The 57,671-nt window shown below is 48.2% G+C and carries 48 protein-coding genes (2 of these 48 running past the window's edge); 24 read left to right on the top strand and 24 right to left on the bottom strand.

Features of this window, described 5'->3' with window-relative positions; all coding sequences use genetic code 11:
• Both glnE and CEW91_RS03225 read right to left on the bottom strand, forming a co-directional pair.
• Nucleotides 1-985, bottom strand: partial view of a bifunctional [glutamate--ammonia ligase]-adenylyl-L-tyrosine phosphorylase/[glutamate--ammonia-ligase] adenylyltransferase gene (gene glnE, locus CEW91_RS03230; RefSeq protein WP_088767653.1) — the 5' portion only. 1,880 nt of this gene lie to the left of the window's left edge; the window shows 985 of its 2,865 coding nt (coding positions 1-985); its start codon is at nucleotides 983-985; its stop codon lies beyond the left edge, outside the window.
• Entirely contained in the window at nucleotides 985-2,484 is a 1,500-nt protein-coding gene (locus tag CEW91_RS03225; protein WP_088769343.1) for a CYTH domain-containing protein, read from the bottom strand. Before CEW91_RS03225 ends, glnE begins: the two co-directional genes overlap by 1 nt.
• A gap of 226 nt (nucleotides 2,485-2,710) precedes the next feature.
• Here CEW91_RS03225 and putA point away from each other — a divergent pair, with 226 nt between their 5' ends.
• Nucleotides 2,711-5,878, top strand: a complete 3,168-nt coding sequence (gene putA / locus CEW91_RS03220; RefSeq protein ID WP_088767652.1) for a bifunctional proline dehydrogenase/L-glutamate gamma-semialdehyde dehydrogenase PutA — start codon at nucleotides 2,711-2,713, stop codon at nucleotides 5,876-5,878.
• Between the two features lie 67 nt (nucleotides 5,879-5,945).
• On the opposite strand, the gene CEW91_RS03215 is transcribed toward putA, so the two are convergent.
• The 4 genes from CEW91_RS03215 to CEW91_RS03200 form a co-directional block, all read right to left on the bottom strand.
• Nucleotides 5,946-6,293: a hypothetical protein gene (locus CEW91_RS03215; protein ID WP_232507018.1), complete on the bottom strand. Its 348-nt coding sequence runs from the start codon at nucleotides 6,291-6,293 to the stop codon at nucleotides 5,946-5,948.
• A gap of 54 nt (nucleotides 6,294-6,347) precedes the next feature.
• Entirely contained in the window at nucleotides 6,348-8,132 is a 1,785-nt protein-coding gene (locus tag CEW91_RS03210; RefSeq protein WP_088767651.1) for an acyl-CoA dehydrogenase C-terminal domain-containing protein, read from the bottom strand.
• A 110-nt stretch (nucleotides 8,133-8,242) separates the two neighbouring features.
• Nucleotides 8,243-8,947: a general secretion pathway protein GspB gene (locus tag CEW91_RS03205; RefSeq protein WP_088767650.1), complete on the bottom strand. Its 705-nt coding sequence runs from the start codon at nucleotides 8,945-8,947 to the stop codon at nucleotides 8,243-8,245.
• Nucleotides 8,948-8,949: 2 nt separating this feature from the next.
• Nucleotides 8,950-10,356, bottom strand: coding sequence for an ExeA family protein (locus tag CEW91_RS03200; protein ID WP_088769342.1), 1,407 nt, complete (start codon nucleotides 10,354-10,356; stop codon nucleotides 8,950-8,952).
• A 117-nt stretch (nucleotides 10,357-10,473) separates the two neighbouring features.
• On the opposite strand from CEW91_RS03200, the gene CEW91_RS03195 reads away from it, so the two are divergent.
• Nucleotides 10,474-11,610, top strand: a complete 1,137-nt coding sequence (locus CEW91_RS03195) for a multifunctional CCA tRNA nucleotidyl transferase/2'3'-cyclic phosphodiesterase/2'nucleotidase/phosphatase (protein WP_088767649.1) — start codon at nucleotides 10,474-10,476, stop codon at nucleotides 11,608-11,610.
• On the opposite strand, the gene folK is transcribed toward CEW91_RS03195, so the two are convergent.
• Entirely contained in the window at nucleotides 11,594-12,103 is a 510-nt protein-coding gene (folK, locus tag CEW91_RS03190; protein WP_088767648.1) for a 2-amino-4-hydroxy-6-hydroxymethyldihydropteridine diphosphokinase, read from the bottom strand. The two genes, CEW91_RS03195 and folK, sit on opposite strands and share 17 nt — an antisense overlap.
• A gap of 9 nt (nucleotides 12,104-12,112) precedes the next feature.
• Nucleotides 12,113-12,496 (bottom strand): dihydroneopterin aldolase, encoded by a 384-nt coding sequence (folB, locus tag CEW91_RS03185; protein WP_058576106.1) that lies wholly within the window; start codon nucleotides 12,494-12,496, stop codon nucleotides 12,113-12,115.
• Nucleotides 12,497-12,594: 98 nt separating this feature from the next.
• Between folB and plsY the strand changes: the two genes are divergently transcribed.
• On the top strand, nucleotides 12,595-13,185 hold the full coding sequence (gene plsY / locus CEW91_RS03180) for a glycerol-3-phosphate 1-O-acyltransferase PlsY (protein ID WP_088767647.1): 591 nt from the start codon (nucleotides 12,595-12,597) through the stop codon (nucleotides 13,183-13,185).
• Here plsY and tsaD read toward each other — a convergent pair.
• The 3 genes from tsaD to CEW91_RS03165 form a co-directional block, all read right to left on the bottom strand.
• Nucleotides 13,169-14,218: a tRNA (adenosine(37)-N6)-threonylcarbamoyltransferase complex transferase subunit TsaD gene (gene tsaD / locus CEW91_RS03175; protein ID WP_088767646.1), complete on the bottom strand. Its 1,050-nt coding sequence runs from the start codon at nucleotides 14,216-14,218 to the stop codon at nucleotides 13,169-13,171. The two genes, plsY and tsaD, sit on opposite strands and share 17 nt — an antisense overlap.
• Nucleotides 14,219-14,318: 100 nt before the next feature.
• Nucleotides 14,319-15,359, bottom strand: coding sequence for a phosphodiesterase (locus CEW91_RS03170; RefSeq protein ID WP_088769341.1), 1,041 nt, complete (start codon nucleotides 15,357-15,359; stop codon nucleotides 14,319-14,321).
• Between the two features lie 32 nt (nucleotides 15,360-15,391).
• Entirely contained in the window at nucleotides 15,392-16,426 is a 1,035-nt protein-coding gene (locus CEW91_RS03165) for a type IV pilus twitching motility protein PilT (RefSeq protein WP_088767645.1), read from the bottom strand.
• Between the two features lie 34 nt (nucleotides 16,427-16,460).
• On the opposite strand from CEW91_RS03165, the gene CEW91_RS03160 reads away from it, so the two are divergent.
• Genes CEW91_RS03160 through CEW91_RS03145 form a run of 4 tightly spaced genes read left to right on the top strand, consistent with a single transcriptional unit; the run spans nucleotide 16,461 to nucleotide 18,994 of the window.
• Nucleotides 16,461-17,171 (top strand): YggS family pyridoxal phosphate-dependent enzyme, encoded by a 711-nt coding sequence (locus CEW91_RS03160; RefSeq protein WP_088767644.1) that lies wholly within the window; start codon nucleotides 16,461-16,463, stop codon nucleotides 17,169-17,171.
• A complete protein-coding gene (gene proC / locus CEW91_RS03155) occupies nucleotides 17,171-17,995 on the top strand; it encodes a pyrroline-5-carboxylate reductase (protein WP_088767643.1) in 825 nt (274 codons plus the stop codon). The genes CEW91_RS03160 and proC overlap by 1 nt, the downstream gene beginning before the upstream one ends.
• Before the next feature lie 9 nt (nucleotides 17,996-18,004).
• Complete coding sequence (locus CEW91_RS03150) at nucleotides 18,005-18,532, top strand: YggT family protein (RefSeq protein WP_088767642.1); 528 nt, start codon at nucleotides 18,005-18,007, stop codon at nucleotides 18,530-18,532.
• A gap of 36 nt (nucleotides 18,533-18,568) precedes the next feature.
• Nucleotides 18,569-18,994, top strand: coding sequence for a DUF4426 domain-containing protein (locus CEW91_RS03145; protein WP_088767641.1), 426 nt, complete (start codon nucleotides 18,569-18,571; stop codon nucleotides 18,992-18,994).
• 9 nt (nucleotides 18,995-19,003) lie between these two features.
• Here CEW91_RS03145 and CEW91_RS03140 read toward each other — a convergent pair whose 3' ends face one another.
• Nucleotides 19,004-20,734, bottom strand: a complete 1,731-nt coding sequence (locus CEW91_RS03140; RefSeq protein ID WP_088767640.1) for a potassium/proton antiporter — start codon at nucleotides 20,732-20,734, stop codon at nucleotides 19,004-19,006.
• Between the two features lie 126 nt (nucleotides 20,735-20,860).
• On the opposite strand from CEW91_RS03140, the gene rdgB reads away from it, so the two are divergent.
• Both rdgB and hemW read left to right on the top strand, forming a co-directional pair.
• The gene (gene rdgB, locus CEW91_RS03135; RefSeq protein WP_088767639.1) at nucleotides 20,861-21,469 is read left to right on the top strand and encodes an RdgB/HAM1 family non-canonical purine NTP pyrophosphatase; all 609 of its coding nucleotides are present in this window, start codon (nucleotides 20,861-20,863) and stop codon (nucleotides 21,467-21,469) included.
• Nucleotides 21,469-22,623, top strand: coding sequence for a radical SAM family heme chaperone HemW (gene hemW / locus CEW91_RS03130; protein WP_088767638.1), 1,155 nt, complete (start codon nucleotides 21,469-21,471; stop codon nucleotides 22,621-22,623). Before rdgB ends, hemW begins: the two co-directional genes overlap by 1 nt.
• Nucleotides 22,624-22,644: 21 nt before the next feature.
• On the opposite strand, the gene trmB is transcribed toward hemW, so the two are convergent.
• Both trmB and CEW91_RS03120 read right to left on the bottom strand, forming a co-directional pair.
• Complete coding sequence (gene trmB / locus CEW91_RS03125; protein ID WP_088767637.1) at nucleotides 22,645-23,364, bottom strand: tRNA (guanosine(46)-N7)-methyltransferase TrmB; 720 nt, start codon at nucleotides 23,362-23,364, stop codon at nucleotides 22,645-22,647.
• Nucleotides 23,365-23,475: 111 nt separating this feature from the next.
• Nucleotides 23,476-24,564, bottom strand: coding sequence for an OmpA family protein (locus CEW91_RS03120; protein WP_088767636.1), 1,089 nt, complete (start codon nucleotides 24,562-24,564; stop codon nucleotides 23,476-23,478).
• A gap of 115 nt (nucleotides 24,565-24,679) precedes the next feature.
• On the opposite strand from CEW91_RS03120, the gene mutY reads away from it, so the two are divergent.
• The 4 genes from mutY (at nucleotide 24,680) to CEW91_RS03100 (ending at nucleotide 28,546) form a co-directional block, all read left to right on the top strand.
• The gene (gene mutY, locus CEW91_RS03115) at nucleotides 24,680-25,720 is read left to right on the top strand and encodes an A/G-specific adenine glycosylase (protein ID WP_088767635.1); all 1,041 of its coding nucleotides are present in this window, start codon (nucleotides 24,680-24,682) and stop codon (nucleotides 25,718-25,720) included.
• Between the two features lie 11 nt (nucleotides 25,721-25,731).
• A complete protein-coding gene (locus CEW91_RS03110) occupies nucleotides 25,732-26,004 on the top strand; it encodes an oxidative damage protection protein (protein WP_088767634.1) in 273 nt (90 codons plus the stop codon).
• Between the two features lie 176 nt (nucleotides 26,005-26,180).
• A complete protein-coding gene (gene proB, locus CEW91_RS03105) occupies nucleotides 26,181-27,296 on the top strand; it encodes a glutamate 5-kinase (RefSeq protein WP_088767633.1) in 1,116 nt (371 codons plus the stop codon).
• Entirely contained in the window at nucleotides 27,293-28,546 is a 1,254-nt protein-coding gene (locus CEW91_RS03100) for a glutamate-5-semialdehyde dehydrogenase (RefSeq protein ID WP_088767632.1), read from the top strand. The genes proB and CEW91_RS03100 overlap by 4 nt, the downstream gene beginning before the upstream one ends.
• Nucleotides 28,547-28,620: 74 nt before the next feature.
• Here the strand turns inward: CEW91_RS03100 and CEW91_RS03095 are convergent, their stop codons facing one another.
• Both CEW91_RS03095 and CEW91_RS03090 read right to left on the bottom strand, forming a co-directional pair.
• Nucleotides 28,621-30,606, bottom strand: coding sequence for a 3-deoxy-D-manno-octulosonic acid kinase (locus tag CEW91_RS03095; protein WP_088767631.1), 1,986 nt, complete (start codon nucleotides 30,604-30,606; stop codon nucleotides 28,621-28,623).
• Nucleotides 30,607-30,611: 5 nt separating this feature from the next.
• Nucleotides 30,612-31,388 (bottom strand): hypothetical protein, encoded by a 777-nt coding sequence (locus CEW91_RS03090; protein WP_058576092.1) that lies wholly within the window; start codon nucleotides 31,386-31,388, stop codon nucleotides 30,612-30,614.
• Nucleotides 31,389-31,509: 121 nt separating this feature from the next.
• Between CEW91_RS03090 and CEW91_RS03085 the strand changes: the two genes are divergently transcribed.
• Together CEW91_RS03085 and CEW91_RS03080 are read left to right on the top strand one after the other, a co-directional pair.
• On the top strand, nucleotides 31,510-33,066 hold the full coding sequence (locus CEW91_RS03085; protein ID WP_088767630.1) for a cryptochrome/photolyase family protein: 1,557 nt from the start codon (nucleotides 31,510-31,512) through the stop codon (nucleotides 33,064-33,066).
• A 12-nt stretch (nucleotides 33,067-33,078) separates the two neighbouring features.
• On the top strand, nucleotides 33,079-33,615 hold the full coding sequence (locus CEW91_RS03080; protein WP_088767629.1) for a lipocalin family protein: 537 nt from the start codon (nucleotides 33,079-33,081) through the stop codon (nucleotides 33,613-33,615).
• On the opposite strand, the gene CEW91_RS03075 is transcribed toward CEW91_RS03080, so the two are convergent.
• Entirely contained in the window at nucleotides 33,612-35,378 is a 1,767-nt protein-coding gene (locus CEW91_RS03075; protein ID WP_088767628.1) for a DEAD/DEAH box helicase, read from the bottom strand. The genes CEW91_RS03080 and CEW91_RS03075 overlap by 4 nt on opposite strands.
• Nucleotides 35,379-35,727: 349 nt before the next feature.
• Between CEW91_RS03075 and CEW91_RS03070 the strand changes: the two genes are divergently transcribed.
• The 9 genes from CEW91_RS03070 to nspC all read left to right on the top strand — a co-directional run bounded on the left by CEW91_RS03070 (nucleotide 35,728) and on the right by nspC (nucleotide 48,843).
• Nucleotides 35,728-37,170, top strand: a complete 1,443-nt coding sequence (locus CEW91_RS03070) for an NAD-dependent succinate-semialdehyde dehydrogenase (RefSeq protein WP_088767627.1) — start codon at nucleotides 35,728-35,730, stop codon at nucleotides 37,168-37,170.
• Nucleotides 37,167-38,540 carry an aldehyde dehydrogenase family protein gene (locus CEW91_RS03065; protein WP_088767626.1) on the top strand — a complete coding sequence of 458 codons (1,374 nt, stop codon included), beginning with the start codon at nucleotides 37,167-37,169 and terminating at the stop codon, nucleotides 38,538-38,540. Before CEW91_RS03070 ends, CEW91_RS03065 begins: the two co-directional genes overlap by 4 nt.
• Nucleotides 38,541-38,615: 75 nt before the next feature.
• Nucleotides 38,616-39,470: a thioredoxin gene (gene trxA / locus CEW91_RS03060; protein WP_088767625.1), complete on the top strand. Its 855-nt coding sequence runs from the start codon at nucleotides 38,616-38,618 to the stop codon at nucleotides 39,468-39,470.
• Nucleotides 39,471-39,541: 71 nt separating this feature from the next.
• Nucleotides 39,542-40,627 carry a cell division protein ZapE gene (zapE, locus tag CEW91_RS03055; protein ID WP_232507016.1) on the top strand — a complete coding sequence of 362 codons (1,086 nt, stop codon included), beginning with the start codon at nucleotides 39,542-39,544 and terminating at the stop codon, nucleotides 40,625-40,627.
• Nucleotides 40,628-40,923: 296 nt separating this feature from the next.
• A complete protein-coding gene (locus tag CEW91_RS03050) occupies nucleotides 40,924-42,342 on the top strand; it encodes a sodium-dependent transporter (protein WP_088767624.1) in 1,419 nt (472 codons plus the stop codon).
• A 16-nt stretch (nucleotides 42,343-42,358) separates the two neighbouring features.
• Complete coding sequence (locus tag CEW91_RS03045; protein ID WP_088767623.1) at nucleotides 42,359-44,182, top strand: GNAT family N-acetyltransferase; 1,824 nt, start codon at nucleotides 42,359-42,361, stop codon at nucleotides 44,180-44,182.
• A gap of 63 nt (nucleotides 44,183-44,245) precedes the next feature.
• On the top strand, nucleotides 44,246-46,414 hold the full coding sequence (locus tag CEW91_RS03040; RefSeq protein ID WP_088767622.1) for a prolyl oligopeptidase family serine peptidase: 2,169 nt from the start codon (nucleotides 44,246-44,248) through the stop codon (nucleotides 46,412-46,414).
• An 84-nt stretch (nucleotides 46,415-46,498) separates the two neighbouring features.
• Nucleotides 46,499-47,698, top strand: a complete 1,200-nt coding sequence (locus tag CEW91_RS03035) for a saccharopine dehydrogenase family protein (protein WP_088767621.1) — start codon at nucleotides 46,499-46,501, stop codon at nucleotides 47,696-47,698.
• A gap of 11 nt (nucleotides 47,699-47,709) precedes the next feature.
• Nucleotides 47,710-48,843, top strand: a complete 1,134-nt coding sequence (nspC, locus tag CEW91_RS03030) for a carboxynorspermidine decarboxylase (RefSeq protein WP_088767620.1) — start codon at nucleotides 47,710-47,712, stop codon at nucleotides 48,841-48,843.
• A 30-nt stretch (nucleotides 48,844-48,873) separates the two neighbouring features.
• Here the strand turns inward: nspC and CEW91_RS03025 are convergent, their stop codons facing one another.
• The 7 genes in view from CEW91_RS03025 to acs are tightly spaced (at most 28 nt apart) and all read right to left on the bottom strand, a layout consistent with a single transcriptional unit that may run on beyond the window.
• Nucleotides 48,874-49,506 (bottom strand): tetratricopeptide repeat protein, encoded by a 633-nt coding sequence (locus tag CEW91_RS03025; RefSeq protein ID WP_088767619.1) that lies wholly within the window; start codon nucleotides 49,504-49,506, stop codon nucleotides 48,874-48,876.
• Nucleotides 49,507-49,534: 28 nt separating this feature from the next.
• A complete protein-coding gene (locus tag CEW91_RS03020) occupies nucleotides 49,535-50,320 on the bottom strand; it encodes a type III pantothenate kinase (protein ID WP_088767618.1) in 786 nt (261 codons plus the stop codon).
• A gap of 9 nt (nucleotides 50,321-50,329) precedes the next feature.
• Nucleotides 50,330-51,313, bottom strand: coding sequence for a bifunctional biotin--[acetyl-CoA-carboxylase] ligase/biotin operon repressor BirA (gene birA / locus CEW91_RS03015; RefSeq protein WP_088767617.1), 984 nt, complete (start codon nucleotides 51,311-51,313; stop codon nucleotides 50,330-50,332).
• Nucleotides 51,314-51,341: 28 nt separating this feature from the next.
• On the bottom strand, nucleotides 51,342-52,331 hold the full coding sequence (gene murB, locus CEW91_RS03010) for a UDP-N-acetylmuramate dehydrogenase (protein ID WP_088767616.1): 990 nt from the start codon (nucleotides 52,329-52,331) through the stop codon (nucleotides 51,342-51,344).
• Nucleotides 52,332-52,354: 23 nt separating this feature from the next.
• On the bottom strand, nucleotides 52,355-55,810 hold the full coding sequence (locus CEW91_RS03005) for a hybrid sensor histidine kinase/response regulator (protein ID WP_088767615.1): 3,456 nt from the start codon (nucleotides 55,808-55,810) through the stop codon (nucleotides 52,355-52,357).
• Entirely contained in the window at nucleotides 55,807-56,439 is a 633-nt protein-coding gene (locus CEW91_RS03000; protein WP_058576076.1) for a response regulator transcription factor, read from the bottom strand. The genes CEW91_RS03005 and CEW91_RS03000 overlap by 4 nt, the downstream gene beginning before the upstream one ends.
• 21 nt (nucleotides 56,440-56,460) lie before the next feature.
• Nucleotides 56,461-57,671, bottom strand: partial view of an acetate--CoA ligase gene (gene acs, locus CEW91_RS02995; protein WP_088767614.1) — the 3' portion only. 730 nt of this gene lie beyond the right edge of the window; only the last 1,211 of its 1,941 coding nucleotides appear in the window; the start codon falls outside the window, past its right edge; the stop codon is at nucleotides 56,461-56,463.

Raw genomic sequence — 57,671 nt, 5'->3', positions numbered from 1 at the left:
GAATACCTCCGGCACCAAGCTTGATATTATTTTTTACTCCCCGTCGCCGTGTCTCCTGAGTAATCAGGAGCTTCATTTTGCGCAGCGCTTCTATGGCGCTAAAATCAATGTAGCGACGATAAACAAACGGGCGTATCAAATCATAGAACGCTTTCTCGTCCGAATCGCTGGCTCCAATCAGGCGGGCTTTTACCATTGCATAGCGCTCCCAGTCGCGTCCCTGCTCCTGATAATAATGCTCCAGCGCATTCATACTGGTAACCAGCGGCCCCGACTGGCCGAATGGACGCAAGCGCATATCCACCCGAAACACCTGCCCATCGGCAGTGGTTTCGTCAAGCAGCGCAATCAGCAACTGTGCCAGTCGTTTATAAAACACGCTATGCTCTAAGTTCCGTCCAGGTCCTTGAGTCTCGCCTTGCTCGGGGTACGCAAAAATAAGATCAATGTCCGACGAGAAGTTAAGCTCTTTACCACCTAACTTACCCATACCAATAACCAGCATTGGCATGGTCTCGCCGTTACTGCCTATTGGTGTGCCGTGTTTCTCTTGTAATCGTTTAAAAGCCCATTGCAAGCTTTCTTGAATAGCCGCATCAGCAAACACGCTGAAGTGTTCAAGTGCCTCAGAAAGCGAGAGCTGACCCAAAATATCAGCGGCCGCCAATTTCGCCATAATGCAATGCCGGTATTCACGCAGTTTGTATTTGGCTCGGCGGTCGTCTTTACACTCCTCAAGCAATCTTCTGAGGCTGCTTTCATAGGTATCTGAGCTATCCAGGCTTATATCATTGTCTGAAGCAAAAAAGTCCGTCAGTAATTGGGTAGGGTAACGTTCTGCGACCCTTGCAATAAAAGGGCTTACTGCGAAGAGCGAGCGCAAAAGCTGCTGCTGAGGTTCCGTTATCGAAACATTGTTGACCTCAATAAATCGCTCCCACGCCGATTCACTGTGTTTTTCTAAGTAGTCATTCAGTATAAGCATTAGGCAAACCAGTACGGATCACGCTTTAACGCTGCCTTTCTTGAATACTCCAGCGCCTTTAATAAGGACTCTCGCTGCACTTTTTGCCATTCCAGCAAACGCTCAAGATCATCGTCGTCACGCTCTTTGATGCGCTCGTGCAAAATATGCAGCGCGGTAATTTCCCGAATGCCTCGCGCTAAATCCTGCCAGGGTAAACGGAATTTTTCACGTAGGTCATCGTCAAACAACTCACCAAAACACGTCCCCATGAGCAAGCTGTTCTGTAGTGGCTTCAAAAGCTTTAAATAACCTTCTTCGTTCAACCGCTCATGTTCAGAAAATGCGGTCTGAACCAGTTGCCAGTCACTTTTGAGCAACTGACTGCACCATGGCGTTACCGGCTGCGACAGCTCTTCGGTCATTTCGTTTTCGATTAAAAACTGAGACAATTTTAATACAGTTTGCTGATAGCGAGTCGACGCCACAACGTCTGCCACTTCAGTCAATCGAATCACGTCTTCCTGGCTGTTCTGCAAGCTTTCATACAGCTTTTCATAACGCTTTAAGGCTTTATGGTAGGCTCCATCTTCTGCCGTTAGCTCATCAAGCCCTTCAAAGTTTCTCAGCCACTGTAACTGCTCGGTGATTTTAGCCAAATTAGTTAACAGTTGACGCTCGCCAACACCCAGTTCAATCAATTGCTCCAGCGCAACTCGCACTAATTGAATACCATCAGCAAGGCCCTGAACGGCGCGAACGCTCGGGTTAAAAAGCAAACAGGACTCATTGTGTTGCCAGTGCCTTAATCCATACTCAACCGCTCGGTATAATGCCTGACCGATGGTGAAGTCATTTTCCAAAGGGACGTAATGCATCTGCGTAAACGGCTCTAGCAGACTCTTTCCCGCCAGCATATAGCCACGGGCCGCTTTACTCAGCGAGCCCACTTTCGCTTCCACTTTAGTCACCAACTGATGCGCTAAATGATACGCATCATCTATCGAACCGCCCTGCAGTTCTAATTCAATTTCAGAAAGCGTTTCTGAACGCTCCCCGGCCTGAATGTGTCCTTCATCCAGCACCATCTCAATAACGCCATCACCGCTGGGTAGTCGCCAGCGGGTACGGGTAAAGTCGGTAACGAAAATGGTTTGTAAGTCACGCTGAATGTCATAAACCGGAAAGTCGTCGGGCCAAATCTCACTATCAAACAGTGTTAAATCGGGCTTTTCGCTCTCAACATTGACATTGTACTCCGGCCGTTGGTGCATGCCGCCCATAACCCGACCTGCCAACTTAATCGTTTGTTCTTTTTGATCTTTATGGCTGCGTATGCGTAATCCCATATCAAACTGACGCAAACGCAAATCGGATGTGTCGAAATAACTGTTTCTGAGTTCTAACTGTGTTTTTTGCGTGTTTCCTGAGCGGGCATCCGCCAGTGATTGGCACACTTTTAGTGCTTGGTCTCGTTTTTCAGGAGCAATCAGTAGTTTTAACTCAAGTTCTTGTGACATTGACGCATTCCGAAGCAGGTGAAAGTTAAAGTAAAGGTACTGGCTTGGCGGCTTAGGGTCAACAAACATAGGTATTTTGTTGGCTTGACAGTATCCCGAAAAAATAGCAACGTGACGACAGACCTTTTTTAGGGTCTTTACCCGCGCAAAAATAAGCTTATACTTGCGCCGATTCCCGACGTTGGGGAAGCACGCCGAGCTTCGGCCTGGCTATACAGGAGATGCTATGTTCAAAGCGAGTGAGGTGCTATCCAAACAGCATCAGGCAGAAGACTTGAAGTCTCTGCAACAAGCGATAACCGACAACTATATTGTCGATGAAGATCAATATATGCGCGAGTTATTGCCGCTTGTTCCTGCCGATGAAGAAACGGTTAGCGCAGTAACCGAACGCGCAGCTAAATTAGTTGAGCAAGTTCGAGAACAAGCCGACAACGGTGTTGTCGATGCTTTCCTGCAAGAGTACAGCTTAGACACGAAAGAGGGCATTATCCTCATGTGTCTCGCCGAGGCCTTGCTGAGAATTCCCGATGGCTACACTGCCGATGCACTTATCCAGGATAAACTGTCTGGTGGTGACTGGCAGAAACACATGGGGCAAAGCGCTTCATGGCTAGTCAATACGGGCACTTGGGCTTTAGCGCTGACGAACAGCGTCACTAACCCTACCGGTCAAGCAATGGAAACACCTCGCGGTGCGTTCAGACGCTTGGTTCGTAAAATGGGCAAACCGGTCATTCGCAAGGCGACTTATACCGCCATGCAGATTATGGGTAAACAGTTCGTATTAGGGCGTACGATTGAGGAAGCGCTGAAGGAAAGCCGCGACAACCGCGACAAAGGCTATACCCACGCCTACGACATGTTAGGTGAGGCGGCACTCACGTCTAAAGACGCGAACTACTACAAGCAGCAATACGTCAACTCGATCAAGACAATCACCAAAGAGAACTTTAATAACCCGGATGCACCAAGGCCAACGATTTCGATTAAGTTGTCCGCATTGCATCCGCGTTATGAAGCGTCTAACCACGAACGTGTGTTGACGGAATTGGCAACGACTCTAACAGAGCTGGTCAAACTGGCCAAAGAGGCGGACGTCGGTGTCACTATCGATGCCGAAGAAGCTGACCGTCATGAGCTGTCGTTGGAGCTGTTTGAAAAAGTGTATCGCAGTGGTGTTTGCAAAGGCTGGCCACGTTTTGGTCTGGTTGTTCAAGCGTACTCAAAGCGTGCTCTACCAACGCTCTGCTGGATTACCGCATTAGCTAAAGAGTGTGGTGACGAAATTCCGGTACGCCTGGTGAAAGGCGCCTACTGGGATAACGAAATTAAGTGGACTCAGGAAAATGGTTTAACCGGATACCCGGTGTTTACGCGCAAATCGCACAGTGATATTTCTTATCTTGCCTGCGCTCGCTATTTATTAAGTGATGACACAGACAGCGCGATTTATCCGCAGTTTGCGACGCACAATGCGCAAACCATTATGAGCATCCAACACATGAACGAAACTCACAAGCGCCGTATTGAGTATCAGCGCTTGCACGGTATGGGCGACAGTCTTTACGACACGCTTATGGAACAAAATCCGGGCATGGTCGTACGCATCTATGCACCAGTGGGTCCACACAGAGACTTGTTACCGTACTTAGTTCGCCGTTTATTGGAAAATGGTGCCAACTCGTCATTCGTTCATAAGCTATTAGACGCCGACACGCCGGTTAATGATCTGGTCGAGCACCCGATGAAAACCGCATCGGGTTATGAAAAGTACGCTAATAGCAAGATTCCACTTCCTCCTCAAATTTATGGGGATCGCACAAATTCATTAGGATTGAATATGAATATTCACTCACAAGCAGATGACTTTATTGCAGCAGTTCAGCAATATCGTGACAAACAATGGCAAGGCGGTCCTATTGTCGATGGCAAGACCGTTGAAACTGATCACCATGTCAGCATTACCAGCCCACAGGAAACCGCAAAACAGGTCGGTAGTATTTACTGGGGTGACAAGAAGCTTGCAGAGCAGGCACTTAACAGCGCCAACAAAGCTTACAAGCAGTGGCGTGACGTGCCAACTGAAGAGCGGGCTAAGTGCCTTGAGAAGTTCGCTGACCTAATGGAAGCCAACCGCAATGAACTGATTGCTTTATGCTCTGTTGAAGCGGGTAAAGGCTTGCAGGATGGTATTGATGAGGTACGTGAAGCCGTCGACTTCTGTCGCTACTACGCTAACCAAGCGCGCGAGCTAATGGGCTCACCGATTCAGTTGCCGGGGCCAACAGGCGAAGACAATGAGCTATTCGTTGAAGGACGCGGTACATTCATCTGCATTAGCCCCTGGAACTTCCCATTGGCTATTTTCGTTGGCCAAGTTGCCGCCGCATTAGTAACCGGCAACTCGGTTATCGCCAAACCGGCTGAGCAAACTGGGCTTATCGCTTACCGCGCAGTGCAACTTGCACTAGAAGCGGGTATTCCGGGTAATGTCTTGCATTACATGCCGGGCAGCGGTGCGGAAGTTGGTAGTTACCTGACATCACAAGAAGATATTGGCGGTGTCTGTTTTACTGGCTCTACTTACACAGCACAAGCCATTAACCGTGCGCTTGCGGCTCGAACAGGACCTATCGTGCCGTTGGTTGCCGAAACCGGTGGCCAAAACGCCATGATGGTCGACTCAACGGCGCTGCCTGAGCAGGTTGTCACTGACGTTGTTGCCAGTGCGTTCCAAAGTGCCGGTCAGCGCTGTTCTGCACTTCGTGTCTTGTTCGTTCAGGAAGACGTGGCTGACCGTGTTATCGACCTGCTACGTGGTGCCATGGAAGAATTGCAAGTCGGTGACCCGCTACTGCATGAAACCGATGTTGGTCCAGTGATTGACGGCATTGCCAAGACAAACCTTGAACAACACATTACCGACATTCAGCAAGCGGGTCGTTTAATTGCCCGTGCGCCAATGCCGGACTACACCATGGGCGGTACTTTTGTTGCGCCAACGGCTATCGAAATTGACAGTATTAGTCAGTTGGTTAAAGAAAACTTCGGTCCAATTCTGCACGTTATTCGCTACTCAACCGACAACATTGAAGAGGTTATTGAGAGCATCAATAACACCGGCTTTGGTTTAACCTTCGGTATTCACAGCCGTAACGAAACCTTCGCCTATGATGTTGCCAGCAAAATTGATGTGGGTAATGTGTACATTAACCGTAACCAAATTGGTGCTATTGTTGGTGTGCAACCATTCGGTGGTCGCGGTATGTCTGGTACAGGGCCGAAAGCCGGTGGTCCTCACTACCTTACTCGCTTTATCACTGAAAAGACGCGCAGTGACAATATTACAGCGGTTGGTGGTAACGCTACCCTGTTATCACTCGACGACTAAAACGCTAGCCTGTATTGGCATAGCAAAAACGCCGCCACTTTATAGAGTGTGCGGCGTTTTTTTCTGTTTATCGCTTATCAACCGTTTCGACGTCGGTATCTTTCAATGTTGTTTCTAAATCGTTATCGAAGACAACGTAGATTTCATGCAACTGATTTGACTCATCTCGGAACTGTAACGCTGCAATGTCCTCTTCATAGCGAAGCAGCTTTGGTGGTTTACTGAGGATATGAGTTCTCGGCGGTAAAATTAAACGTCTTTCTTCAAGCTGCTTGCCATTCCAGCTAGCAGCCAACTGCTTTGGTCGAAACTTAATCACTATCGCCGCCATTAACGCCATCGTCAGTAAGGCGCCAACCGCAATAACCCATATCGGCACCACGCCACCAATATAAATGGCCATCCACAGTGCCAAAAAAAAGCCGCCCCAGGCTTGGGGCGGCGGCTATCACGATAAAACTGAAGCGTTTCAGAATTGTTCGTCGTCATGTAAATATAAACTCTCGCTACCGTCCTTAATTGCACCCAATAATGCGTGAGTACGAGGCATAATGCGAGCAAAGTAAAAACGAGCTGTCTTAATTTTCGATGCCAAATACGGCTTTTCCGCTTGTTTTTCTTCAGCTGCAACGGCCATTCGTAACCACATATAACCGTAGGAAATATATCCCACCAAGTGCAAATATTCTACCGCTACACTGTTTACCAAGTTCTCATCGGTAGCCGCTTTTTGAAGTAACTCTTCGCTGATGCGGGTCAAATCCTGAAGCGACTGTTGCAGTGTGCTTACCTCTCCGCTCCAGTTACTGTTACCTGAAATACCTTGCAAGAACGTTGCTATTTCCTCGATAAACGGTTTCAGCAACTCACCACGCGAACCACCAACTTTGCGACCTAACAAATCCAGTGCCTGAATGCCGTTAGTGCCTTCATAAATTTGTGCAATACGGGTATCGCGAACCAACTGTTCTTGTCCCCATTCGCGCACATAGCCGTGACCGCCAAACACCTGTTGACCGTGAATGGTTGACTCCAGCCCGGTATCGGTTAAAAACGCTTTAGCAACCGGCGTCAATAATGCAACCATGGCATCGGCTTTTTGACGAACGGCGTCGTCTTGAGAGTATTTTGAACGGTCTAACTGCTGACCAACCCAAGTCGAGAACGCACGACCACCTTCGGTCAATGCTTTCATAGTCAGCAGCATACGGCGTACATCACCGTGGACTAAAATAGAATCCGCTTCTGCATTGTCATTGCGAGTTGCTTTAGCACCGCGTCCCTGAATACGATCTTTCGCGTACTCCAACGCATTTTGGTAAGATCGTTCTGCCGCACCTAGCCCCTGAATACCAACGCCCAGACGTTCGTAATTCATCATCGTAAACATGGCGGGCAAACCACGATGCGGTTCGCCAACCAACCAGCCTTTCGCGCCGTCAAAGTTCATCACACAGGTTGCTGAACCGTGAATCCCCATTTTGTGCTCAATAGACCCACAACTAACCGCATTGCGCTCGGTTAAATTGCCTTCGCTATCAGACAAGAATTTAGGCACCACAAACAGTGAAATACCTTTCGTGCCAGCAGGCGCGTCAGGCAACTTCGCCAAAACCAAATGAACGATATTGTCCACCAGGTCATGCTCACCACCGGTGATAAAAATTTTCGTACCGCTAATCTCAAAGCTGCCATCTTCCGATGGGATGGCTTTGCTTTTAATAATACCGAGATCCGTTCCGGCGTGTGGCTCAGTCAGACACATAGTGCCAGTCCACTCTCCTGACACCATGCGGGGTAAGTAATGGTTTTTCAGCTCGTCACTGCCGTGAGAGTCAATCGCCATAATTGCCCCCGAAGTCAGGCCCGGATACAAAGAAAACGCAATATCCGCACTGCACAGCATTTCTTCATACTGCGCCGATAACGACTTAGGCAAGCCCATACCGCCAAATTCAGGGTTTGCAGTAACACCAACCCAGCCACCTTCAGCCAGCTGACGAAAGTTCTCTTTGTAACCTTTCGGAGTTGTCACTGCGCCGTCTTCAAACTTAACACCTTCTTCGTCAGCTTCACGTGCCAGCGGAGCGACTAAGTTTTCAGCAACTTTAGCACCTTCATCAAGAATGGCTCCGGCCGTTTCTACATCCATCATTTCCGCCAGTTCAGGAGCTTTCTCCCAGTCAGCGGCTACGTTAAATACGTCATGCAGGACAAAATCCATATCATCACGCGGTGCTCTGTAATCTGCCATATTATTTACCTCTTGTTCCCACAAACAGGAAATTTAAACCACTAATTTAAACGCCTGTTTAAACTGTATCGCACAAGAGTATGAATCCCATTGCGGGATGTCAATAATTTCTATCGTTTCCAGTCTTCTAAAGCCGGGTGAGAAAAGGCGTTTGAATCTAATGCCAACACCACCTGATGCGGCTCAATACGAATCACGTTCAAACTTTGATAGCTGTCACCTTCGTACAGTCGCTGACCATTCAGCTCAATCCAGCGCTGGCTCGAGCTGCTTCGATACATGTGGCTGTCGTAGCTAAATTCCGGTACTCGCTGCTGAAATGTCGGAGATAAGTCAGACAATGACGGCACCACGCTGATACGTTGCTCTGTCTCACCTCCCGTTTGCTCGACTGCCTCCTGAAAGCGGTTCAGAAGTTCAGGTGAGACACTGGACAAATCTAAGGCTTCACGCTGACGCTGCCTTTGCTGAGCCAGTTCTGACGATTGTTGGGGCTGAACAGGCTCGTTTGTACTGGTTGTAACCTGCGGCTCTGCGGGCGAGTCGTCTATCGCTTCCCAGCTGATTGCCGGCACCACGGCCGTTTCACCCCATGCAAAGTCTGGATTAACAGTCGCTTCATCCACCACCTCAGCACCCGACCAATAAGCAATACCATACCCCAACGCACTCCCCAAAATCAGCGCCAGCGGCCAGACTAACCATAGATTGTTTTTAGCTGGACGGTCCTGCGCAATGAGGGAGCTGTCCAGCACACTACGATTTTTAAGCAGAGGTGACTGTTGTTGCTTTAACGCTTTTAGTAATGAGGACATACCTATTCACCTCTCGTCAGTCTTGGGCCAAAGTCGCTCGATCTGGACGAAAGCCATGCCATCGTTGCGGCGTCTAACTCTCCCGTGACTCTTAAACCGTTATTCACCTGAAGTGCTCTTAGTTGCCGAGTCGAACTTTCCTTGTGAAGCTCCTCCGGTAAATGCCTTTTTAGCTGTTGTTTGACCCAATCTTCCAAATCGTTCTCGTTAGACACAGGCACTTGCTGATACAACAGCAAAAACTCACCAGTCCAACCCGCGATTGTTGCGGATGTTCGACTTTCCATCAGCAAAGGCGCGGCGTTCTTCCGATACAACAGCGCCGGATAGTTAATGGCTTGTAGCTGTTGAAGGGTCTGGTTCAGTTTTGCGCAAGCTAAGTCATACTGCTCAACCCACTGGCAAAACGGCTCTGACAGCGACGGCTCAGGAAGCCCCCAAGTTGCAGCTAGCGCCTTTGCAGAAAGATAGTCATTCTTTACTTTCAACGGCTCATTCGAGGGTGTTGAATACCAGAAGGTTGCTAACGCAGCCACGGTGAAAAGCAAAATACTCCCCATAATTGAGAGCCATTTTGTATTATTCCTACTGACTTTTCGAGAGGGACAGTCAAGCTCGACAGCCGCCTGATTTAAATGCGTCGGCTTTACCTCTGGTGACGAGTCGGTGTATGCAGCCAGCAAAGCCCGGTCACAATAAAGGTTTAGAAGCCGTGGAATACCTTGTGTCAGCTGATGTGCCCTTTTTGCTGCGGCCGCCGTAAACAATGGCCGGTTTGCGCCTGCGACTTGCAGCCGATAAGCAATATAACGCTGTGTATCTTGTTCAGTCAGCGGTAATAAATGATAACGCGCGGTAATTCGCTGAGCTAGCTGCCTTAACTCCTGACGACGTAACAAATCCTGAAGCTCAGGCTGCCCAATGAGAATAACGCGTAATAGCTTTTTATTGTGTGTTTCCAGGTTGGTTAGCAGCCGCAATTGTTCTAACACCTGCGGTCTTAAGTGCTGCGCCTCGTCAATAAGCACCACACATTGCCGACCGTCTTCATTGGCTTTTAACAAAAACTGGCTGAGCTTATCCGTCAGAACTTTCCGTGTTGCTGAGCGCTTTTGGTAACGAATCCCAAACTCGTCACACAAGCTGGCCAGCAGTTCGTCCTCATTCAGCATCGGATTCAGAATAAAAGCGGTTTCCGTTGACTCCGGTAACTGCTCGATGAGCGCCCGTGACACCGTTGTTTTGCCCGTGCCGACCTCACCCGTTAAAAGAATAAAGCCACCACTGCCCTGCAAGCCTTGGGTTAAATGCGCTAACGCCTCCTGATGACGTTCACTCAGGTAAAGGTAATTAGGATCCGGCGCTATAGAGAAAGGCTCTGCCTGCAAGCCAAAATAGTTCTGATACATAAGCGTTGTACGCAATTTATTATTATTTAACCAACAGTGTAACGACTTGCTTGCACATCCACCAGTGATTAGCGATGATCACTTTCACTAAGAATTAAGTTTAACCGGGAGTCATGAGTGCAGACCTATTTAGTCGGCGGTGCCGTTCGCGATAAATTACTGGGACTGGACGTTCACGAGCGCGACTGGGTCGTTGTTGGCGCAACGCCACAACAAATGCTCGATCAGGGCTTCCAGCAAGTGGGAAAAGACTTCCCTGTATTTTTGCACCCGCTGACCCGAGAAGAGTACGCTCTCGCCCGCACTGAGCGTAAAAATGGCAAAGGCTACAAAGGCTTTGATGTATTCGCTTCACCGGATGTCACTTTAGAAGACGATTTGGTTCGTCGTGACCTTACCATAAATGCCATAGCCGAAGACGAGCAAGGCCAGCTGATCGATCCCTATGGCGGTCAGCATGATATTGAACAGAAAACGCTACGCCACGTGTCACCAGCGTTCGAGGAAGATCCGTTAAGAGTACTTCGCGTTGCCCGCTTTGCCGCGCGTTTTAAGCATTTAGGCTTCACCATTGCCGATGAAACCCATGAGCTACTGGCCAAGATAGCTCACTCTGGCGAGCTCGGTGCATTGACACCAGAGCGCGTCTGGCTGGAGTGGGAAAAGTCATTAAGCACACGCAATCCGGACGTGTTTCTGAGTACTTTGGTTGATATTGACGGGCTAAAACAGGTACTTAAACAGTTCAATGCTAAGAGCAGTAATTTGGATCGCCTGCGCAATGCCGCTCAATTCCGCATTGCTGAACCTAAGCTGACTAAACCGCTTGTTTTTGCGAGTTTGTTTATTGCCAACTCGCCTGTTGAGGATATCCCCCACTTTTGCAAGGTTCTGGCGATACCGAATGAATACCGCGATGCCGCTATACTTGCCGAGCGAAATAGTGACATCATTCTTTCAGAGACGTTGCCAACCGCCGGGCAATTTGCTGAAACATTGCAGTCTATTGACTACTGGCGCCGCCCTGAAAAGCTGCAACAGTTGCTGTTATTGCGTGAGTTAGAACATGAACACACAGAGTTTTCTGAAAACATCGCTGATCAAAGCCGTCAGCTAACACAAGCCGCGTTAAAAGCTGCTGAAGTAAGCCCGCAGTCACTGATTGATAAAGGTTATACAGGTAAGCAGCTTGGGCTTGCCATTAAAGAAAAGCGACTGGAAACACTGGCTAACGAACTTAGGCAAACTCTTTAAGCCAGTCCGTATTTTCCAGCGGAGTTAAATTTTGCTGTTCAGGCTGTTCGCAATATTGGCGCCACATTGCGCCGTAAGTTTTCTTCAAAACCGGGTGCTGTCTGTTTTCGGCTATTTCCGCCAAAGGCCAAAGCACAAACGCATTCTCAATTATTTCGTGGCGCGGCAGCTGTGGTGCTTTTTCTCGCACCATGTCATCGTAAAGTAACACGTCAATGTCTAACGATCGCGGGCTGTACTTCGCGCTATCGGGCTTGCGCCCATTCTCTTGCTCAATGCGCTTGCAGTGCTCTAATACCTTTTCTACCGGCAGCTGGGTCGTGACTTCCACGACAAGGTTGTAAAAGTCACTACCCTTAAAACCTACCGCCTCGCTCAAAAAAACACGAGAGCGCCGTTGATAAGTAAAGCTATCGGCTAATGCCCTTAAACCGGACAAAATATGCTGCTCTTTATCGATATTAGAGCCGAGTCCCAAAAAGACAACTGCCACACTAACCCCTTATCCGAACGGACTGTCGAAAACACTGCGACGAACCGTCACTGCAACATTCGCAGCGTTAGGAACAGCACCGGGCTTCGACACTTTTACTTCGACATTCTGCACGCCAAATTCATTGAGAATTAAGCTGGCAACGCCTTCGGCTACCGTTTCAATTAACTGACGCGGCTTTTCAGCAACCCATTGAGTCACTTTTTCACTGACTAAGGCGTAATCCAAAGCGTCGTTCAAGTCATCGGACTTCGCGGCGGTTTGGTTATCCCAGCTCATTTGAATATCTAAAGTGAGTGTTTGCTTCTTCTCTTTCTCCCAGTCATACACGCCTATAATGGTGTCGACGCTGAGGCCTTCAATGCTAACCACATCGATATCCGCTTGTTCCATTTTCACTCACCCCATAGTAATTGCGGAAAAAACCGCTTATTCTATAAACCTGAATTTTAAACCGCAGTCTACCCTAACAAAAGAGGGATTCGTACCCTATGACAGCGTTAACCATACTGATGATTCTAACAGCCTACCTCTTAGGCTCTATCAGTAGCGCTGTGCTTATCTGTAAACTATGGGGTTTGCCTGACCCTCGTAAAGAAGGCTCCGGAAACCCGGGCGCGACTAATGTTTATCGGGTTGGTGGGAAAATTCCTGCCTTGCTCACACTCTGGTTTGATGTATTAAAAGGCATGGTGCCGGTTTGGGGCTCATACTTTTTAGGTATAGAGCCCTTTTTCTTAGGGCTAATAGCGGTGGCAGCCTGTCTGGGCCATATTTTCCCGTTGTATTTTCACTTTCGCGGTGGCAAAGCTGTCGCTACTGCATTAGGCGCCATGTTTCCGGTTGCCTGGGAAATGGCACTGCTGCTTATTGCGACCTGGCTAGTGGTCTTTAAAATAAGCAAAGTCTCTTCGCTTGCTGCATTAGTGACTGTCTGTCTGGCGCCTTTTTATGCGTATTGGATAAAACCGCAATACACTGTGCCGGTTATTATGATTTCTCTGTTAATTTTGTGGCGACATCAGTCAAATATCGTGCGCCTGACTTCTGGTCAGGAAAAAGGTTTTAAACGCCGTCAGTAGCCGCTGTTGGTTTGGTCTCCTGCATCGGTTCTAAGTCGGTCATTGGCCAGCGCGGATACGTCTTAACGCTCAGTGTTTCAAGCTCTCCCGCCTGCAAACGTAAAGCACCGGCAAGCGCAATCATGGCACCATTGTCAGTGCAAAATTCAGTGCGAGGATAAAACACGCGACCGTTTAGTTTTTTCATTAACGCCTCAAGCTCAGCTCTTAGGTGTTTGTTAGCACTTACTCCACCAGCTATGACCAGTCGCTTATAGCCCGTTTGCTTTAACGCACGACGGCATTTAATAAGTAAGGTATCAACAACCGCATCCTCAAACGCCCGGGCAATATCCGCCAGTGTTTGTTCGCTGTTGTCATTCGCCGCTAATGTATTGGCAGCAAAGGTTTTTAAACCACTGAATGAAAAGTTTAAACCGGGACGGTCTGTCATCGGTCTTGGGAACGTGAAGCGATCACTCACACCTTTTTCAGCCAGTGCTGCAAGTCTGGGTCCGCCAGGGTAATCAAGACCCATCAGTTTGGCGGTTTTATCAAAGGCTTCTCCAGCAGCGTCATCGACAGACTCGCCCAGCAACTCATAATCACCAATACCTTTGACCTGAACCAGTTGCGTGTGTCCGCCTGATACTAATAAGGCGACAAACGGAAATTCGGGTTGATCGTCTTCCAACATAGGCGCCAACAAATGGCCTTCCATATGGTGTACACCAACCGCCGGAAGCCCCCATCCAAATGCCAGGCTTCGGCCTATGCAGGAGCCGACTAACAACGCACCGACTAGGCCGGGGCCTTTAGTATAAGCCACACCGTCCAAATCTTTCGGTGTTATACCCGCTTCCTGCAGTGCGGCTTTCACCAACGGCAAGGTTTTACGTACGTGATCTCGCGACGCCAGCTCAGGCACCACGCCACCGTAGTCAGCATGCAGCTTTACTTGCGAGTATAACTGATGAGCCAGCAGCCCTTTTTCAGTGTCATACACCGCAATACCTGTTTCATCACAAGACGTTTCTATACCTAATACCCGCATACTGCTCACCGATGATGCTTTTTACCGACAATTCTCGGTATTTTACCTGATTTTTGCGGCTGTGACTCGCCAGAGTCAAAAAGTTATGCCACTTTACTCCCTAGTTTGCCTGCAGTTCACTAAGGGGTAAGCGACGGCTATCGAGCGGCCGGCCATCAACGTCACGGAGTGTTAAAACCAGTTCCGGCTGCTCTTTCCAAATCACCTCTATTTGACCATAACGACTGTCTTCATAAGCTTGTCCGTCTCTGTATACGGACGAATAAGGAGTGTCGCTCCCTAAATTAATGCTGCCTGCGGTGACCTGCCAAAGCGGGTACGGCAAATAATCATCAGCTTTTGAAAACTCGCCAAACAAGCGATCACCAACACCGAGGATGAGTCCCGACGGCTGCAACTCTTGCAGAACAGACTTCAATCTGTCCTGCTCTTTAGGAAACATTGACCAGCTATCATAGCCGTTAGCCGGTGCTAATATTGGCGTCGCGCTGAATAAAATTCTCACTTCAGCAGGCTTTTGTAGCTGCTCTTTTAACCATTGCCATTGCTTATTGCCAAGCAAGTCGCCCGCTCGATTCGGCTGATAAAGTCCCAAGCCAGCGTTGAAGCGACGCGTTTGTCGTTCCATCCAACCGACCTGTTCTAACTCATCACGGTTCCAGCGACCATCGAGTAAAATAACCTGCACCCGCTGCGGCTCATTGCCAAAAATAACGCTTTTCGCAATACCATGTTCCTGAAACAGTCGCTCAGAGGTTGCCGGCTCCCGCCAAAAGGTCAAAAAGTGGTTGCGCACGGCGTAACGTTGAGGATTATTTTTACCCGCATGCCCATCAATGCTGTAGTCGGTTTTATTCCAAACAGACATCACTGCCGATCCACGTCTCAGCACTCGGGGCCCGCGGAAACGGTTAAAGACGTCATAAGCATCAAGCAAGTCATCCATGTCATCCGCTTCAACATCTAATGTATTACCGAGAAACACGAAAACCTCTGGCTGCGCATGATTTACCGCATCCCAAACTTCTTGCCGACTGCTGTGGTCCATACAACAACCAAAAGCCACACGAGTGCTCTGCTGAGCCTGGCTTGCTGCGGCAAAGAACAACAGTGAAACGCCCAGTATTAGCTGGGTAATCATCGATTGAGTGTTCAACAGTCGGCAACAACGCATCAGAAGTCCTCTTTATTTGCAGCGCAGCGACGCGCCTCCTCTGCGTCTATATCGCCACGTGACACCAATTTCTTGAGGGCTTGATCCAAAGTTTGCATACCCTTTTCAGCACCGGTTTGAATGGCTGAGTACATTTGCGCCACTTTGTCTTCGCGAATCAGGTTTTTAATGGCTGGCGTCGATACCATAATTTCATGCGCTGCGACTCGGCCACCGCCAACGCGTTTCAACAAGGTTTGTGAGATAACCGCCCGCAAAGACTCCGACAACATTGAGCGAATCATCGGTTTGTCGTCGCCCGGGAATACATCAATAATGCGGTCTATAGTTTTTGGTGCTGACGTTGTATGCAGCGTGCCTAACACTAGGTGTCCGGTTTCAGCGGCAGTCATTGCCAAACGAATGGTTTCGAGATCGCGCATTTCGCCCACCAAAATCACATCCGGGTCTTCCCGCAAAGCCGAGCGCAACGCCGCACTAAAGCTTCGGGTATCGCGATGCACTTCTCGCTGACTCACCAAACTTTTCTGGTTGTCATGCACAAACTCAATAGGGTCTTCAATGGTTAAAATATGCTGCGAACGGGTCTGGTTAATATGATTCACCATCGCCGCTAAGGTTGTTGATTTACCAGAGCCGGTTGGTCCGGTTACTAACACCAAACCGCGGGGCGCATCAATAATGTCCTTAAAGCTAGCCGGAGCTTCCAATTCATCCAGCGTTGTGACTTCATTTGGGATCATCCGAAACGCAGCGGCAATGCCTTTTCGCTGGGTAAAAACATTGGCACGAAAACGCGCAACACCGTCTATTTCAAAGGAGAAGTCACATTCAAAGCGCGAGTTAAACTCTTCCTGCTGCGACTCGGTCATTATCGCAAATAAATCGCTTTTCAACTCTTCAGCCGAATGCTTGGGTTGATTTAAAGGGCGAATGTCCCCATCCACTCTTATCATAGGCGGACTTCCTGACGACAAATGTAAGTCGGAAGCGTTTTGTTTCACACTAAAGGCGAGTAATTCGCTAACATTCATATCCTGTCCCTGAATCAATGAGATGACGATTGCTATGACTATTAAGGTATCAGAAAAAATACAAAATAACCTTGTTAACCTCCGTCAGCAATTAAAGATATTAAGCGAGGAATCTGACGACCAACAACCAGTCCAATTGCTGGCTGTCAGCAAAAAGCATTCCATTGATGCCATTAAAGCCGCAGCTGACGCGGGGCAAATACACTTTGGTGAAAACTACGTACAGGAAGGTGTCGCTAAGATTCAGCAATTGCGGGCTGAAGGTTTTAACCACTTGCAATGGCATTTTATTGGTCCATTACAGTCCAATAAAACAAAAGACGTTGCCGAGCATTTTGACTGGGTGCAAAGCATTGAAAGAGAAAAAATTGCGCGTCGCCTGAACGATCAGCGACCGACCGATAGCGATCCGTTGAACGTGTTGCTGCAAGTAAATATTGATGACGACGACAATAAGTCAGGGTTATCACCAAATGATGTAGAAGCCTTGGCTCGCTTCGTCAGTAACTGCGAAAACCTGAAGCTCAGGGGCTTAATGACTATTTTAAAAGCGGGAACATCAGAGCAGGAACGGAAAGAAAGTTTCGCGAAAATGCGCCAGCTATACCAACAACTGCAAGCGGTGTATGGCGAGCAAATTGACACTCTCTCGATGGGAATGAGCGGCGATATGCGACAAGCCGTGCTCGAGGGTGCTAATATGGTACGTATTGGAACAGCAATTTTTGGACAACGGGAGTCATAATGAAAGACATTCGCAACATTGCGTTTATTGGTGCCGGTAATATGACACAAAGTATTGTCGGTGGTATGTGTAAAAGCGGTTACCCTGCTGACAAAGTCTGGGTCAGTAACCCAAGTGACGCAAAGCTTGAGAAAATGAAATCGGAGCTGGGCGTTAATACCAGCAATGACAACCTGGAAGTGGTCGAAAAGGCCGATGCGATTGTATTGGCCGTGAAGCCGCAATTAATGTCAGAGGTGTGCACTCACTTACGTGAAAACGTCAGTAACTTAAGCGATAAACTCATTATTACGATTGCAGCAGGCATTCGTATTCCAAAATACCGCGAGTATTTAGGCGAGCGCATTCGTATTATTCGCGTCATGCCAAATACGCCATCTCTCGTAGGTCAGGGCATGTCGGGATTAGTCACTGACGACTCAGTCGATCAGGCAGACAAAGACTTTGTCACTGAAGCGTTCAACGGTGTTGGTGAAACCTTGTGGGTTTCCGACGAAGATCAGCTCGATATTCTGGGTGCGGTTGCCGGTAGTGGTCCAGCGTATTTCTTCGAGTTTATGGACAGCTTGGCAAAAGCGGCCACGGCACTTGGCTTTGATGCCGCCAAAGCTCGCGAAATGGTACAACAAACCTGTTTAGGTGCCGCACAAATGGCGAAAGAAAGCGACTTGTCGCTGGAAGACTTGCGCAAACAGGTGACCAGCAAAGGAGGCTCTACTGCAAAAGGAGTGGAAGCCTACCAAGAGTCTGACTTACACGGCATTTCGGACAAAGCGGTCAAAGCCGCTGTTAACCGTAATCAGGAAATGGCGAAACTCTTCTAGGAGCCAGTAATGAATAACGCGCTTACGTTTTTAGTCGCAACACTCATTGATCTTTATCTGATCATTGTTTTGTTACGGCTTTGGATGCAACTGACCAAAGCGGACTTTTATAACCCGGTCAGTCAATTCGTCTATAAAGCGACACAACCGATTGTCGGCCCGCTGCGCAGCTTTATGCCCAGTGTGGGTTCGTTGGATACCGCGAGCTTACTGCTGGCTTTAGCATTAGGTGTTCTAAAAATCGCGGCACTGGTGTGGTTAAACGGTCTCGCCGCAGGCGCTTTGGTTATTGTCATTCAAGGCGTTCTGGCAACCATCAGTAGCTTCCTGTCGATGTTGTTCTGGGTGCTGATTATTCGGGCCATTTTGAGCTGGTTCTCGCAGGGCTACAACCCGGTAGAAGCCATGTTGCACCAAATCACTGAGCCAGTTTTAGCGCCTATTCGCAAGGTCATACCGCCACTGGGTGGTCTCGACTTATCGGTGCTTGTCGCCATTATTGCGTTGCAGTTCCTGCGCATTCTAATTGGCGTCTAGGCTTAGTGGCTAACGTATAAAGTGGGAGTAAAAGTTATGTTGAAAAGTACTCTATTTGCAATCAGCGTCGCATTATTGGCGTGTTTTTCTGGCTCAGCAAACGCCGAGCAGAAACAAACGCTGGGTGACTGGGAGGTTCATTACAGTGCTTTTACTTCCACATTTTTAGCGCCTAAAGTGGCCACTACCTACAATATTACCCGCAGTGCTTCTAAAGGTGTTTTGAACATAGCTGTGTTGGACAAAAACACACAAGCACCACAGGCACCGGGCGTTACCGGTCAAGTCGTGAACCCTCTTGGTCAAGTTCAAACACTGGATTTCCAAAAAATTACAGAGTCTGAAGCCGTATACTATATCGCGCAATTTGACTACACCAACGCAGAAACCTTGCGTTTCACTATTACTATTGGTGATGAGCAAACTTTAAAATTTAACCAGGAGTTTTGGTTAAACGACTGACTTACCGGTTTAGTTGTTAACCGGCTTTACACCTATGGATTGAATATCGCCGGTTTCACTCACACTTCTGACGGTTAACACCACATCGCCCAATTTCACTTTGTCACCAATAACGACCCGGCGGTGAAACTTCTGGGAAAAGTAATCTGCGATAGTCGTACTTAGCAAGCTCTCATCAAGGTTGCCTAAGGGGTAAAAGCTACCCACATCAGCCAGTGTCAGGTCACCCCGTAGCGTGAAGTCACCAAAGAAGTCTTTTTCATTCACTTTCAAGCCTTTACCACCTGATGCAAGTATCCGGCTGACTTCATCAATGTCTTTCACCGTTGCTGCCACCAGTAAGCCGTCGCCCTCTTCGACTGTTGGTTGAGTTTCAGGTTGCAGCCATTCACCCTCTCGAATTAATCCGACAAAAGTGGCTGGTGCTGTCAGCTTGAGCTCTTTCCAGGTGTGGTCACAAGCAGGTGACGTTTTATCGATACGGTATAACCAAACCTCTAAAGCTTCAGAGCTTGGCACCGATGACAACGGCATACGTTGTTGAGGCTGCGCTTTTAATGGCACTTCAAGCCCAAGCCAGCGCGCAACCGGTGCAATCGTCCACCCCTGAATAATCAGCGATATCATCACGACCACGAACGCGATATCAAAGTAAAGTTCCTGGTTCGGCACGCCACTTAACCATGGAAACAAAGCCAGGATAATAGGCACGGCCCCTCTAAGCCCGACCCAACTTATAAATACCTGTTCCCGCCACGGGAAACTGAACGGTAACAAACTCACAATAACCGCCAGCGGGCGGGCGATAAAGATAAGCGCCACGGCGATACCAATGGCAATAGGTGCGTTAGCAACCAGATGAGATGGCACAACCAACAAACCCAGTATCAAAAACATGGTTATTTGGCTTAACCAGGCCAGTCCATCCTGAACCTGCAAAATATGCACAAGTTGAGGCAAGCGCGCATTACCTATGACAAATCCCATTAAATAGACCGCTAAAAAGCCGCTCGCCTGAATTTTGGCGGTTATTGCGTAGATAGAAATAGCGCAGGCGATGGCCAGCAACGGAAAAAAACTAAAGCTTAATGGCAGTTTTCGCGCAGCGACAATAAACAACCGCCCTCCGAGCCAACCAATAGCCAACCCGCCAATAAGCTGCCAAACAATATCCAGCGCCATCCAATGCCATTCGGTCATGGTTCCGCTGGCAACCGCAGCCGTCATCGTTAAGGTAAGGATGACGGCCATTGGGTCATTACTGCCCGATTCTATTTCAAGTGTTGAAGCAACCCGCTCTTTAATCTGCAGGCCACGAGACTGGAAAATACCGAATACCGCGGCGGCATCGGTAGAACTGAGAATGGCCCCCATCAATAAAGCAGCAGGCCAAGGCAGATTAAAGAAGTAAACGGCCGACGTAGCAACAATAGTACAGGTTAATGCCACACCTATGGTTGCCAGACTTATTGCCGGCCAGAGCGCCACACGAAAACGCTCAGGGTGAGTTCGCATACCGCCATCGAAAAGAATAATAACCAATGCCGCCGAGCCAATAAAAAAGGCAATGTCGGGATTATTGAATTCGACACCTAAAATACCCTGCTCACCGGCTAGCATTCCAACCAACAAGAAGGTCAGAAGTACCGGAGCGCCTAAACGATTCGATAAAACCGCGGCCAAAATGCTAACAACCAACAATAAACCGCACAGCAGAATTAGGGTATTCGCAGAGTCCAACTAACCGCTCCTTTTTTATCGCTTTTCTCTTTTCATCATAACAGCTTTACGCATTTTCTTTGTGAAGATTTCAAATTCTGCCAAAAACCGATATCCTGTGCGCCGAACAGGCGTGAGGTATTAATTATGGCAACGGCAAAAGAAATCGTACTAGCAACGGGAAACCCAGGCAAAGTCAAAGAATTACAGGCAATGCTGGCTGGCAATGCGAACACCTCAGACTGGCAAGTATTGCCTCAGTCGAACTGGTCGTTTGAAGAGGCCGAAGAAACCGGCACTACTTTTGTCGAAAATGCCATCATTAAAGCTCGCCATGCGTGTGAAAAGACTGGCCTTCCAGCCATTGCTGATGACTCCGGTCTGGCTGTTGATGCCTTGAACGGCGCCCCGGGCGTTTACTCTGCCCGATACGCCGGTGCAGACGCATCGGATAGTGACAACATCGAAAAGCTATTAGAGGCATTGTCGAGCGTACCGAGCGAAGGCCGGCAAGCGCAATTCCATTGTGTGTTGGTTTATATGAAAAGCGCAGAAGACCCGACGCCGCTCATTTGCCATGGCATGTGGCACGGCTCCATTTTAACCTCACCACAGGGTACCAACGGTTTCGGGTACGACCCGATATTTTGGGTTGAGCAGCACAAGTGTTCAGCGGCTGAGTTAGAGCCGTCAGTAAAACAGAAGCTCAGCCATCGTGGTCAAGCGTTAAAACAGCTATTGAGTCAATTCAGTTAATGTCCACACCTAAACTCCAGTTACCGCCTCTGTCCCTCTACGTTCATATCCCGTGGTGCATACAAAAGTGTCCGTATTGCGATTTCAATTCGCACAAGCTGTCGGGGGAAATTCCCGAGCGAGAGTACGTAGCCCGACTACTCGATGACTTACGAGCCGATTTAGATTGGGTACAGGGAAGAGAGATTACGTCGATATTTATTGGTGGCGGAACACCCAGCGTGTTCAGTGGAGCCGCCATGCAGTCACTTATGGATGGCATTCGGCAATTGCTTGCCTTGACGGATGACTGCGAAATAACCATGGAAGCTAATCCAGGAACTTTTGAAACAGAAAAGTTTGCAGACTTCGTCAAAGCAGGCATCACTCGTTTGTCGATTGGTGTGCAAAGCCTGCAATCAGAGCAGCTGTCCCGGTTAGGCCGCATACATGACCCTGAGCAGGCCCGCGAGGCAGCTGCACACGCATCAAAACTGCCATTAAAAAGCTTCAATTTGGACCTAATGCACGGCCTCCCCGATCAGTCCGTAGAGGCCGCTATGGATGACTTAAAACAAGTGATTGCCCTGAACCCTCCGCATATTTCCTGGTATCAGCTCACCATTGAACCGAATACCTTGTTTGCAAGCTCGCCTCCTCAACTCCCGGATGAAGAGACGCTCTGGGATATTTATCAAAAAGGGCATGAGCTTTTGGAGGCGGCCGGCTATAAGCAGTACGAAGTTAGCGCTTACTCTAAACCCAACCACCAGAGTCGCCATAACCGTAATTACTGGCAGTTCGGCGACTACCTGGGCATTGGCTGCGGCGCGCATAGTAAGATAACGTTGGAACAGGAACAGCGCATCATTCGCTGCGAAAAAATTAAACACCCCAAAGGCTATCTCGATTTAACCAAACCACTACGCTACAAACTTAATGAAGTGGCTAAAGAGGATGTAACCTTTGAGTTCTTTATGAACCAGTTTCGCTTGATGGAGCCGGTTTCTAAGCAACGTTTTGAGGACACGACAGGCTTACCTTCGTCACATGCATCGAAGCAACTGGATAAAGCCCTGAAGTTGGAACTTTTAACAGAAAACGAGGCGACCTGGGAACTAACACCCAAAGGACACCGCTTTCTAAACTCAGTTTTAGATACGCTTCTCGACTAATTCGGGAAGCGTTTTCTCTTATTATTCAGCGACCTTAAACTGTAGGTCCCAAACGCCATGCCCTTTGCCTTCGCCGCGACGTTCAAATTTAGTTTTCGGTCGGCTATCAGGTCTTGGAATGTAGTCACCCGATGCGGATAAGTTAGTCAGTGCACTGCTACCATTCAGCACTTCTAGCATGTGTTCTGCGTAGTTTTCCCAATCTGTTGCTAAATGAATAATGCCACCAGACTCTAGCTTCTGAACAAGCAGTTCAACAAACTCTGGTTGTATGATTCGGCGTTTGTGATGGCGTTTTTTGTGCCATGGGTCAGGAAAGAACACCTGCACACAGTTAAGGCTTTTGTCAGGCACACACTGCTTGAGAACCTCTACGGCGTCTTCATGAAAAACACGCAAATTACTCAATCCCGCTTCTTCAGCAGCCATTAAACACGCGCCAACGCCAGGTTCGTGGACTTCGATGCCAATAAAATTGCGTTCAGGATCAGTCTCAGCCATTGCAACTAACGAGTGACCCATGCCAAAACCTATTTCCAGAGTAACAGGGGCTTCGCGGTTAAAAACGTCCTTAAAACTCAGCATTCCGCCGGCCAATGACAGACCCATTTTAGGCCACTGTCGTTCTATGGCTCCCGCCTGACCTTTTGTTAAACGTCCCTCGCGCTTAACAAAGCTACGCACAGTTCTTACATACTTCCCTGCCGCAGCAGCTTCTTCCGCACTTTTAAAATGACTCATCCGTACCTAAACCATTGATAACAGCTAACACCAAAAAAACAGGCCTGAATAATCAGGCCTGTTGATATCTCGTGCGATATTATCGCTGTTTCAGCCTATCAATACAACGTACTATTTACGCTCTTTCGGTACGCGGTTGACGACTTTTAAGACGGCTTCGATACGACGATTCGCCTGACGGTCAGCGGCACTGTTTTCACGTACTTTCGGCTGTGATTCACCATGACCTTTTGAATCTACGCGGCTACGCTCAATGCCATAGCGATTAACTAATGCATCAGCAACTGACTTAGCCCGCTTCTCTGACAACCACTGGTTGTATTCTGCTTTGCCGGTACTGTCAGTGTGGCCATGAATAGTGATATCCAGCTGTGGATGCTCTTTCATGAACTCCGCCATCTCTTCAATATCGTCATAGGCATTATCACGAATCTTTGACGAGTTCAGGTCGAACTCAACCAACAGCTCTTCGGTAATGGTTTCATTCTCGTATAAGATGCAACCATCTTCGTCAACCGAGTAGTCTTTTGGCGTATTCGCACACTTGTCATTTGCATCAATGACACCGTCACCATCTGAATCAACTGGCTTCGGTTCTGGTTTTGGTTCCGGTGCCACTTTTTGTGGTTCTGGTCTTGGGCGCGGCTCAGGGCTTGCGTCACGACCACCAAAGAACCACTGTAAGCCGATGTTAGCAAACATTTCAGTATAGTCTTCTTCCCAACCACGCTGGACGCCACCTTCAATACGCCATGCCAGGTTATCGTTAATAAAGCTACGATGACCCACTGTCGCTCGCGCTGCAACATCCGTTACCTCACCGATTTCAGTGTTATTCACACCCAAACCGGCGTAGATGTTGTTATTAAAGTGATAAAGTGCATCGACACCATAGCTATCGCCATAGGCATCGCCGCCGCCAACGAGATCAGCTTCCATGTAGTCGTAATAAATACGAGCTTCCCAAGCTTCTGTCATCATGTAGCCGGCTTCAATGCCTGACGTAAAGGTTTTAAAGCCGTCATCAACGAAAAACAGTTGGTTATTGTCGACCGCAACTCGATCTTCATCGGCAGAAAAGGCACCTAAACGAGCGCCTAAATAGAAGTCATCTTTTTCGGCTTGCGTTTGTTGTGCAAAAACTGGTGCGGTTAAGCCCGCAGCAATTAAAGATAGGGTAATTAAGTTTACTGCTTTCATTGCAAATCTCCTTTTCGATGCAATAACAAATCAGCTCTAAATATGAGAGACTATTTATGATGTAAAGCGTAGTACAATTTTTTTATAAGTCATTTCCATTTGCAGAGATTTACAGTTGACTCAGTCCTTTAGTAGCAAAGTCCTTAAGTGGTATCACCAATTTGGTCGTAAGCATTTGCCATGGCAGCAAAGTAAGACGCCTTATAAAGTTTGGGTGTCGGAAATTATGCTACAGCAAACTCAAGTCACGACCGTCATCCCTTACTTTCAACGGTTTATGAATGACTTTCCGGACATTCATACGTTGGCAAAGGCCCAACAAGATCATGTACTAAGCCTGTGGACTGGGCTTGGCTACTACGCCAGAGCTCGAAATTTGCATAAAGCCGCGCAAATTATCAGTCAGGACTTCAACGGCCAGTTTCCAACGACCGTTGAAGCTCTCGAGGAGTTACCCGGAATAGGCCGCTCCACAGCGGGTGCTATTTTATCTTTGGGGCACGGACTATACGCCCCCATTCTCGACGGTAACGTTAAACGCGTTCTGACCAGACACTTTGCCATTGACGGCTGGCCAGGAAAGGCATCGGTGCAAAAGCGTCTATGGGAAGTCAGTGATGAATTAACCCCCGAGGAAGAGTGCGACAACTATAACCAAGCGATGATGGATATTGGGGCTACTGTCTGTACTCGAACAAGACCTGAGTGTCACCGCTGTCCTATCTCAGCAACTTGCGAAGCATTTGCCAACAATACTATTGAGCTTTACCCAGGCAAAAAGCCGAAAAAAACAAAACCGGTAAAGACGACTCAGCTGTTAATGATTAAATGCGGCAACGAAGTCTTGCTACAAAAAAATCCGCAACAAGGTATTTGGGGTGGACTCTGGGGCTTCCCTCAGGCGCAAACAAGTAACGACGTAGAACGTATTCTCGACAAACTGGGGGTTGCTGCTGAGTCGAGCAAACCACTGACTGAATTTAGACACACATTCAGCCACTTTCATTTAGACTGTCTTCCAGTCATCATTAATCTCTCTAAGAAAGTAAGTTGGGTTAGTGAGTCTGGCCAGTCTATGTGGTTTAGTCTGGATTCGGAACAGCAGTTGGGCTTTGCCGCCCCAACCGTTAAACTACTTAAAGAACTGAACAAATAAGCGAGCGAATTATGAGCCGTACTGTATTTTGCGAATATTTACAAAAAGACGCCGAGGGCCTGGACTTTCAGTTATACCCCGGCGAGCTGGGTGAGCGCATTTTCAACCATATTTCAAAGGAAGCCTGGGCCGAGTGGCAAAAAAAGCAAACCATGCTGATTAATGAAAAACGCTTGAATATGATGGATCCAAACGACAGAGAGTTTTTAGAGAAACAAATGACTGACTTTTTGTTCGAGCATAAAGACGTTCATATTGAAGGCTATACACCACCTGAAAGCTAACTTTAATGCTTGCTATGCTTACCTTTAAGCCCCTATTTCAAAGGGGCTTTTTTATTTTTCTTGTCAGTTTCTATGATTCTCTAATATATTGACAATAGTTATAACTTATGGGCGTTACTGGAGCTCATTAGGGCAATCTGTTAGACTACTAACGAATTCAACAAAAGGGAGTCTTTATGAAAGCGCCATCCTGGCGAAGAGCCGTACTGAAAGTGGGGAGTGCGCTCATCGCGCCAGATGAAACTGGGGTTAGCACCAAATTTTTATTACCCATAGCTCGTTTCATTAACGAGTGTCATGAACGCGGACAAGAAGTAGTTTTAGTTTCTTCTGGTAGTGTTGCTGCCGGCCGCAAACATATTCATTTCGAACATAAAAAAGTACCTGTCGCTGTTCGTAAAGCCATGTCGGCGGTTGGCCAAAATGAAATGATGGGGTACTGGTCGCGCTTTTTTGATTTCCCCTGCGCTCAGCTACTCATGACGCATAGTGACTTACGCGACAGAGCTCGTTACGTCAGCATCAAAAACACACTCAATAGATTGTTAGAACACAACATTTTGCCAGTGGTAAACGAAAACGACGCACTCGCCACTGACGAAATGAAGGTTGGTGACAACGATAATCTGTCCGCCATGGTCGCTACACTTGTCGACGCTGATGCGCTCTTTATTTGCTCAGACATTGATGGGTTATACGACGCCGACCCGAATCTCAACCCTGACGCGAAGAAAATACCAGTGGTTGAGCAAATAGATGAAAGCATCTATTCATTAGCGGGCGGCTCAGTGAGCGATGTGGGTACCGGTGGTATGCGCACGAAAATTGAGGCCGCAGAAAAGGCCACATCGCATGGTATCGACACTTACATTGTTAATGGTGGTAAAGGCGAAACCTTCGAATCTTTACTACAAGGCGAAATTCCGGGAACACTTTTCCGTCGCCAATCTGATCCAATTAGTAATAAAAAGCATTGGTTAAGACACACCCTGGTTGCACAGGGCGAAATATTAGTAGACGAAGGCGCAGAAAAAGCGCTGATCGAAAACGGTGCGTCGTTACTCAGTTCAGGCATCGTTGATGTACAAGGTGACTTTGATCGCGGAGATGCTGTGTTGGTGCGCAGTGCCAATGATACAGACGCTATAGCGAAAGGCATCTGCCAATATAGCTCTCACGAGCTTATGCACATTAAAGGACAGCAGACGGAAGACATTGCTGAGCAATTTGGCTATAGCCCAATTACAGAAGTAATTCACCGCGACGATTTAATGATTTTGGAGGATTCATGAGCCAGCAATTAGCTAAAGAGATTTCACAACGTGCTGCTAAGGCGGCACGCGCCGTAGCAACGCTATCAGAAGCAGACAAAAACAAAGTTCTGCAAAAAATGGCGGATGCTATCCGTGCACACCAGGACAAGATTATTGAAGTGAATAAGAAAGACTTGGTCGCCGGTAAAGAGAAAGGCTTGAGCGATGCCATGATGGATCGTCTGGAACTGACTCCAGAGCGTGTCGAAGGCATGGCTTCCGCTATTGAAGAGATCATCAACTTAAAAGATCCCGTGGGCGACAGTTACCTACTGGAAGAACGCCCTAACGGTTTAAAAATTGAAAAGATGCGTATTCCATTGGGCGTCATTGCCATGATTTACGAAGCACGCCCTAATGTCACCGCTGATGCTGGTGCGCTGTGCTTTAAATCTGGTAACGCTGTTATACTGCGTTGTGGTCGCGAAGCTATTGAGAGCAGCAAGGCAATAGCCGAAGCTCTCCACGAAGCGCTAGAACAAAGTGGTTTACCAAAAGACGTGATTACCGTAGTGCCTACGCCAGATCGCGAATTAATGACCGAACTGCTACAGCAAAAAGACTACATTGACCTAGTGATTCCTCGCGGTGGTGAAGGCTTAATTCACTACGTAAGCGACACCAGTAAAATTCCAGTCATTCAGCACTACAAAGGCGTATGCCACTTATACGTTGATAAAGACGCTGACCTGGATAAAGCACTGGCTATTTTGCTTAATGGCAAGACTCAGCGCACTGGTGTTTGCAACGCGCTTGAAGGTCTGTTGGTGCATCAAGACGTCGCCGATAAATTCCTGCCTATGGCCGCTAAAGCATTAGGTGAGAAAGACGTCACTATTCACGCGGACAAACGATCAGTCGGTTATTTTGATGGTGCTGATGAAATTGGCGATGACCAGTTCGGTGAAGAATACCTGGCACTGGAAATTGCCGTTCGCACCGTCGATGATTTCGACGCAGCGTTGGAGCACATTCAGCAGTTTGGTAGTGGCCACACTGAAGTCATTGTTACCGAGAACGATGACACGGCGAAGCGTTTCATCCGTGAAGTGGATTCAGCCGTCACTATGGCAAACGCGTCATCTCGTTTCTCTGACGGTGGTCAGCTTGGTTTAGGCGCAGAAATTGGTATTTCGACCAGTAAGCTTCACGCTTACGGTCCAATGGGCTTACAAGCGCTGACAACAGAAAAATTCGTGGTTACCGGTAACGGTCAAATTCGCGAATAACCGTTGATAAAAGAAGAAAGCCCGGAAGCTCTGACGAGTTTCCGGGCTTTTTTGTGCAGAGAAGTGAGCCGCCGCTAACGGCGATACCCGGTCAATAATTCAGGCCAATCGCGAGACTCTTTCCAGTAAAACGTGTCGTTCTTTTCCTTCTCTTTTCTCAATGAGCGCAACAAGCGTTGAATGTTCGCTTCCTTCCAGTCACCCTCTTCACGAAAGTCACATTTATCAAAGTCCACTATCCATGCTTTGTCGTTGTCATCTAACATCAAGTTATGGCAGTTCAGGTCTGAATGATAGACACCAGCGTCGTGCAGCTCCTTTATGACGGCACCAAGCGTTTGCCAAAGCTCTGCCGAGAGCTGTTTTTCGCGCAGTAGGCGAAAGACATCCACTGCGCCCGGAATGACTTCGACTAGGATATCGGCTTTGTAACTGAAGACACCGGTTTTTTCCATGCGTGCCGCAACCGGTTTCGGAACCGGAAGCCCTTTCTCGCGCAGCTTCAATAACAAATCAAATTCGTGAATCGCTCTGCTTTTGTCAGCGGGTTCTCTTAAAAAGCGATCTTTATTGATTTTTCCGACCAATCCACCTCGGTAATAATGGCGCAGCAACAAGCCTAAGTCGCCCTGTTGAATGAACCAGACCGTTGCCCGGCCAGTTGAGTTACCCGCAATGGCTTTTTGTTGTTGCCAATACTGCGCCGTGAAATGCTTGTCTTCAATGGTTTCAATAATATTGCTGTCGTAGCGAATAAGCCCACGGGGACTCTGCTCTGTCTTTATCATACCGCTTCCTGTCAGAGTATATTCCAGTGCTCTCGCTAACACGCGTTGCGTTGCACCCTGATGCGTCTCTAAGACACTTTTAGCAGCGTCATGTTGTTGTTTCATGACAGCTGGCTGCTGCAGCTTGTTTATCGTATTGACGATATCGTCTACGTTCCCAACCCAATTAACAGCGCCGGCTTTTGCCAGCTCCCCATAAACTTGCGGGAAGTTAAAAACGTGTTTACCAGACATAACATTGGAGCCAGCAGCAATAACTTCAAGGGGGTTGTGCCCACCTCGTTCAATTAAACTGCCACCAATAAAGCTTATAGGTGCCAACTGCCCCCAAAGCATCATTTCGCCCATACTGTCCGCCAAAAAAACATCACAATCATTGGGAATTGTGTCGTTTTGACTCCGGCGGGCCAGTCGCAAGGCGTTATCCTGAACTAATTTGGCAACGACCTCAAACTGTTCGGGATGTCTGGGCGCAATAATAAGGCAAGCGCCGGGCTCATGCTCAAGAATACGTTTATGAGCAGCTAGCAGCTGTTCATGCTCACCCGGGTGGGTGCTGCTGCCCAACCACATTGAACGGCCTTCTGAACTCTCTTTCCATGAAGCCGCTTTTAATTTTTCAGTCTGACTAAGCTCAATATCGTATTTGAGGTTTCCATCCACAAATAAACGCTCTTTCGGCACACCCAATACATGCATTCGGCGAGCTGTTTCTTTATTTTGCACCGAAACGAAAGATAACTGTTGCCACACCGACTTCAGTAATCGGTGAAAACGACGATATCCCGCCGCAGAACGTTTTGAAAGCCGTGCGTTCAATAAACAAACCGGCACACTCGCTTGAGCCAGAGAATTGAGCATTTGCGGCCAAAGCTCGGTCTCCATTATCCAAACGGTTTTAGGCCTCAGTTTTGAAACAAAGCGCTTTGCAGACCCCGGAGTGTCCAATGGCCAGTAACGACACGTTACTTGGTTACCAAAATGCGCCCGAATAAGCGCGCGTGCAGTCGGCGTCATGCAGGTTATAACGACTTTTTCGTCAGGAAATTGCGCGACAAATTGCTCAATTAAACGCTTCGCTGCAAGCGTTTCGCCAACCGACACGCTGTGAATGATCGTACATCCCTGCAAGTTACTACTGACCGTATCCAGCGCCAGCCGCTCTGCCCAGTGTGAGCGATAACGATGGTCTTTTCGGCCGCGCAACCATAGCCAGACAAAAACGGCTGGAGTCACCAGCCGTAATATTAATCCGTAAAACCAAAGCATCATGCGAATTAGCGCCAGTATTCAGCAATCCACTTGGTGGGTAACACCTTGCGGTACCATTTGCCACTGCGACCTTCTAACGCATCGTCAGGGTGCGGTTTACCGTGGAAAATAATAACTTTTGCTTCTTCAGGAATACGTGGCTCCTGAAAGAAACTTAACGGGAATGGACGCAAGCAATGTCGTTTAAAGCTTCGGCACCATTTTTCTGGCCAATATTTCAACTTATTCTGGCGGTCAACAAAGTGCGTAATGTATTCCTGCTCATTACGAACATCAGCGGTAGCAGCGTCAGGATCTTTCTTTAAGTGCTCGAGAGCGTCATCGTGTGCACCAATATTAAAACGGAATACCGATGTATTACCTGTTGCATCGGATTTATCCCATTCCTTAATGACCATGAAGTCGCCTTCCGGCTCGAAAAACTCGTCCAGGCTGCCGACAATAATAATGTCTAAGTCTAAAAACAGTGTTGGACCCTCTAAGTCATAAAGAGGGTTTGCAAAGCAGGTTAACTTCAACCAGCCATGCGCTTTTGTCCAAGGTACTTGTTTGTCGAAGTCTTCAAAGCCAATTTTCGGAATTGCTTTAACTTCAATATCATCATTAATGCCATCGAAATCATCCGTAAAGCACACAAAACGAAACGGTCGGCTCAAATGGCGGCTCACCATTGAATGCAGTGTATTCACATAATCGGGGCCGTATTTTTTACCCCACTTTATGCAAATAACATTAACGGGCTTTTGCTGAGACTGACTCTCTGCACTTTCAACCTGGCTCATAAAAACTCCTGACTCTTAAACTAACGCGCATAATGCCATATTTTAGCGAATTTCGGTACGCCAATCTGAATTAACTCAAGCAACGTATTAAGCCTTAGTTAACTCTGGTTATGGACTCGTAATGAAGGCGAAGACAATAAGGCTGATATTAGGTGACCAATTAAATGCTCGCCACCGTTGGTTTAAAACAAAAAGCTCAGAAACGCTTTACGTAATGATGGAGCTGGGGCAGGAAGCCGATTACGTGTTGCATCACCGGCAAAAGGTATTGGCGTTTTTTAAAGCCATGCGTAATTTTTCTAACGCATTAGAATCAGCGGGCCATCGCATCTTTTATCTCAGACTGGACGATGCCCGTAATCAACAAAGCCTCACGAAGAACCTGCTTTGGTTGCTTGAAGAAACTGGCGCAAAACATATTGAGTGCCAGCAACCTGACGAATACCGACTCGACCATCAACTAAAGAGCTGGGCAGGCGCCAACAATATCGACATTAAGTGGTTTGATACTGAGCACTTCCTTACTGGCCGAAACGCTTTAAAAGACTACTTTCCAGATACCGACAATTATCTGATGGAAACCTTCTACCGCAAGGTGCGTAGTGAACACGAGATTTTAATGGAGGGAGGGAAACCAATCGGCGGGCGCTGGAACTTCGATAAAGAAAACCAAAAAAAACTGCCAAAAAACCAACACGTTCCCGAGCCTCTTGTATTTGCTAATGACGTTTCGGATATCGACAACATGCTCTCGAAGCAGAATATCAAAACAATGGGAAACGTTAATCCAAAGCAACTTATTTGGCCGGTAAACAGAAAGCAAGCGCAACAATTATCATCGTACTTCTGTGAGTTTGGCTTACCGAATTTCGGCCGTTACCAGGACACAATGACAACTGATAATATAACGCCCGGGGCACACTGGAGTCTCTTCCACTCCCGTCTGTCCTTCGCGTTGAACACCAAAATGCTGCATCCATTAGAAGTGGTTCACTCAGCCGTTGAGCATTGGTCCAACAACAAAGACACGATAAGCCTCGCGCAAATTGAAGGCTTTGTCCGTCAAGTTATCGGCTGGAGAGAGTTTGTCAGAGCCATTTACTGGAAGTTCATGCCCGAGTACAAAAACAACAATGCGTTGAATCATACTCGTGCGCTTCCGAGCTATTACTGGAATGCTGAAACAAAAATGGCGTGTATGCATCACTCTATCCGGCAGTCTCTCGACTACGCGTACGCTCACCACATACAAAGACTGATGGTGACGGGTAACTTCGCGCTACTCACCGGTGTTTCCCCAGACGCTCTCGATGACTGGTACTTAGGCATTTATATTGACGCTATTGAATGGGTGGAGCTACCCAATACTCGGGGCATGAGCCAATACGCAGACAATGGACTGATTGCGACTAAGCCTTACATTTCAAGTGCAAACTATATGAAGAAAATGGGTCACTATTGTAGCCAATGCCATTACGATCCGAACAAAAAAACCGGTGACAAAGCCTGCCCGTTTAATAGTCTATACTGGCACTTTATTAACCGTCATAAAGAACATTTTGAAAATAACCATAGAATGGGCATGATGTATCAAGTATGGAATAAAAAATCGGATGACGAGCAAAATGCGCTCATACAACAAGCTGAGCATTACCTGAAAACAATAAACGAGTTATAACAAGGACGCACAATGAACAAGTGGTTACCTGCATTTTTACTGACCTTATTACTGACTGCCTGTAAGTCTCAGCCTACACCGGTGGCTGATGTTGTTGATGAATTCGACGCTGACCGCTATTTAGGAAAGTGGTACGAAATTGCGCGAATGCCACACAGCTTTGAAGAGGGTCTGCAAGGCGTTACCGCTGAATACCGTTTAAATGGTGACGGCACATTAGAAGTGACCAATCGTGGCTTTCATGTTGAAAATCAGGAATGGCAAACCGCCATAGGCAAAGCAGAGCCAGTTGAAAATATGAAGGCAGCCTATCAAGTGACGTTTTTCTGGCCGTTTTACGGTGGTTATTACGTTAGCTGGTTAGATGATAACTACCAACAGGCAATTGTCACCAGCGATTCGCATGAGTATTTCTGGTTTTTGTCGCGGACACCGAATGTGTCTCAGCCGGACTTAGATTATGCGCTCGCAAAAGCGAATGAATGGGGATACGACATCGACCAGATGATCATTGTCGATCATCCGGCCGGTGTGAATCATTCTAATTAGTTAAAACGACGTGCTGCGCCCTTTCCTGCCTGACGGCGTTTAGGACCACGGGCGTCACGATCACGCGGTGGACGTGGCGCTCGTTTCACTTGCTCATCACTTAGCTCAAGGCCCATTGGCTGCTGACGAACACGCGCTTTTTTCAGTACGTGCATAACATCTTTCGGCATACCCTTTGGCAACTGAACCAGCGAGTGGTTATCGAACAACTGAATTTGACCGATGTATTTGCTGTCCATAGAGGCTTCGTTTGCAATCGCGCCAACGATGTCTCCGGGACGAGCACCATGCTCTTTACCCACTTGAATTTTATAGGTATCAAAGTCGATATCGGCTGCACGTCCGCCGCGTTCAGCGCGAGGCTTACGTTTGTCACCACGCTCATTACGTCCTGGGCGATCATTACGCATTTCACGCACTGGACGATCTTCTTTTAAGAACAACGGGCGTTGTTTATGTTGTTCAGTCAAAAGCGCCAAGGCTAAGTCTTCAGCAGAAAGTTCATCACTTTCGAGCCATTGACCAAGCAGCTTTTTCAGCTTGTCACTGTCAGCATGCGCATTGTCTGCCTGCATCGATGCCTGAAGCTTCTCTAGTAGTTGCTGTTGGCGATGCTGACTCAACTGGTTCGCATTTGGAACCTCGAAAAATTCTACCGGAGCATTGGTCAAACGCTCGTAGTGACGCAACAAATGACGCTCTTTCGCGCGGAAGAACAAAATCGCTTCGCCTGAACGCCCTGCACGGCCGGTACGACCAATACGGTGAACATAAGACTCGGTGTCACTTGGCAAGTCGTAGTTAATAACGTGGGTAATTTCAGGTACATCCAAACCACGTGCTACAACGTCTGTCGCCACCAGAATTTCGATATGACCGCTGCGCAGCTGGCTGACTGTTTGTTCGCGTTGAGCCTGGTTTAAATCGCCGCTTAACGGCGACGCTTTGAAACCTGAGCGCTGCAACAGCTCAGCAACATCCATAGTGTCCTGGCGAGTGCGCACGAAAATCAATGCACGTTGATACGGAGTCACTTCCAATAAACGAGTCAGAGCGGTCATTTTCGTCATGCCCTGAACTTTCCACGCTTTCTGCTTAATCGTTGCTTTTTCACGCGCAACCGCTTCAATCTGAATATTCAATGGTTTATTCAGGAAGGTTTTCGCCAATTTACGGATGGCATTCGGCATAGTCGCTGAGAACAACGCTCGCTGGGCCGTTTCAGGCACACCTTTTAAAATGGTTTCGATGTCTTCAATGAAGCCCATGTTCAACATTTCGTCGGCTTCATCCAATACCGCAACCTTCAAACCATCCAGTTGCAATACATTTTTATTCAGTAAGTCGATAAGACGACCCGGCGTACCAACAACAATTGAGGTACCTTGTTTTAACGCTTTTACCTGCGGACCAAAGGCAGCACCACCATAAACGGTAGCAACGCCAACACCACGCATCTGCTTAGAAAAGCCTTCTAACGCTTCAGCAACCTGAATGGCTAACTCACGTGTAGGCGTTACTACTAAGACTTGAGTCTGTTTCAACGAAGGGTCAATTTTGGCCAGCGCAGGCAAGCCAAATGCGGCCGTTTTACCGGTACCTGTTTGCGCTTCACCTAACACATCATTACCCTCTAATAGAGCAGGGATTGACTGCTGCTGAATAGGGGTTGGGGTTTCAAAACCCATGGCGTTCAGTTGTTCAAGCACAGCAGAAGGTAGGGCCATGTCGCTGAACGACAGGCTCGTTTGAGTCTTTGACATAAATTGTGTCTCACTATATTCCCGTTTGCCTCATGGCAAACAAAACAAATATGGGGTTATGGCCCGGCAACAGGAATCAGTGGTCAGTCTCTAAACTGTCTGGACTGGAATCAGGCGCTGCAACCCCGCGAATCAAGGGTGACCGCTGCCTCATCAGTAATGCGGTGTTCCTTGAAGGAGCTGCGGATTATACGCATTTGTGCGATAAAAGCAATGTAACTGGGTACTTTTTCGACAAAAACCAAAATATAGTCTGAAATCATTGAAAAAGTTGAACCATTTGCGCATTTATTGCCTACATTAGTAGAGATAAACTTATTCAGTTGGAGGCTATATGTCAGCACATTCCATGTCATCACTTACTAAAAGCGATTGTTTCATCGAAGGTCACTGGGTACCCACAGAGAAGCGTTTCAGTGTGACTAACCCAGCAACCGGTGAGGTGTTGGCCGAAGTTGCCGATGCCGATGACGAACTTACGCAACGCGCCATTAATGTTGCCGAGACGGCACTGGCGAAATGGCGTAAGAAGACCGCTCGCGAGCGGGCGGTGCTATTACGTAAGTGGTATCAGTCCATGATGGACAACAAGCAAGCATTGGGCGAATTGATGAGCGCCGAACAAGGCAAACCGGTTCCAGAAGCGGTTGGTGAGGTCGAGTACGGTGCCAGCTTCGTCGACTGGTTTGCCGGCGAAGCCGAACGCATTAACGGTGATATCCTGCCGCTGACCGACAGCAGCAAACGCGTGTTAGTAACCAAAGAACCCGTTGGCGTCTGCGCAGCCATTACCCCGTGGAACTTCCCGAATGCGATGATCACTCGAAAAATTGCACCGGCATTAGCCGCTGGCTGCACCATCGTTGTTAAGCCACCGCAGTTAACTCCCCTTTCAAGCTTAGCGTTGGCGCAACTTGCCAGTGAAGTGGGCATTCCGGACGGTGTTATTAATATCATTCCAACCACTGATGCCAAAACCGTAGGTAAACGCCTTGCAACGTCATCACAGGTTCGTAAGTTGTCATTCACGGGCTCTACCGGCGTTGGCAAGATTCTTATGCAACAATGCTCAGAGCACGTATCCAAAGTGTCGCTGGAGCTGGGCGGTAATGCTCCGTTCCTGGTGTTTGACGACGCCGACATTGAGCAGGCTGCCGAGCAGCTTATTGCCTGTAAATTCCGTAATGGCGGACAAACCTGCGTTTCTGCCAACCGAGTGTTGGTGCAGGAAACGGTTGCTGAAAAATTCACTCAGGCGATTGTCAGCAAGGTAAAAGCATTAAAAGTGGGGCCGGGGACTGAAGAAGGCGTCGACTTAGGACCTCTAATTGATCAGGATGCTGTCGACAAGGTTCAGCGCCTGGTGCTGTCAGCGAAATCAGATGGCGCTACGATTGAAGCTGGCGGTTCAGTCATGACCGAACTGGGCGATTTGTTCTACGCACCAACCGTGGTTTCAGGCGTTACTGACGATATGGACATCACCAAAGAAGAAATCTTTGGTCCTGTCGTTGCCATTAATACCTTCGAAACGGAAGAAGAAGGCATTAAGAAAGCCAATGACACGCCATTCGGGCTGGCGTCGTACTTTGCAGCGAAAGACACCTCTCGCATTTTCCGAGTGAGTGAAGCACTTGAATACGGCATGGTAGGCGTGAATACCGGCGGTATTTCGCATGCTTACAACCCATTTGGCGGCATTAAAGAGTCCGGTATTGGACGGGAAGGATCAAAATACGGTATTGATGAATACTTAGAATTGAAAACCGTAACCCTCGGCGGACTTGAATGAACCCACAACTCAAAACGTTAGAGCAACTTCAACACACCTTTGACAGCGGACTGACACGTCCGCTGTCTTGGCGTCAGCAGCAGTTAAAACAGCTCTCCCGTTTTTTAGAAGACCACGAAAAGGACTTACTGGACGCACTGCAGCAAGATTTAGGCAAGTGTCCCAGCGAGTCACAACTTACTGAAATTCAGTTCCTTAAAACCGATATTAAACATACTCTTAACGCTCTGCGTGGCTGGGTGAAGCCACGTAAAGTCGGTAATCCAATGCTGGCCTGGCCGGCCAAGAGCGTGATAGTGCCAGAGCCCTTAGGCACCGTATTAGTCTTAGGCGCCTGGAATTACCCTGTTCAGCTAACCCTAGCGCCGCTTATTGCGGCCATTTCCACGGGTAACTGTGCCGTAATAAAGCCGTCTGAGCATGCCCAGGCAACCGCTGGTGTTTTTGAAAAATGTTTGGTTAATTACCTGGACAGCGCCGCCTTTAAAGTCGTTACTGGTGGCGTTGACGTCTCTCAACAGCTGACTGAATTGCCGTTCGACCATATTTTTTACACCGGCGGTCCGCAAGCAGCCAAAGCCATTATGGCAGCGGCGGCGAAAAACCTGACGCCTGTGACGCTCGAGCTGGGCGGCAAGAGCCCCGCAGTCGTGTTGAACGACGCCGATATGACCGTAACGGCTCGCCGTGTTGTTTGGGGAAAGTTTCTGAATGCTGGACAAACCTGCATCGCGCCAGACTACTTACTGGTTGAAGAGTCAATGAAAGACCGTTTGATTGATGCATTGCGCGAGCAAATTGCGCAATTTTACGGGGATGATCCACAGCAATCGAGTGACTACGGTCGTATTATTCACGAACAGCACTGGCAACGACTGACCCGAATGCTCGACGGTGCCAATGTTGTCATTGGTGGGGACTTCGACAAACGTGAGCGGTATATCGCACCAACAGTTATCGATGGAGTATCTGGCGACAGTCCGCTAATGCAGGAAGAGATATTTGGTCCGCTACTGCCGGTAGTGACCGTGAAGTCAGCTTCTGAAGCTATTGAGTTGATTAACACCAAACCTAAGCCTTTAGCACTTTATGTGTTTTCAAAAGATAAACGAATGCTGAAGCAGTTTACTCAGCGAGTGTCCGCCGGCAATGTTTGCTACAACGACACCCTGATGTTTATGCTCAATGACAAGTTGCCGTTTGGCGGCGTCGGCCAAAGCGGTATGGGTCGTTATCACGGAAAGTGGGGCTTTGATACTTTTAGTCATTTAAAACCGGTTATGACCCGCAGCTTCCGCTTTGATGTGGCATTGCGTTACCCTCCGTACAGCAAATTAAAAGACAAAGTCTTGTCCTGGTTTGCCGGTTAACCTTGAAATTGGCGTTTAGCGTCAACATATCCTGTTTTAAGACACGAACAAAAAGACACAGGAGAACGGGCGCAAATGTCACAACAGTCCAACATTATTGATGTCACGCTGCAGAACTTTCAGCAGGTGCTCTTAGAAGGCTCAAAAGAGAAACTGGTTATTATCGATTTTTGGGCTGACTGGTGTGAGCCGTGCAAACAACTCATGCCGGTGTTGGAAAAACTGGCAAACGAATACAGCGACCAGGTTATTCTCGCGAAAATAAATTGCGATGACCAACAAGAGTTAGCCATGCAGTTTGGCATTCGCAGTCTCCCAACCGTAGCTCTTTTCAAAAACGGTGAACCAGTTGATAGTTTTGGTGGTGTTAAAACCGAAAGCGAAGTTAGGGAAATGTTGAGTAAGCATTTGCCAAGCCCGTCAGACGATCTTATTCAACAGGCACAAGTCGCCATGGGTGAAGGCGATGCGAACAAAGCCTATACCTTGGCTAAGCAAGCCTATGATCTTGATAACACCGATATGGCAGCCATTAAATTACTGGCCGAAGCGGCCGTAGACGCTGGTCGGTTAGATCAGGCCAAGGAATTGGTTGCCGCTATTCCAATGGTAGAACAAGACAGCGATTATCAGCGCATTAAGGGTAAGTTAGAGTTAGCCGAAGATGCGGCAGACTCCCCTGAACTTCGCGCCTTGCAGGAGCAAGTTGAGCAGAATCCTGGTGACTTATCGTTGAAATTACAGTTAGCTTTAAAATTTCATGAAGCACACCGCGACGAAGAAGCACTGCAACTGGTCTTTACCGTGTTAACGAAAGACGTCAATTTTGAAGGTGCGAAAAAATACGCACTCGACATTATTAATTCGTTACCCGACGGTGATCCGCTCGCAGCAACCTATCGTAGAAAACTTTACAGCATGATGTATTAGGCTGTTCACTAGCAACGATCTTGGCCGGCTCCCTCAGCCGGCCCTTTTTTTGGCACTAACTCAGTAACGCCATGCAGAAAATTTACCAACACTGGATTGACTCAGGAAAGCTAAACGACGACAGTTTTCAACGAAACGCCGTTGCTGCGCTTCAACAGCGTCTTGATGCTATTAGCAATAAAGACTCAACCTCCATAAAAAGCTTATATTTATACGGCCCCGTTGGCCGCGGAAAAACCATGCTAATGGACATGTTTTCCGAACAGCTACGCTCACTTTCAACAGCCAATTCATCGTTTATTAGGCTGCACTATCACCACTTTATGGCCAGAGTTCATGATGCACTGAATGGTTTGCAGGGTGAGGAAAACCCAATGCAGCAAATTGCAAAAGAGTGGGCTAGCAAATATTCGATTATCTGCCTGGATGAGTTTTTTGTTGAAGATATTGGCGATGCCATGATTTTGGCCCGGTTATGGGAAAGTTTGTTTGACGCAGGCGTGACGTTAATTACAACGTCTAACGCGCCTCCTGGCGAACTGTATAAAGACGGCTTGGCGCGGCACCGCTTTGAACCGACCATTGAGTTACTTAACCGTCAATGCGAGCTTATCGACTTGGGTTTTGGTACCGATTATCGCCGTATTAACAGCACAGACATGCCGCTTTACCTAACCCAGGGGCTGCCAACTGATTTAAAAGCGCTGGCCGAAGAGCGCTTTGGCAAGCTAGAGCAAAGCGATAATGTCGTGATAATGAATCGAACGATTCCCTGCTTATGGCGTAACAGCGAGGTTATCGGCTTTGATTTTATGAGCCTGTGTTCGGGCCCCCGAAGCCAGCGTGACTACATGGAGCTTGCCGACAAATACAACGCCATTGCTGTACAAAATGTTCCGGCGTTTACCTACATTCCCGACAAAGAGTTGGTGCATGGCGTCGAAGAGACCTACCAGCGGGAACACGACGCAAAGCGTATCAGCAAGCTCGACAATGAAGCTCGTCGCTTTATCGCGCTCGTCGATGAATGCTATGACCGAGGCTGTCTCTTACTGATAACCGCGGAAGTGGATGTTGAACAACTCTACCAGGCACAACAACTCGCCTTTCCATTTAGGCGCTGTGTCTCGCGTCTTTTCGAAATGCAGCATTGGTAGGGGAAACACGCTGGTAAAAAGACGCCAATCTGTTCCAGAGAGTAGAATTCCCTGTATTTACCAGCGTGTTAAAACAGAGTTAGAAAAAGGTTACATGAGTTTTAACATTTTCCAATATCGCATTTGTAATGGATGTTAATAAATTTTTTAGCACTCAGGTCAGACTTGCCAATATTCACGACGTATTCACTCATCCGCTGCTTGCCGTTAACGTTACCCCTTGCTAGGATTGCTGGAATTTAAAAATTGATGCTTACAAAGCACCTCAAGATAATAACGATAACAAGAAGGTCAGAATGAGCGAACAACGCGATCAATTCAGCTCTAAAATTGGATTTATACTTGCCGCGGCAGGCTCTGCCGTTGGTATCGGAAACTTAGTTGGCTTCCCTGTTGCCGCAACAAAAAACGGTGGCGGTGCCTTTCTTATTATTTATGCTTTGTTCGTTGCCTTTATATGCGTACCAGTCATGTTGGCGGAAATGGGGCTGGGCCGCCGCGCGCAAAAAAGCCCACTAGGGTCCTATCAGGCATTATCGCCAGACAATAAGGGCTGGCATATAGCCGGACTACTGGCGGTCATTACGCCCTTTATGATTGCCGTATTTTACATGGTGATTACCGTCTGGATATTCGGTTATTTATGGCATTCAATCACCGGAAATCTGGCCATGCTGGCTGACGCTGAGTACTTTGGCCAGTTCGTCAATGACTACGGCTTTGTTGGGTTTCTCGTCGCAGTTACCGTCATTATCAACGTTATTCTTGTTGGCGGTGTCAGGAAAGGCATTGAAAAGGCCGCTAAATTTCTTATGCCAGCGCTGTTCATTATGCTTGTATTGCTGGTTATTTTTGTTTTATCGCTCGACAACGCCGCATTAGGGGTCGAATTTTACTTAGTGCCGGACTTCTCAAAAATCGACGGTTCTGTCGTAAACGGTGCGTTGGCTCAAGCGTTCTTCTCATTGTCATTAGGTATGGGTATTTTGATTACCTACGGCTCTTATTTCAGCCGTCGCGATGACATTGTTACTTCCGGCAAGCTGGTCGCCCTGACCGATACCGCCGTCGCATTTACCGCTGGTTTAATGACTCTGCCAGCTATCTTCGCCATCAACCCGAATACCAACCCGGACACATTAAGTGACTCCTCGGTGAGTATGATTTTCTCTTTCTTCCCGCAAATCTTTGTGGCTTTAGAAGGTGTTGTTGGCTACGTTGGTGCCAGTATCGCTGCGACCGTTTTCTTCTTGCTGACGTTCATCGCCGCTATAACGTCATTGGTATCGATACTGGAAGTACCGACCGCAGCGATTATTGAGAAAGCGAAATTCAGTCGAAAGAAAACACTCTTGGTTATGGGCTTTGCCGTGACCGTACTCACATTAATAGCGGCGACATCGTTTGGTTTTGTGCCTGCGTTCACTGAATTTACTGCGTATGCCGGGCAACCAAAGTCGGTATTCGACGTCATTTATGACGTGTTTTACGACACCATATTGCCGTTAAACGGTTTACTTATCTGCTTGTTCGTTACGCTACACTGGCGTCGTAAAGGGCTTGAAGATGAACTGTCAGAAGGCAACCCAAATTATAGAAATACGTTACTTGCTAAATATGTTCGTATTTCAATCAGTACCTTTATTCCGTTAATTCTTGCGGTTGTGTTTATCAACACAGTACTGACTAAGTTTGTTGGATTCTCCCTATTCTAAAGGCGGAGTCATATCGATGAATCGTGGCGGTTTTCGACAGCTAAAACTGCTGCAAACAGCGAGCCAATGGCAGCAAGCCTGCCAGGCTCGCTCTTCTAAAAGCATCCTTCTTTCTCAAACTGACGCACACGCCGACGCGCAACTCAATCGGTATCGCGACTACTTAGGTCATGAATTCGAGAGTGTTTTTCTTGATTGCCACGACGGCATTAATGCCGACACGATTTGTGCATTATGCGGCACTGTTATCGGTGGCGGTCAGCTCGTTATTTATCTTCCCCATGAGCCGTCAGCCATGCGTGAGCGGCTGCAATATTTCGCCGATAAGTACTTTCCCCAAACTCAGGTGCAAGAGCAGCAAAAGAGCATTCCCCAAAAGGAATTTGACGTCTCCAGAGCTGAACTTCAGAGGTTGCAAAAGGAACTGATTGGTGAGGCCCTTTCTAAAAACTCAGTACGCACTCACATTATTACTGCGGAGCGCGGCAGAGGAAAAAGCACCGTGTTGGGAAAAGTGCTCAACCACGTCAGTCATGCGTCTCCCAATGTCGACGTCGTTGTAACCGCCCCAAGAAAAGCGAACGCACAGGTTTTGCTAAAACACGCCCCTAACACCACTTTCAACGCATGGGACAAGTTATTAGAGCGCCCCAGTAACAAAGAAAAATGGCTGATTATTGATGAAGCCGCAGGCGTACCGTTGTGGGCAACACAGCAACTTTGCGAAAAATTCACGCCATGGTTGTTAGCGACAACGGTGTCGGGCTACGAAGGTTGTGGCCGGGGCTTCGCGATTCACTTTCAGGATTGGGCAAAACAACAGTTTCCCCGGGTAAAGAGTCATCAACTCAATACGCCAATGCGCTGGCCACTAAACGACCCGCTAGAGCAGTGGTTAACGGACTGTTTTCTTATGGATGAGTCACCCGTTTTACCCGACCCCGAACTTGCTGACGGTCAATTTCTAGAGTATGCCGCTGACATGAATGAAAGCACGCTGCGCCAATGTTTTCAGTTATTGCTTAATGCGCATTATCAAAGCAGTCCAAATGACCTCAACCTGTTATTGAGCGACTCATTGCATCGCCTGGCCTATACACGTAAAAACGGGGAAATCATTGCTGTCGCCTGGCTTATTCAGGAAGGACCACTGACTCCGGAACTGCATACCGATATTTTAGAGGGCAGACGACGCCCTAAAGGTAACCTGCTACCACAAGCTATTGGTTACTTTCTTCAGCAATCCTGGGCGCTTAGCGCGCGCTGGCTAAGAGTTGCCCGTATTGCCGTGCCCGAACATGAACGTCATAGGGGCAATGCCTCCCAATTGCTCGACTTTATTGCGCAACACCCCGAACACGGCGCTATCGACAAATTTGGTACTAGCTTCGCCTGGGAACCAGGCGTTGCCAGCTTCTGGGAAACCAATGGTTTTGTGCCTTGGCGCATCAGTCATCGTCTCGACAGTGTATCTGCGCGCCCTGCCGCCATTTATGTCAAAACAGCCTCCAGCGACCATGCTTCTATTCGCGATATTCATCAGTGGGCACACGCTGAACACCAATGGCTTAGCGAGTCGAAAGCCAGCATTCCGGATGACTTAAACCAACCCCACTTAGCCCAGCTACTGGTCGACGCTTACTTAAAAGAGCGAATACCATTTGATGCGGCGCACTTTGCGTTAGCCGTATTCTATAAAAATAAGCGCCCTACTGACCGTCTGACACCACTGTTGGCAATGCCAACTTTGTCATTAAAAGAGCTAGCCAGTTACTTAGGTTGTTCCTCAAAACAACAGGCCAATGTAAAACTCCGTAAAGATACCGCACAGCTCGTCTAATGTGACTTGTTGTTTTCTCAACAACTTTCTATGATCAAGTCAGTCTTAACAAAGGGGAAGGCAATGACTCGTTACTCATCGCTAAATGCATTACTGGCTGTTATATCTGGGGCAATTATTCTTGGCGCGTGCAGCTCACAACCTCAGCCTCAACAAAAATCGCCTTATGGGTTCCCACAAACTACAACAGTTAATCAAACAGATAACTATCATGGCACTATCGTTGCCGACCCTTATCGTTGGTTGGAGAATCTTAACTCAGACGAAGTTGAGCAATGGGTCAATCGCCAAAACACATTTTCCACCCCGTCTTTGCAGCAACTGCCTGTTTATAGTGAGCTGAAACAGCGGCTTACAGAGCTTTGGAATTACAAAAAAATAGGCACGCCGTTTCAATACGCAAACCGGTATTTTTATTTTGCCAACGATGGACTGCAAAGCCAGGACATTCTCTACACAATGACCGCCTTAGACAGTGCTCCGGAAATAGTCATTGATCCGAATAAACTCAGCGAAGACGGTACTTTATCACTGGCGAGAATACAGGTCTCCCCAAACGCAAAGTACGTCGCTTACTCGGTTTCAGAAAAAGGCAGTGACTGGAATCATATTCGCGTTAAAAATATCGAATCGGGAAACGTCTTGTCAGAGCGTATTGAAGGCGTTAAGTTCTCTAACGTCGCTTGGCTTCCCAACGAGAACGGCTTTTATTACAGCCGCTATCCGCAACATGCCAACGGAAAATACGATGATTCAGAGCCGGTCAGTGTCTACTTTCATCGCATCGGCCGCTCGCAAAAAGACGATGAGCTGATCTTCGCATTGCCGGAGCAGCCAAGCTGGAATCCTTACCCGGAAGTCACTCACGACGGTCGCTATCTATTAATTAATGTCTCATCCGGCTACGATGCAAACGCCGTGTTCAACCGTCCATTATCCGAAGACGACGCGCCTTTTACCGGACTCTTAACCAAATGGGACGGACAGTACAATTACGTAACGAGCCACAACAACAAGCTGCTCTTTCGAACAACAGCACAGGCCCCCAGAGGGCGAGTTATCGCCATTGATATGAGCGACACGGGTGATAACAACTGGTCGGAAATAATTTCTGAAAATACTCATACATTGACGTCAGTGTCCGCTGTTAACGGGAAACTGTTCGCACACTACCTGCAAAACGCCCACTCGCGCGTTGGTATTTTTAATCAACAGGGGCAGTTACTGCAGGAGTTAGCCTTACCCGGAATAGGCACAGTATCCGGCTTTAACGGCTCTCCGTCTGCTGACGACACCTTCTTTAATTTTTCAGGCTTTACTGAACCAGGAAAAATTTACCGATACCAAGTGGAGCAGCAGCGCACAACGTTATGGCAGGAGGTCGAATTCCCCGCCGAACTTGAGTCATACGAAACGCATCAAGTCATCTATGAGAGCAAAGACGGTACAGAGATACCGATGTTTCTGGTGCACTCTCAAGACGTAGAGCTAGACGGTAACAACCCCACACTACTATACGGCTATGGCGGTTTTAATATCTCTTTAACCCCTGAATTTAAAGCCGACCGTATTGCCTGGTTAGAAATGGGTGGTGTTCTGGCAATACCTAACCTGCGTGGTGGTGGTGAATTTGGTGAACAATGGCATCAGGCTGGCACAAAAGCTAACAAGCAAACGGTGTTTGATGACTTTATCGCTGCCGCCGAGTGGTTAATTAAAAACAACTATACCAACAGAGACAAGCTCGCTATTCATGGTCGCAGTAATGGTGGCTTGCTCGTCGGAGCCACTATGACTCAACGCCCTGAATTATTTGCTGCGGCAATTCCGACGGTTGGTGTACTGGATATGCTGCGTTACCACTTACCCAATGCCAACGCCCGCGGCTGGGGCAGTGAGTTCGGATTAAGTGAGAATGCCGATGAATTTGCTCATTTATATGAGTATTCCCCAGTTCATAATACCAAAGCGGGCACATGTTACCCGGCCACACTCGTCACCACTGCCAATAATGATAACCGAGTTGCGCCTTGGCACAGCTACAAGTTTGCGGCGGCACTGCAGGCCGACCAGAGCTGTGACAACCCGGTATTATTGAATATCGAAACTCGCGCCGGTCATGGCGCTGGCACACCTACGTGGATGAAAATTGAGTCAGCGGCTGAAAAGTGGGCATTTTTACACAAAGAACTTCATGTAAACAAAGAGAAGAGAAGCTCGGCTTCTCAATGATGATTTTCAAAAAATGTGCTATCTTTCGCGGCAATCTTATTCGTAAAATAAGTCCGTTAACGATTTCTGTGAAGGATAGCATTCATGTCTAAAGTTCTTATTATTGGCGCTGGCGGTGTTGCTGGTGTTGTTGTTCAAAAATGTGCGAAATTACCGGAAGTGTTCTCTGAAATACACTTAGCCAGCCGTACCTTGTCTAAGTGTCAGGCGCTTCAGGAAAAAGCCGGCAAAGATCGCGTTGTTGGTGTGTATCAAGTTGACGCTGATGACGCTGCAGAAGTCGCCGAGCTTATTCGTGGCATTAACCCGTCGCTGGTTATTAATGTCGCCCTACCGTATCAGGACTTACCAATTATGGATGCTTGTTTAGAAACCGGCGTTCACTACTTAGATACCGCCAACTATGAGCCGAAAGACGAGGCAAAATTCGAGTACTCATGGCAGTGGGCGTATCAGGACAAATTTAAAGAAAAAGGCTTAATGGCGCTTTTAGGTGCTGGCTTTGACCCGGGTGTAACCAACGTATTTACTGCGTACGCCGCTAAACACTACTTTGACGAAGTCCATTACTTAGACATTGTTGACTGTAACGGTGGTGATCACGGCCAGGCCTTTGCAACCAACTTTAACCCCGAAATTAATATCCGAGAAATTACTCAGCGCGGCAAATACTGGGAAAATGGTGAGTGGCATGAAACCGACCCTATCAGTGTTCGTAAAGACTTAGACTATCCAAATGTTGGTGTGCGTCCGTCTTACCTGCTGTTCCACGAAGAGTTAGAATCTCTGGTTAAGCACTTCCCAACCATTAAGCGCGCGCGCTTCTGGATGACTTTCGGAGACCAGTACCTAACACACTTGCGTGTTTTAGAAAACGTCGGCATGACTTCTATCGAGCCGGTTGAATTTGAAGGCAAGAAGATTGTACCTTTGGAGTTTCTGAAAGCTGTATTGCCAAACCCTGGTTCATTAGCGGAAGGTTACACCGGAAAAACCTGTATCGGTACTTACGTGACCGGCATGAAAGACGGTAAAGAAAAGACCATTTTCATCTACAACAACTGTGACCACGCCGAAACGAACAAAGAAGTTGGCGCACAGGCTGTATCCTACACCACGGGCGTGCCTGCCATGATAGCCGCTTCATTGATGCTGCAAGGCGAGTGGATGAAACCCGGTGTATGGAACATGGAACAATTTGACCCGGATGAGTTCATGAACCGTTTGAACCAGTTTGGTTTGCCATGGCACGTACAAGAGTGCGACAAGCCGTTTGAGAAGTAAGTGAGTCACCGATGAGTCATTATTTATCGCCGGATATTCCGTCGCCATGTTACGTGCTGGATGAGAAGCTACTGCACCGCAACCTCGAGCTTATGCAATACGTTCAGGAGCAAAGTGGTGCAGACATTATTCTTGCGCTGAAAGGCTACTCTATGTGGTCGGCGTTTCCGCTCATTAAGCAGTACTTAAAAGGCTGCACGGCAAGCTCGGTATGGGAAGCCAAACTGGCCGCCTATGAATTTGGTCGTGAAGTTCATGCCTACGCACCGGCCTATAAGCAAAGCGATATTGACGAGCTCCTGCCGCTGGTAAACCACTTGTCGTTTAATAGCGTGACCCAGTGGCAGCGCTATCGCGATCAAGTGGCAGAAGCTGGCGTTTCTATTGGTTTACGCATAAACCCGGAACACCAAGAGGCGGACACCGAGCTGTACGATCCGAGCGCGCCCGGCTCGCGACTAGGCATTAGAGCCAGCGAGTTAAGCCAGCATGACTTAACGGGCGTTGAGGGCTTACATGTGCACAACCTGTGCGAGTGTGACTCATTCGCATTAGAGCGTACACTGGAAGCGGTAGAAAGTCGCTTCGGTGAACAACTTAAGCAGGTTAAATGGCTTAATTTAGGTGGTGGTCATTTAATGACTCGTGAAGGGTACGATGTCGAACACCTCATAAGCCAACTTAAACGCCTACGTGAGACCTATGACCTTCAGGTGATTTTAGAGCCCGGCTCTGCGGTTGCCTGGCAAACCGGTCCGTTAGTTTGCGAAGTGGTGGATATTGTCGAAAATAATGGCCCTATCGCATTGCTCGATATTTCAGCAACAGCGCATATGCCTGACGTACTGGAAATGCCTTATCGGCCAGCAATTACTGGTGCCGGACTGCCGGGAGAAAAAGCCTTTAGTTATCGCTTAGGTGGTAATAGTTGCCTGGCCGGTGATGTCATTGGTGAGTACAGCTTTGATCAGGCATTGGCTGTTGGTGACCGACTTATATTTGAAGACATGATGCATTACACCATGGTGAAAACATCATTCTTTAACGGTGTACAACATCCTGCTATTGGTATTTTACGCGAAGACGGTCGCTTTGACTGTATACGGGAGTTTCGTTACGAAGACTTTCGCAGTCGACTTTCATAGTCTCTTAGAGGCGAAAAACGTCAACGGCCACTATTCGAGTGGCCGTTTTGCTTCTTCTACCACAGAAGGCGGCATACGCTCTGATAATTGCGCTAATTGCTGCTGAATTTCCCGATGTTTAGCCGTATCACCGGTCACCGAGTTATGCAGCCAATGGTAGGCGTTTTCATAATCATACGGACTGCCATAACCATTCAGTAAAATACTGGCAAAACGCTGCTGGGCACGGAGGTTTCCGAGAGACGCCGCCTCTCGCAAATATAAAATAGCGCGTTCAATATCCTGCTGTACCAACCGCCCCTCGTGATAATATCGCCCTAGCTGCTCCAGAGCCTCGACTAAGCCTTGCTCTGCCGCCTTTTCCATATACAGCAAACCAATTTCAGCGTCTCGGTCGTAGCAAATGCCCCAAGCTTTCATATCACCATATAAAAATTGATACGTTGGTCGGCGTTCCAGCTCTGCCTGAGCTTCAATGTCTTGTGCCAGCTGGCAACGATCAACATCGCGAACCTGAGTAATGTGCTCATTGGTGGCAAACATTTCGACCAGTTCGGCGTCAGAATACAGCTGAACCGCTTCTATGTCTTGAGACTTCGCTGGTAAAGTTAATAAAAGACCACTTATTACGGCTGCCACTAACGCTGCTTTATGCCACGCCATTTTTGACTCCAGTTCGCTTATTCAATCACTACTGTTCGTTATCGGCACAAAGTCGCAAACCCTTAAACGTTAAGTCATCAATACGACAGACACTCCCATTTAAATGGGAGGCCAACTGCTCGCTATCACCGCCAGTCACAACAACCGTAAAGGCTTCATCGTTGAATAACGAAGGAGACAGTTTAGCGGCTTCATACACAACGCCGACTAAACTTGCTTCAATACCGTGCAGCATGCCTTCACGGGTACTGATGCCCGGCTCCAGCTTTGCCTTAGCACTATGTTCAACAGGAACATTCCCCAGCTGTGCGGTACCCTGACCAAGGGCATTGAGCATTAGCTGTCGACCGGGCACTATCCAACCACCTAAATGGTGACCTTCGCTCGTCAGCCAGTCCACCGTCAATGCTGTCCCCGCATCAATGATAACGGCATGCCCTTTGACCGCTTTGTGACACCCCAATAGAGCCAGCCAACGGTCAGCGCCTAAAGCCTCCGGCTTGTCTTTATACGCATTCTCTATGCCTAACTGCGACGCCCGAGTGCGTTGCCAATGCACACTAATACCAAGCTCAGCCAAAGACTGATTAAGCATATCAACCACTTGTACGGACGCCACACTGACACCTAAGGCTTCTTTCGTCTGTTCAATTTGCTCACGGTTAATCACACCAAGCAAAATGTCCTTTAATGAACGACTCAAGTCATTCAACCAATGTTGATGTTCAATCGCACCCAGAGCCTGAATAGAGTCAGTGGACTTATCCCACCAGGCAAACTTACAGCGCGTGTTACCCGCATCAATGAGTAGCATCTAATGACCTTAATGTTGTAAACGTAAACTAATTTCGCCGCCAAAGTAGCGTTTCACGCCCGCTTCATCCTGAACCAACAACGCACCGTTTTCATCGATGCCGCGACAGGTTCCTATACATTCGCGTTGTCCCATTATTAAGCGTACCGGCTTATCAAGAAACTGATCGTAAGCACGCCAGCGCACCTGAAATGCACTAAGACCGGCTGAGTCATATTCAGACAGGCACGCCAGAACTGACTCACGGACTCGCGCTGCTATCAGGTTACGCGACATAAAAGCAGGCGCTTCACTACTGATATCCGTCCATGCCTGATCTATGCTTTCAGCCACACGTTCAGGCATTTTTAAATTAATACCAATGCCAATAATGCTATGCGCAGAGCCATCTGCCAGCGTTTCTAAGTCGACTAAAATACCCGACACCTTTTTGCCTTTTATATAGACATCATTCGGCCATTTTAGACCAACACCTTCAATACCCAACGACTCAAAACATTCGGCCAGGGCAACACCTACCGCCAGGCTCAGCCCCATCGCCCCATGAATACCCTCTACCAGCGGCCAATAAACACTGAAATATAAGTTACTACCAAAAGGCGAGATCCAGCGTTTACCCCGCCGCCCCCGCCCTGCCGTTTGAGCCTCAGCAAATACCGAATAGCCAGCGGCCAGAGGCTGCTTTTGTGCCAGCAATTTAAGCTCGTCATTGCTGGAGTCAACAACCGAGTAAACCGCAAAATCAGGTGCTTCATAAAAATGTTCAGTGGCTTGCTTTATCTTTTCTTTATCGAGCAATTCCAGCTGTTGAGACAGTTTGTAACCTTTACCGCTAACCGAAAAAAGTTCGAGGCCGAGCTCTTCTAACTTATGAATATGCTGGTTCACCGCCGCTCTGGAAATGCTCAACTGCTCCCCCAGCGACTGACCGGAGTGAAATTCGCCATCTGATAATTGCTGAATCAGCTGATCAAGTCGCTGTGACTGCTTCATTATGCTCGTTCCTTGTTCTTTGAAGCGTTCATAAGTCAATGAGTCCGTGAGCGCCTACCAGCCGAACTTCCGGCTCAAGTGTGACGCCCGTTACTTCATAGACTCTGTCTTGAATTTCTTGCGCTAACGCCACTAACTCAGAGCCCTGAGCTTGGCCGTTATTAATTAAGACCAAAGCTTGTTGAGGGTTAACGCCAACATTCCCCACCGACAATGATTTCAAACCCAGTTTGTCGATAAGCCACCCCGCCGCCAGCTTCACTGAGCTGTCAGAAACAGGGTACGAGACTAATCCGGGCAATTTAGCCTCCAGCGCTTTTAAGTGCTCCACCGATACCACCGGATTTTTAAAGAAACTGCCGGCATTGGGTGTCACAGCGGGATCCGGTAGTTTCCGCTGGCGAGTTTCAATCACTTTGTCAAAGACAGCCTGTGCAGTCACCGGCGCAGACAGTTCATTTAGCGGTGCGTAATGCGTCACCGGCTGCCACTTTTTAGGCAAAAGAAAGCTGACTTCGGTGATAAGCCAGCGGCCCGGCGTTTGTTTGAAAATACTGTCACGATAACCAAACTCACAGTCCGAAGGCGTAAAATAAGCCCAGTGACGTTTTTCAACGTCCCATGCGGTCACCATCTCAATGAACTGTGATACTTCAACACCATAAGCACCAATATTTTGCACAGGTGCGGCTCCGACAGAGCCGGGGATCAGCGCCAGGTTTTCCAGGCCGTTAATATCCATTGAGCGCAACCGCGATACCAGCTCATGCCAGTTTTCTCCGCCTGCAACCGTCACCCTTGTGTACTCAAAGAAGTCGTCAACTTGAACACCTTTCAGGGCATTATGGATAACCGTCCCCTGGAAGTCTTCAATAAACGCCGTATTACTGCCTTCGCCCAATAGGTACCAAGGCTCTTGCGGTTCCAGTGTCAGAAGATTATCGGCACTGTTCACCTCAACGAAGTCGAAACACTGTGCCGGCAGACGAAATGTGTGTAAATTCGATAAATCCCTCAAGCGAGGCCTCGTAATATTGCGGGTTATTTTCGCATGCTAATATATTTCAAAAACGCTTTTAACGCAGCCGGTTTTACGGGTTTTGGTAAAAACTGCAGGCCTAATTTTCGTGCAGATTGCTTCACCGCGTCGTCACTCATTGCCGTTACCAGAGCAGTAGGCACTTTATGTTGCCATTGCTCCCACAGTGATTCAGCGAGTGACAAACCATCGCCATCACCCAATTGATAATCAACCAGTATGCCGTGTGGCACTTCTTCAGGATGGCTTTTCGCGTAATCCACCGCTTTGGCGAAGCTATTCACGGTCACCGCCTCGCACTCCCATTTATTCAACAGAGCACTGACGGCATTCAGGTTTTCATGGTCGTCATCCACCACAAACAACCGCAACGATGCATTCGGACCTTCCTCCTGCTGACGCTTAGGTTTGTTCACCACTTGGGCGCTATTACCCAGGGGTACACGAACGGAAAACCGCGAGCCTTTCCCCTCAACAGAGGTCACCTCAACTTCGCAGCCCAGCTGTTCGCCCATCCGCTGGGCGACGCTCAATCCAAGTCCAACGCCCTCGACATTCTGGTTTTGAATGCGATAGAAGGCGTCGAATACCTTGTCTTGCTGCTGAGCGGCTATGCCAGGGCCTGTGTCCCAAACCGAGATTTCCAGCTCACGGCCTTTTTTTCTGACCCCGAGCAAAACACTGCCCTTAGGAGTGTATTTAATAGCGTTAGACAAAAAGTTCTGCACAATACGGCGTAAATACGTCGGGTCAGTGAATACCGGTCGGTCAACATAAAATGCCCGAAAATCCAGATGCTTCTGATCGGCCAGCATGGCGTATTCTTCAATTAAAGGGTTAAGAACCGAGCTTAATTGCACGTGTCGGAATTTCGGCTGTAAAGCGCCTTGGTCCATTTTAGCTATCGACAGCAGCGTAGAAAGCAAATGTTCGGTGGAGCCAAGCGCGGTATCCAGCTTACCCAATAACTGCTGGTTTTTATCGGACAGTTCTTTTTCATGTATGGCGGACAAGTACAGGCGTGCGGCATTCAACGGCTGCAAAATATCGTGACTGGCCAACGCCAGAAAACGCGTTTTTGACGCGTTAGCTGCCTCGGCTTCCGCTTTCGCCTTTTTAAGCTCTTCTTCTACCTCACGACGGCGATCAATTTCTGCCGTTAACTCTTGGTTTATCTCACGAATTTCCTGTGTACGAACATCAACCCGCTGCTCAAGATCGATATTAGCGTCTTCCAACGCCTGCTGTGTTTCAACGTGTTCAGTAATATCCGTAAAACTGGTGACAAAGCCCCCGGTGGGTAACGGATTCCCGACCATTTCGATGACACGACCGTCGGCTCGTCGGCGAATGAACCGGTGCGCTGACCCCATTTGCATGTACCGCAAACGCTTATTAACAAGCTCATCGACGTCGCCCGGACCACACTCGCCCCGTTCCGCATTATAGCGAATGAGAGTGGCAATTGGCTGCCCCGGTTTCACCATGCCTTCCGGATACTCAAACAAGTCTAAATAGCGTTTATTCCAGGCAACCAAACGAAGCTCGGCATCGACTACGCTAATGCCCTGCGCTAAATTTTCAAGTGAGCTGAACAATATCGATTGCTGAGTTTGCAGGGCTTGCGTAGTGTCATCAAAAAAGTGCACTACCTCTTCTAAGTTAAGCTGCTTGTCGCGCAGTGCCGCATCGACCAACGAGCGCGCTGTTGCAGACCCTAACACGCCGGCTATCGCGCGCTCGACAAAGCCAATAAACGACTTATCAGCCAGTTCTTCAGGAACTAAATCCTTCTCTTCCGGCTGCTGAAAATACTGCATAAGCTGTTGCGCACGCTGGCCACCTAAAAAAGTCTTTAGCAACAGCATCATGTCGGCATTCGTGGCATTGTAGTCCTTGTGTAAATGTTGCTGTTCGGGAAGCTTTGCTTTGGGTTTAACAAAGGCGGTTGCCTGAATCCGGTCAACCAGCCTGGGCCGTGCTAACAGTGAAAATGCGATGAAACCAAAGGCGTTGAGCGCCAGGGAAACGACTGTGCCCCGGGTTATAATTTCAACGTCGGTGAGTTCAGGGTAAGAATACAGCGGAATTAACACCGCTAATACCCAACCAATAGACCCCGCGCCAAGCCCCGCATAAACACCGCGAGCGTGGCCTTTACGCCAGTATAAAGCGCCCAATAACGCAGGCAGCAACTGCAGTACCAGTGAGAACGCCAGCAAACCGATACTCACTAAATTGGTCTTCGCCGCCCAGAAGTAATAACAAAAGAACGACAGCACCATCGTGACCGCGATGGCGACCCGACGAATTAACAGCAGCGCCCGATCATATTCCCGCTTTCGCTGCTGCAACGGCAGCTTAGAATCGCGTTGCAGTAGTATCGGCATGATAACGTCATTGGTTATCATGGTACTTAGTGTCACCGACGCAATAATCACCATCGCGGTAGCCGCTGAAATACCGCCGATAAAGATAATAAGCGACAACCACAGCTGGTCTCTAAGCAGCGGCAACTGTAATGAAAAGGTTGACCCGTCCCCGCCGTTGCCTAAGAAAAAACTTCCGGCAATGGCAATTGGAATAATCGCTGCGGCGGTTAAACTTAAATAAATCGGAAATCCCCAGCGGGCAGTTTTTAAATGCCGAGTGTCAACGTTATCAACCACCGCTACGTGGAACTGTCTGGGCAGACACAAAATAGCGCCAGCCGCCATCAAGGTTTGAACAATAAACTCAAACTCACCAAACTTCGCAAAAGACCATTGTGGTGCGGTTACCGAAGTGAATTGACTTAGCAGCGACGGACCAGGGCTTTCTGCAAGTAGCGACCAGGCAAATACCGCTGCCGCCATTAACGCCACCAGTTTTATCATCGACTCAACCGCAATGGCTAAAATCATACCACTGCGATATTCAGTCACTTCCACATGACGTGTCCCAAAGAGCATGGCAAATATCGCCATCAACGCCGCAGCACCCAGTTCTTTTATAGAAAACTCATCCATCACACTGGTGCTTTCCGTTAGCACCGAAAAGCTGACCCCCACCGCTTTCAACTGCAGCGCAATATAAGGAATGATGGCAGTAGCCGCTATGGCAGTAACGGCAACGGCTAAGCGGCGTCGCTTACCAAAGCGAGAAGAGATAAAGTCGGCAATTGAGGTGATGTTCTGCTGTTTACTGACAGACACCAGCTTTTCCAGCACTCGAATGCCAAACAGGAACAGTAAAATGGGCCCCAATAAAATGGGGAAAAACGCCCAACCTTCGGTAGCAGCATTACCAACCGCTCCGTAGTAAGTCCAGGAGGTGCAATAAATAGCCAATGACATGGAGTAAACCATTGGCTTGTGGCTGATTTTATTTGCCCAGGAACCTAAACGGTCGCCCCAGGTCGCTACGGCAAACAGAAAAATGACATACGCCAGAGAGGCGAATACCAGCAACCAAGTCATAACTGCAAGCGTTCAGCAACCAGTACAGCTTGAGTCCGGCTGTACACTCCGAGTTTACGGAATATAGCCGTGATGTGGGCTTTAACCGTCGCTTCAGTAATACTTAACTGGTAAGCGATTTGTTTATTCAGAAGACCTTCATGTAAAAAGTGAAGTACTCGATATTGCTGCGGTGTCAGTTCAGAGACTTTACGTGCCAGTTCCTGATCTTCGTCAGAAATCACATCCAAACGTTCCCGCGACTCTTTAGGTACCCAGGTTTCGCCTTGCAATATGGTGTCTATCGCTTCGGCTATTTCCGCTGACGGCAACGACTTAGGAATAAAGCCAAGCGCCCCAAAACCAATGCATTTAGCGACAATGGAGGCGTCCTCGCTGCCAGAAATGATAGCAACAGGTAATAACGGATAATCTTCGCGCACCCGAATAAGACCATATAAATCGCCACTGCCCGGCATATGCAAGTCGAGTAACAATAAATCGACGTCATCGTCCTTGTTTAGCGCGGCTAATGTCGAATCTAAATCTTCGGCTTCACGTAGGGTAAGTTCAGAAAAGTGATTCGCGAGCGCGCCTTGCAGCGCCTCGCGAAACAATGGGTGGTCATCTGCGATTAAAAATTTCGCCATGAGATTCCAAATTAAGTGACATTATTTATTCATTCTGTTTTCTATCAATGAATCTACCACACTTGGATCAGCAAGCGTAGAGGTGTCCCCCAAATTCTCATACTCGTTGGCAGCTATCTTACGCAGAATACGACGCATGATTTTACCTGAACGGGTTTTCGGCAAGCCCGTTGTCCAGTGAATCAGGTCAGGCGTTGCAATTGGGCTGAGCTCAGAGCGTACCCAGTTACGAACCTCTTTGGTCAGTTCTTCCGTCACTTCCACACCTTCAACTGGCGTAATATAGACATAAATGCCCTGACCTTTTAAGTCATGCGGGTAACCAACAACCGCCGCCTCGGCCACTGACTTATGCGCAACCAATGCGCTTTCAATTTCAGCCGTACCTAAACGGTGTCCCGACACATTCAGGACGTCATCCATACGACCCGTGATCCAGTAGTAACCATCGGCATCACGACGAGCACCGTCGCCACTGAAGTAACGGTTTTTGAACGTTGAGAAGTAGGTTTGCTCAAAACGCTCGTGGTCGCCCCACAGTGTCCGCATTTGGCCCGGCCATGAGTCATTAATCACCAAGCCACCTTCGGCTTCACCCTCTTGTACATTGCCTTCACTATCGACTAATGCAGGTTGAATACCGAAGAAAGGGCGTGTGGCAGAGCCCGGTTTCAGGTCAGTTGCGCCCGGTAACGGCGTAATCAAAATACCGCCGTTTTCGGTCTGCCACCAGGTATCCATGATTGGGCATTTACCATTACCAATAGCACGGTGATACCACTCCCAGGCTTCCGGGTTTATCGGCTCACCGACACTACCTAAAATACGCAGGCTTTCACGGGTCGATGTTTTCGCCGCCTCATCACCTTTTGCCATTAATGCGCGAATAGCGGTTGGCGCGGTATAAAGAATATTCACCTTATGTTTATCGACTATTTCACCGATACGGCCAACCCCCGGGTACGTTGGCACCCCTTCAAACATCAATGTGGTTGCACCGTTGGCCAGTGGTCCGTACACAATATAAGAGTGTCCGGTTATCCAGCCAACATCGGCTGCACACCAGTAAACATCGTCATCGTGATAATCAAAGACATATTCATGCGTCATCGATGCGTATACCATGTAACCGCCAGTGGTGTGCACTACCCCTTTTGGCTTACCGGTAGAACCCGAAGTATAAAGAATAAACAGGGGATCTTCGGCGCTCATCACTTCCGCCTGACACTCGT

The sequence above is a fragment of the Idiomarina piscisalsi genome, from assembly GCF_002211765.1.
Classification (GTDB): Bacteria; Pseudomonadota; Gammaproteobacteria; order Enterobacterales; family Alteromonadaceae; genus Idiomarina; species Idiomarina piscisalsi_A.
This window is presented reverse-complemented; position numbering and strand designations above follow the sequence as displayed.

What these genes read in the sequence shown, in the direction of transcription:
- CEW91_RS03225 (WP_088769343.1), bottom strand. Translation starts at nt 2,484, where the DNA reads ATGTCACAAGAACTTGAGTTAAAACTACTGATTGCTCCTGAAAAACGA.
- putA (WP_088767652.1), top strand. Translation starts at nt 2,711, where the DNA reads ATGTTCAAAGCGAGTGAGGTGCTATCCAAACAGCATCAGGCAGAAGAC.
- CEW91_RS03210 (WP_088767651.1), bottom strand. Translation starts at nt 8,132, where the DNA reads ATGGCAGATTACAGAGCACCGCGTGATGATATGGATTTTGTCCTGCAT.
- CEW91_RS03205 (WP_088767650.1), bottom strand. Translation starts at nt 8,947, where the DNA reads ATGTCCTCATTACTAAAAGCGTTAAAGCAACAACAGTCACCTCTGCTT.
- CEW91_RS03200 (WP_088769342.1), bottom strand. Translation starts at nt 10,356, where the DNA reads ATGTATCAGAACTATTTTGGCTTGCAGGCAGAGCCTTTCTCTATAGCG.
- folB (WP_058576106.1), bottom strand. Translation starts at nt 12,496, where the DNA reads ATGGAACAAGCGGATATCGATGTGGTTAGCATTGAAGGCCTCAGCGTC.
- plsY (WP_088767647.1), top strand. Translation starts at nt 12,595, where the DNA reads ATGACAGCGTTAACCATACTGATGATTCTAACAGCCTACCTCTTAGGC.
- tsaD (WP_088767646.1), bottom strand. Translation starts at nt 14,218, where the DNA reads ATGCGGGTATTAGGTATAGAAACGTCTTGTGATGAAACAGGTATTGCG.
- CEW91_RS03170 (WP_088769341.1), bottom strand. Translation starts at nt 15,359, where the DNA reads ATGATTACCCAGCTAATACTGGGCGTTTCACTGTTGTTCTTTGCCGCA.
- CEW91_RS03165 (WP_088767645.1), bottom strand. Translation starts at nt 16,426, where the DNA reads ATGAATGTTAGCGAATTACTCGCCTTTAGTGTGAAACAAAACGCTTCC.
- CEW91_RS03160 (WP_088767644.1), top strand. Translation starts at nt 16,461, where the DNA reads ATGACTATTAAGGTATCAGAAAAAATACAAAATAACCTTGTTAACCTC.
- proC (WP_088767643.1), top strand. Translation starts at nt 17,171, where the DNA reads ATGAAAGACATTCGCAACATTGCGTTTATTGGTGCCGGTAATATGACA.
- CEW91_RS03150 (WP_088767642.1), top strand. Translation starts at nt 18,005, where the DNA reads ATGAATAACGCGCTTACGTTTTTAGTCGCAACACTCATTGATCTTTAT.
- CEW91_RS03145 (WP_088767641.1), top strand. Translation starts at nt 18,569, where the DNA reads ATGTTGAAAAGTACTCTATTTGCAATCAGCGTCGCATTATTGGCGTGT.
- rdgB (WP_088767639.1), top strand. Translation starts at nt 20,861, where the DNA reads ATGGCAACGGCAAAAGAAATCGTACTAGCAACGGGAAACCCAGGCAAA.
- hemW (WP_088767638.1), top strand. Translation starts at nt 21,469, where the DNA reads ATGTCCACACCTAAACTCCAGTTACCGCCTCTGTCCCTCTACGTTCAT.
- trmB (WP_088767637.1), bottom strand. Translation starts at nt 23,364, where the DNA reads ATGAGTCATTTTAAAAGTGCGGAAGAAGCTGCTGCGGCAGGGAAGTAT.
- CEW91_RS03120 (WP_088767636.1), bottom strand. Translation starts at nt 24,564, where the DNA reads ATGAAAGCAGTAAACTTAATTACCCTATCTTTAATTGCTGCGGGCTTA.
- CEW91_RS03110 (WP_088767634.1), top strand. Translation starts at nt 25,732, where the DNA reads ATGAGCCGTACTGTATTTTGCGAATATTTACAAAAAGACGCCGAGGGC.
- proB (WP_088767633.1), top strand. Translation starts at nt 26,181, where the DNA reads ATGAAAGCGCCATCCTGGCGAAGAGCCGTACTGAAAGTGGGGAGTGCG.
- CEW91_RS03100 (WP_088767632.1), top strand. Translation starts at nt 27,293, where the DNA reads ATGAGCCAGCAATTAGCTAAAGAGATTTCACAACGTGCTGCTAAGGCG.
- CEW91_RS03095 (WP_088767631.1), bottom strand. Translation starts at nt 30,606, where the DNA reads ATGATGCTTTGGTTTTACGGATTAATATTACGGCTGGTGACTCCAGCC.
- CEW91_RS03090 (WP_058576092.1), bottom strand. Translation starts at nt 31,388, where the DNA reads ATGAGCCAGGTTGAAAGTGCAGAGAGTCAGTCTCAGCAAAAGCCCGTT.
- CEW91_RS03085 (WP_088767630.1), top strand. Translation starts at nt 31,510, where the DNA reads ATGAAGGCGAAGACAATAAGGCTGATATTAGGTGACCAATTAAATGCT.
- CEW91_RS03080 (WP_088767629.1), top strand. Translation starts at nt 33,079, where the DNA reads ATGAACAAGTGGTTACCTGCATTTTTACTGACCTTATTACTGACTGCC.
- CEW91_RS03075 (WP_088767628.1), bottom strand. Translation starts at nt 35,378, where the DNA reads ATGTCAAAGACTCAAACGAGCCTGTCGTTCAGCGACATGGCCCTACCT.
- CEW91_RS03070 (WP_088767627.1), top strand. Translation starts at nt 35,728, where the DNA reads ATGTCATCACTTACTAAAAGCGATTGTTTCATCGAAGGTCACTGGGTA.
- CEW91_RS03065 (WP_088767626.1), top strand. Translation starts at nt 37,167, where the DNA reads ATGAACCCACAACTCAAAACGTTAGAGCAACTTCAACACACCTTTGAC.
- trxA (WP_088767625.1), top strand. Translation starts at nt 38,616, where the DNA reads ATGTCACAACAGTCCAACATTATTGATGTCACGCTGCAGAACTTTCAG.
- zapE (WP_232507016.1), top strand. Translation starts at nt 39,542, where the DNA reads ATGCAGAAAATTTACCAACACTGGATTGACTCAGGAAAGCTAAACGAC.
- CEW91_RS03050 (WP_088767624.1), top strand. Translation starts at nt 40,924, where the DNA reads ATGAGCGAACAACGCGATCAATTCAGCTCTAAAATTGGATTTATACTT.
- CEW91_RS03045 (WP_088767623.1), top strand. Translation starts at nt 42,359, where the DNA reads ATGAATCGTGGCGGTTTTCGACAGCTAAAACTGCTGCAAACAGCGAGC.
- CEW91_RS03040 (WP_088767622.1), top strand. Translation starts at nt 44,246, where the DNA reads ATGACTCGTTACTCATCGCTAAATGCATTACTGGCTGTTATATCTGGG.
- CEW91_RS03035 (WP_088767621.1), top strand. Translation starts at nt 46,499, where the DNA reads ATGTCTAAAGTTCTTATTATTGGCGCTGGCGGTGTTGCTGGTGTTGTT.
- nspC (WP_088767620.1), top strand. Translation starts at nt 47,710, where the DNA reads ATGAGTCATTATTTATCGCCGGATATTCCGTCGCCATGTTACGTGCTG.
- CEW91_RS03025 (WP_088767619.1), bottom strand. Translation starts at nt 49,506, where the DNA reads ATGGCGTGGCATAAAGCAGCGTTAGTGGCAGCCGTAATAAGTGGTCTT.
- CEW91_RS03020 (WP_088767618.1), bottom strand. Translation starts at nt 50,320, where the DNA reads ATGCTACTCATTGATGCGGGTAACACGCGCTGTAAGTTTGCCTGGTGG.
- birA (WP_088767617.1), bottom strand. Translation starts at nt 51,313, where the DNA reads ATGAAGCAGTCACAGCGACTTGATCAGCTGATTCAGCAATTATCAGAT.
- CEW91_RS03005 (WP_088767615.1), bottom strand. Translation starts at nt 55,810, where the DNA reads ATGACTTGGTTGCTGGTATTCGCCTCTCTGGCGTATGTCATTTTTCTG.
- CEW91_RS03000 (WP_058576076.1), bottom strand. Translation starts at nt 56,439, where the DNA reads ATGGCGAAATTTTTAATCGCAGATGACCACCCATTGTTTCGCGAGGCG.